The 57,671-nt window shown below is 61.1% G+C and carries 48 protein-coding genes (2 of these 48 running past the window's edge); 22 read left to right on the forward strand and 26 right to left on the reverse strand.

Annotated elements, in window-relative coordinates; all coding sequences use genetic code 11:
• The 3 genes in view from HUU46_01875 to HUU46_01885 are tightly spaced (each overlapping or abutting the next) and all read left to right on the forward strand, a layout consistent with a single transcriptional unit that may run on beyond the window.
• On the forward strand, positions 1-1,659 hold the 3' portion of the coding sequence (locus HUU46_01875; protein ID NUM52369.1) for a PQQ-binding-like beta-propeller repeat protein. It extends 129 nt beyond the left edge of the window; 1,659 of the gene's 1,788 nt are visible here — the last part of the coding sequence; its start codon lies beyond the left edge, outside the window; its stop codon occupies positions 1,657-1,659.
• Positions 1,652-4,138, forward strand: coding sequence for an NADH-quinone oxidoreductase subunit NuoE (gene nuoE / locus HUU46_01880; GenBank protein NUM52370.1), 2,487 nt, complete (start codon positions 1,652-1,654; stop codon positions 4,136-4,138). The genes HUU46_01875 and nuoE overlap by 8 nt, the downstream gene beginning before the upstream one ends.
• Complete coding sequence (locus HUU46_01885; GenBank protein NUM52371.1) at positions 4,126-5,634, forward strand: FAD-dependent oxidoreductase; 1,509 nt, start codon at positions 4,126-4,128, stop codon at positions 5,632-5,634. The genes nuoE and HUU46_01885 overlap by 13 nt, the downstream gene beginning before the upstream one ends.
• Before the next feature lie 21 nt (positions 5,635-5,655).
• Here HUU46_01885 and HUU46_01890 read toward each other — a convergent pair whose 3' ends face one another.
• The 4 genes from HUU46_01890 to HUU46_01905 all read right to left on the reverse strand — a co-directional run bounded on the left by HUU46_01890 (position 5,656) and on the right by HUU46_01905 (position 7,187).
• Complete coding sequence (locus HUU46_01890; GenBank protein NUM52372.1) at positions 5,656-6,024, reverse strand: DUF5615 family PIN-like protein; 369 nt, start codon at positions 6,022-6,024, stop codon at positions 5,656-5,658.
• Positions 6,021-6,263 (reverse strand): DUF433 domain-containing protein, encoded by a 243-nt coding sequence (locus HUU46_01895; protein ID NUM52373.1) that lies wholly within the window; start codon positions 6,261-6,263, stop codon positions 6,021-6,023. Before HUU46_01895 ends, HUU46_01890 begins: the two co-directional genes overlap by 4 nt.
• A 274-nt stretch (positions 6,264-6,537) precedes the next feature.
• Complete coding sequence (locus HUU46_01900; GenBank protein NUM52374.1) at positions 6,538-6,951, reverse strand: PIN domain-containing protein; 414 nt, start codon at positions 6,949-6,951, stop codon at positions 6,538-6,540.
• A gap of 2 nt (positions 6,952-6,953) precedes the next feature.
• Positions 6,954-7,187, reverse strand: a complete 234-nt coding sequence (locus HUU46_01905; GenBank protein ID NUM52375.1) for a hypothetical protein — start codon at positions 7,185-7,187, stop codon at positions 6,954-6,956.
• Positions 7,188-7,338: 151 nt separating this feature from the next.
• Between HUU46_01905 and HUU46_01910 the strand changes: the two genes are divergently transcribed.
• The 3 genes from HUU46_01910 to HUU46_01920 all read left to right on the forward strand — a co-directional run bounded on the left by HUU46_01910 (position 7,339) and on the right by HUU46_01920 (position 10,988).
• Positions 7,339-8,157, forward strand: coding sequence for an SDR family oxidoreductase (locus tag HUU46_01910; GenBank protein ID NUM52376.1), 819 nt, complete (start codon positions 7,339-7,341; stop codon positions 8,155-8,157).
• A 152-nt stretch (positions 8,158-8,309) separates the two neighbouring features.
• A complete protein-coding gene (locus tag HUU46_01915) occupies positions 8,310-9,515 on the forward strand; it encodes a DUF1080 domain-containing protein (GenBank protein ID NUM52377.1) in 1,206 nt (401 codons plus the stop codon).
• 183 nt (positions 9,516-9,698) lie between these two features.
• On the forward strand, positions 9,699-10,988 hold the full coding sequence (locus tag HUU46_01920; GenBank protein ID NUM52378.1) for a DegT/DnrJ/EryC1/StrS family aminotransferase: 1,290 nt from the start codon (positions 9,699-9,701) through the stop codon (positions 10,986-10,988).
• Between the two features lie 39 nt (positions 10,989-11,027).
• On the opposite strand, the gene HUU46_01925 is transcribed toward HUU46_01920, so the two are convergent.
• The 8 genes from HUU46_01925 to HUU46_01960 all read right to left on the reverse strand — a co-directional run bounded on the left by HUU46_01925 (position 11,028) and on the right by HUU46_01960 (position 21,508).
• Positions 11,028-13,448, reverse strand: coding sequence for a CehA/McbA family metallohydrolase (locus HUU46_01925; protein ID NUM52379.1), 2,421 nt, complete (start codon positions 13,446-13,448; stop codon positions 11,028-11,030).
• Between the two features lie 134 nt (positions 13,449-13,582).
• A complete protein-coding gene (locus HUU46_01930) occupies positions 13,583-14,125 on the reverse strand; it encodes a DUF2147 domain-containing protein (GenBank protein ID NUM52380.1) in 543 nt (180 codons plus the stop codon).
• A gap of 296 nt (positions 14,126-14,421) precedes the next feature.
• Entirely contained in the window at positions 14,422-16,752 is a 2,331-nt protein-coding gene (locus HUU46_01935) for a glycosyltransferase (protein NUM52381.1), read from the reverse strand.
• Between the two features lie 59 nt (positions 16,753-16,811).
• Positions 16,812-17,807, reverse strand: a complete 996-nt coding sequence (locus HUU46_01940; protein ID NUM52382.1) for an aldo/keto reductase — start codon at positions 17,805-17,807, stop codon at positions 16,812-16,814.
• Complete coding sequence (locus HUU46_01945; GenBank protein ID NUM52383.1) at positions 17,804-18,718, reverse strand: site-specific DNA-methyltransferase; 915 nt, start codon at positions 18,716-18,718, stop codon at positions 17,804-17,806. Before HUU46_01945 ends, HUU46_01940 begins: the two co-directional genes overlap by 4 nt.
• Positions 18,719-18,793: 75 nt before the next feature.
• Positions 18,794-19,498, reverse strand: a complete 705-nt coding sequence (locus HUU46_01950; GenBank protein ID NUM52384.1) for a restriction endonuclease — start codon at positions 19,496-19,498, stop codon at positions 18,794-18,796.
• Between the two features lie 68 nt (positions 19,499-19,566).
• Positions 19,567-20,529 (reverse strand): hypothetical protein, encoded by a 963-nt coding sequence (locus HUU46_01955; GenBank protein NUM52385.1) that lies wholly within the window; start codon positions 20,527-20,529, stop codon positions 19,567-19,569.
• A 97-nt stretch (positions 20,530-20,626) separates the two neighbouring features.
• On the reverse strand, positions 20,627-21,508 hold the full coding sequence (locus HUU46_01960; protein ID NUM52386.1) for a hypothetical protein: 882 nt from the start codon (positions 21,506-21,508) through the stop codon (positions 20,627-20,629).
• A 362-nt stretch (positions 21,509-21,870) separates the two neighbouring features.
• Between HUU46_01960 and HUU46_01965 the strand changes: the two genes are divergently transcribed.
• Positions 21,871-22,761 (forward strand): DUF1559 domain-containing protein, encoded by an 891-nt coding sequence (locus tag HUU46_01965; protein NUM52387.1) that lies wholly within the window; start codon positions 21,871-21,873, stop codon positions 22,759-22,761.
• A 114-nt stretch (positions 22,762-22,875) separates the two neighbouring features.
• On the opposite strand, the gene tpx is transcribed toward HUU46_01965, so the two are convergent.
• The 3 genes from tpx to HUU46_01980 all read right to left on the reverse strand — a co-directional run bounded on the left by tpx (position 22,876) and on the right by HUU46_01980 (position 26,210).
• Complete coding sequence (tpx, locus tag HUU46_01970; GenBank protein ID NUM52388.1) at positions 22,876-23,394, reverse strand: thiol peroxidase; 519 nt, start codon at positions 23,392-23,394, stop codon at positions 22,876-22,878.
• A gap of 39 nt (positions 23,395-23,433) precedes the next feature.
• Positions 23,434-24,246 (reverse strand): undecaprenyl-diphosphate phosphatase, encoded by an 813-nt coding sequence (locus tag HUU46_01975; GenBank protein NUM52389.1) that lies wholly within the window; start codon positions 24,244-24,246, stop codon positions 23,434-23,436.
• 221 nt (positions 24,247-24,467) lie between these two features.
• Positions 24,468-26,210: a glycosyltransferase family 39 protein gene (locus tag HUU46_01980; GenBank protein NUM52390.1), complete on the reverse strand. Its 1,743-nt coding sequence runs from the start codon at positions 26,208-26,210 to the stop codon at positions 24,468-24,470.
• 273 nt (positions 26,211-26,483) lie between these two features.
• Here HUU46_01980 and HUU46_01985 point away from each other — a divergent pair, with 273 nt between their 5' ends.
• Positions 26,484-26,756 (forward strand): RNA-binding protein, encoded by a 273-nt coding sequence (locus tag HUU46_01985; GenBank protein NUM52391.1) that lies wholly within the window; start codon positions 26,484-26,486, stop codon positions 26,754-26,756.
• A 9-nt stretch (positions 26,757-26,765) separates the two neighbouring features.
• Here the strand turns inward: HUU46_01985 and HUU46_01990 are convergent, their stop codons facing one another.
• Positions 26,766-28,553, reverse strand: coding sequence for an HD domain-containing protein (locus HUU46_01990; GenBank protein ID NUM52392.1), 1,788 nt, complete (start codon positions 28,551-28,553; stop codon positions 26,766-26,768).
• Between the two features lie 362 nt (positions 28,554-28,915).
• Between HUU46_01990 and HUU46_01995 the strand changes: the two genes are divergently transcribed.
• The 5 genes from HUU46_01995 to HUU46_02015 are packed head-to-tail and all read left to right on the forward strand — an operon-like array spanning position 28,916 to position 37,483.
• Positions 28,916-30,040 (forward strand): AAA family ATPase, encoded by a 1,125-nt coding sequence (locus tag HUU46_01995; protein ID NUM52393.1) that lies wholly within the window; start codon positions 28,916-28,918, stop codon positions 30,038-30,040.
• Positions 30,024-32,180: a LysM peptidoglycan-binding domain-containing protein gene (locus HUU46_02000; GenBank protein ID NUM52394.1), complete on the forward strand. Its 2,157-nt coding sequence runs from the start codon at positions 30,024-30,026 to the stop codon at positions 32,178-32,180. Before HUU46_01995 ends, HUU46_02000 begins: the two co-directional genes overlap by 17 nt.
• 23 nt (positions 32,181-32,203) lie before the next feature.
• Positions 32,204-33,736, forward strand: coding sequence for a polysaccharide biosynthesis/export family protein (locus HUU46_02005; protein ID NUM52395.1), 1,533 nt, complete (start codon positions 32,204-32,206; stop codon positions 33,734-33,736).
• 7 nt (positions 33,737-33,743) lie between these two features.
• The gene (locus HUU46_02010) at positions 33,744-35,990 is read left to right on the forward strand and encodes a polysaccharide biosynthesis tyrosine autokinase (GenBank protein NUM52396.1); all 2,247 of its coding nucleotides are present in this window, start codon (positions 33,744-33,746) and stop codon (positions 35,988-35,990) included.
• Positions 35,991-35,995: 5 nt separating this feature from the next.
• Positions 35,996-37,483, forward strand: a complete 1,488-nt coding sequence (locus HUU46_02015) for a hypothetical protein (protein ID NUM52397.1) — start codon at positions 35,996-35,998, stop codon at positions 37,481-37,483.
• 51 nt (positions 37,484-37,534) lie between these two features.
• Here HUU46_02015 and trpS read toward each other — a convergent pair whose 3' ends face one another.
• Positions 37,535-38,593 (reverse strand): tryptophan--tRNA ligase, encoded by a 1,059-nt coding sequence (gene trpS / locus HUU46_02020; protein ID NUM52398.1) that lies wholly within the window; start codon positions 38,591-38,593, stop codon positions 37,535-37,537.
• Between the two features lie 143 nt (positions 38,594-38,736).
• On the opposite strand from trpS, the gene HUU46_02025 reads away from it, so the two are divergent.
• From HUU46_02025 to HUU46_02040, 4 genes are all read left to right on the forward strand, one after another.
• On the forward strand, positions 38,737-39,369 hold the full coding sequence (locus HUU46_02025) for a type II secretion system protein (protein ID NUM52399.1): 633 nt from the start codon (positions 38,737-38,739) through the stop codon (positions 39,367-39,369).
• A 269-nt stretch (positions 39,370-39,638) separates the two neighbouring features.
• Entirely contained in the window at positions 39,639-41,345 is a 1,707-nt protein-coding gene (locus tag HUU46_02030; protein NUM52400.1) for a DNA mismatch repair protein MutS, read from the forward strand.
• 77 nt (positions 41,346-41,422) lie between these two features.
• Positions 41,423-43,783 (forward strand): FAD-dependent oxidoreductase, encoded by a 2,361-nt coding sequence (locus HUU46_02035; protein ID NUM52401.1) that lies wholly within the window; start codon positions 41,423-41,425, stop codon positions 43,781-43,783.
• A 103-nt stretch (positions 43,784-43,886) separates the two neighbouring features.
• Entirely contained in the window at positions 43,887-44,123 is a 237-nt protein-coding gene (locus tag HUU46_02040; GenBank protein NUM52402.1) for a hypothetical protein, read from the forward strand.
• A gap of 36 nt (positions 44,124-44,159) precedes the next feature.
• Here HUU46_02040 and HUU46_02045 read toward each other — a convergent pair whose 3' ends face one another.
• The 7 genes from HUU46_02045 to HUU46_02075 all read right to left on the reverse strand — a co-directional run bounded on the left by HUU46_02045 (position 44,160) and on the right by HUU46_02075 (position 49,934).
• The gene (locus HUU46_02045; protein NUM52403.1) at positions 44,160-44,663 is read right to left on the reverse strand and encodes a hypothetical protein; all 504 of its coding nucleotides are present in this window, start codon (positions 44,661-44,663) and stop codon (positions 44,160-44,162) included.
• A 23-nt stretch (positions 44,664-44,686) separates the two neighbouring features.
• Positions 44,687-45,448, reverse strand: a complete 762-nt coding sequence (locus HUU46_02050) for a succinate dehydrogenase/fumarate reductase iron-sulfur subunit (GenBank protein ID NUM52404.1) — start codon at positions 45,446-45,448, stop codon at positions 44,687-44,689.
• 57 nt (positions 45,449-45,505) lie between these two features.
• Positions 45,506-45,760 (reverse strand): type II toxin-antitoxin system RelE/ParE family toxin, encoded by a 255-nt coding sequence (locus tag HUU46_02055; protein ID NUM52405.1) that lies wholly within the window; start codon positions 45,758-45,760, stop codon positions 45,506-45,508.
• Positions 45,753-45,941 (reverse strand): hypothetical protein, encoded by a 189-nt coding sequence (locus HUU46_02060; GenBank protein ID NUM52406.1) that lies wholly within the window; start codon positions 45,939-45,941, stop codon positions 45,753-45,755. The genes HUU46_02055 and HUU46_02060 overlap by 8 nt, the downstream gene beginning before the upstream one ends.
• 64 nt (positions 45,942-46,005) lie before the next feature.
• Complete coding sequence (locus HUU46_02065) at positions 46,006-47,829, reverse strand: fumarate reductase/succinate dehydrogenase flavoprotein subunit (protein NUM52407.1); 1,824 nt, start codon at positions 47,827-47,829, stop codon at positions 46,006-46,008.
• Positions 47,829-48,647, reverse strand: coding sequence for a succinate dehydrogenase (locus tag HUU46_02070; protein ID NUM52408.1), 819 nt, complete (start codon positions 48,645-48,647; stop codon positions 47,829-47,831). Before HUU46_02070 ends, HUU46_02065 begins: the two co-directional genes overlap by 1 nt.
• 162 nt (positions 48,648-48,809) lie before the next feature.
• Entirely contained in the window at positions 48,810-49,934 is a 1,125-nt protein-coding gene (locus HUU46_02075; protein NUM52409.1) for an exo-alpha-sialidase, read from the reverse strand.
• Positions 49,935-50,077: 143 nt separating this feature from the next.
• Between HUU46_02075 and HUU46_02080 the strand changes: the two genes are divergently transcribed.
• From HUU46_02080 to HUU46_02095, 4 genes are all read left to right on the forward strand, one after another.
• A complete protein-coding gene (locus HUU46_02080; protein ID NUM52410.1) occupies positions 50,078-50,818 on the forward strand; it encodes a ThuA domain-containing protein in 741 nt (246 codons plus the stop codon).
• A gap of 189 nt (positions 50,819-51,007) precedes the next feature.
• Positions 51,008-52,057, forward strand: coding sequence for a TIM barrel protein (locus HUU46_02085; GenBank protein NUM52411.1), 1,050 nt, complete (start codon positions 51,008-51,010; stop codon positions 52,055-52,057).
• A gap of 26 nt (positions 52,058-52,083) precedes the next feature.
• Positions 52,084-52,386 (forward strand): hypothetical protein, encoded by a 303-nt coding sequence (locus HUU46_02090; GenBank protein ID NUM52412.1) that lies wholly within the window; start codon positions 52,084-52,086, stop codon positions 52,384-52,386.
• 10 nt (positions 52,387-52,396) lie between these two features.
• On the forward strand, positions 52,397-53,791 hold the full coding sequence (locus tag HUU46_02095) for an amidohydrolase family protein (GenBank protein ID NUM52413.1): 1,395 nt from the start codon (positions 52,397-52,399) through the stop codon (positions 53,789-53,791).
• Positions 53,792-53,803: 12 nt separating this feature from the next.
• On the opposite strand, the gene HUU46_02100 is transcribed toward HUU46_02095, so the two are convergent.
• A complete protein-coding gene (locus HUU46_02100; protein NUM52414.1) occupies positions 53,804-55,720 on the reverse strand; it encodes a hypothetical protein in 1,917 nt (638 codons plus the stop codon).
• 5 nt (positions 55,721-55,725) lie between these two features.
• The gene (locus tag HUU46_02105; GenBank protein ID NUM52415.1) at positions 55,726-56,655 is read right to left on the reverse strand and encodes an alpha/beta hydrolase; all 930 of its coding nucleotides are present in this window, start codon (positions 56,653-56,655) and stop codon (positions 55,726-55,728) included.
• A 95-nt stretch (positions 56,656-56,750) separates the two neighbouring features.
• Here HUU46_02105 and HUU46_02110 point away from each other — a divergent pair, with 95 nt between their 5' ends.
• Positions 56,751-57,671, forward strand: partial view of a hypothetical protein gene (locus HUU46_02110; GenBank protein NUM52416.1) — the 5' portion only. The gene runs 489 nt beyond the window's last position; the window shows 921 of its 1,410 coding nt (coding positions 1-921); it begins with the start codon at positions 56,751-56,753; the stop codon falls past the right edge of the window.

The following is a 57,671-nucleotide window of genomic DNA, read 5'->3' on the forward strand; positions in this document are numbered from 1 at the left end:
GCCGCGGACCCGGTGAACGATCCCATGATCACGCAGATGCGCCAGCAGTACGCCACGCAGCCCCAAAAGGACGAAGCGCTGGCCGTGCGCATTCGCGCGCTCGAACTGATCAACCGGAAAGCGCTCTTTACCACAATGACCCAAATCCAGGTCGGCAGCGGGTTGCTCTTCGCCGGCGTCGTCGTCTTCATGATTTCGTTCAAGTACTCGATTCGCTGGCAACGCGAAAAGCCCGAACTGGAAGAAGTCCCGACCGCCGATAAGGAATTCCTTGCGCTCGCCCAGTCGCGCCAGATGATCATGTGGACCGGTGTGGGCATTCTTGCCGTTGGCATGGCGTCCGCCATCTTGACACAGAGCAATCTGAGCAAGGTTGGCGCGATGGCGCCCGCAGGACCGGGCGATGCGGTGGCCGCGAGCGGCGAATCTACCAATGCGGGCCCAACCACCGAAACCGCCGTCGCCACGCTCGAACCCCCGAAGTGGGACGTGATGGAAAAGAACTGGCCCAGCTTTCGCGGGCCGGGTTCGCTGGGTGTCGCCTATTTCAAGACCGCGCCGACCGATTGGGACGTCGAATCCGGCAAGAACATCAAGTGGAAAGTCGAGGCGGGCCTCTCCGCGCCGAACTCGCCGGTGGTTTGGAACGGCAGAATATTCTTCTCCGGTGCGAACGAAACTGCGCGCGAAGTCTATTGTTATAACGCCGACGACGGCAAGCAGATTTGGAAACAGACCGTCGAGAACCTTGGGCCGGCGGGCGAAGAGCCGCCGAAAGTGAGCGAAGATACCGGCTTCGCCGCGCCGTCGATGGTCGCGCACGGCGGACAGGTCTTCGCGATCTTCGCGGACGGCGACGTCGTGTCGTACGACATGGACGGGAAAAAAGTCTGGGCGATCACCTTCGGTGTTCCCGAGAACCATTACGGCCATTCGTCGTCGCTCCTGGCGTACGACAAGTTCCTATACGTGCAACTCGACCAAAGCACGAACCCGCGCCTGATTGCGCTCAACATCGCCGACGGCAAGGAAGCGTGGACGGCGCAGCGCCAGACCATTTCGTGGGCGTCGCCCATCATGGCCCAAACTTCGATGGGACAGCAGCTCATACTGAATTCGGAAACCACCGTTGATGCGTACGATCCGTTGACCGGCGCGCCGCTCTGGTCCCAGGAATGCCTCAGCGGCGAGGTCGCACCGTCACCCGCATACAACAACGGCATCGTGTTCGCCGCGCAGGAGTACGCCACCGCAGCCGCGATCCAGTTGGAGAAAGGGGACAGCGGCATCGCGCCGAAAATTCTCTGGGAATACGACGAACTCCTGCCCGAAATATCAAGTCCTGTCGGCGATGGCGAGCGCTTCTACTTTGGTACTGCGTCCGGAATCTTCGTCTGTCTCGATGCAAAGACCGGCGAGAAACTGTGGGAGCACGAGTTCGAGGACGCGTTTCACTCGTCGCCCGTCGTCGTCGGCGACCGCATTTACGCCGCGGACATCGGCGGCAACCTGCACATCGTGCAGGCGAGTTCGACGTTCAACCTGATCGCTTCGCACAACATGGGCGGGCCCGTGCACGCCACGCCCGCGTTCATGGACGGCCGCATCTACGTGCGCACCGAAAACCAGCTCATCTGCATCGAGCAAGCCAATGCCTGATACGTGCTGCACAGCGAACGACGTCAATCTCGACGACATCGACCGCATCGTCGGCAAGTGCGGCCGCGCGCCGGAGGCGTTGATTCCTATCCTGCAGGCGATACAGTCGAAGTATCGTTACCTGCCGACGGCCGCGCTCGAACGGGTCTGCGAAATCTCCGAGATCACGCCTTCGAGCATCGAAGGCGTGGCGACGTTTTACTCGCAGTTCCGCCGCAGGCCAGTCGGTAGGCACGTCATCAGCCTGTGCGATGGCACCGCGTGCCACGTGAAGGGCGCCGAAGACGTGCACGAGGCGATGGACCTGCACCTCGGCATCGAAAAAGGCAACGACACCGATCCCGACAACCGCTACACGATTCGCAAGGTTGCGTGTCTCGGTTGCTGTTCGCTCGCGCCCGCGATGCAGATCGACGGCGTCACCTACGCCCACGCCGCGGCGGATACCGTCGGCGACATCGTGCACGACTTCGAGAAGCGCCGCGACGAACCGGTCGTCGAAAAGAAAAATGGCAAGCGCAAAGTGAAGGAGAACGGCGCGGAGATTCGCGTTGGACTGGATTCGTGCTGCGTCGCCAGCGGCTCCGATCGCATCGAACTCGCCATTCAACGCGCGCTCGAAGAAATCGAATCCAGCGTGCCGATCAAGCACGTGAGCTGCGTGCACATGTGCCATTCCGTGCCGGTCATCGAAGTCGTCGAGCCGAACAAACAACCGACGCTCTATACGAAGGTCAGGGAAGAAGACATTTCCGAGATTGTCGCGCGGCATTTCAAGCCGAAGAATCCGCTGCGCCTGTTGACCGCGTCGCTCTCGCGTTGGACCGAGCACCTCTACGGCGGCATCGAAAAAGACGACATCATCGTGCGCCACGACGAGGAAGCGCGCGACGGCATGGTTTCGACTTTCCTCGGCGCGCAATACCATATCGCCACCGAGTACCGCGGCGATCTCGATCCCGCGAGCCTCGACGAATATCTGCGTCGCGGCGGGTTCGCGGCCGTCGAGAAGTGTCTGTTTGGCGACAACAAGGGGCGTATACTCCTCGCGCGGCACAACGGTAAGAAGACCGAACCGCCTGCCGCGGACGCCGGCTGGTCCGCGCAACGCATCATCGAGGAAATCGTCGCGAGCGGGTTGCGCGGGCGCGGCGGCGCGGGTTTTCCGACGGGGAAGAAGTGGCAGTTCGTCCACGATGCGCAAGGCGACAAGAAATACGTGATCTGCAACGGCGACGAAGGCGACCCCGGCGCGTTCATGGACCGCATGATCCTCGAGTCGTATTCGTACCGCGTGCTCGAGGGCATGCTGCTCGCGTCGTTTGCCGTCGGCGCGGAGGAAGGCTATCTCTACATCCGCGCGGAGTATCCGCTCGCGACGAAACGCATTCGCAAGTCAATCGTTGAATTGGAGGAGGCCGGCCTCCTCGGCGAAAACATACTTGGCAGCGGGCGTTCGCTGCGGCTGCACGTGCTCGAAGGCGCGGGCGCGTTCGTGTGCGGCGAAGAGACCGCGCTCATCGCGTCCATCGAAGGCAAACGTGGCATGCCCACGATCCGCCCGCCGTATCCGGCGCAGAGCGGCCTCTACGGCAAACCGACCTTAATCAACAACGTCGAGACGCTGTCGCTCATCCCGTGGATCATTCGCAACGGCGCGGCCAAATTCGCAGCGCTCGGCACGGAGCGCAGCAAGGGGACGAAGGTATTCTCGCTCGCGGGCAAGGTGCGTCACGGCGGCCTCATCGAAGTGCCGATGGGCATCACGATCAATCAGATCGTCGAAGGCATCGGCGGCGGCATCGCCAACGGGCGCAAGTTCAAAGCGATTCTCGTCGGGGGTCCTTCCGGCGGCTGCATCCCCGCATCGATGGGCGACACGCCAATCGACTTCGAGGCCCTCGCGGAAGCCGGGGCGATGATGGGGTCCGGCGGCATGGTCGTGCTCGACGACTCCGACTGCATCGTCGAAATGTGCCGATACTTTCTGTCGTTCACGCAGCACGAGTCGTGCGGCAAATGTTCGCCGTGCCGCATCGGCACCATGCGCCTGAAAGAAATGCTCACGCGCCTCACCGAGGGCAAGGGGAAGATGTCCGACCTCGACCTGCTCGACGAACTGAGCCAGGTCGTGAAACAGCAGAGCCTCTGCGGCCTCGGCAAGACCGCGCCGAATCCCGTGCTCACCGCGCTGAAATACTTCCGCGAGGAGTTCGTTGCGCACATTAACGGCATGTGCCCCGCGGGCAAGTGCAAGCCGCTGATCGATTACTGGATCATCGACACCTGCATCGGCTGCACGAAGTGCGAGCAGGTCTGTCCCGTGGATTGCATTGACTCCGAGCCGTTCAAGATGCATTTTATCCGGCTCGACGAGTGCACGCGATGCGACGCGTGTCTCGTCGCCTGTCCCGTCGACGCGATCAAGGCCGGATCGCGCACGAAGGAAGAGAAGGAAAAGGCCCTGTGCCTACAATAACGATCAACAACAAGCAGGTCGAATGCGCGCCCGGCGCCACCGTGCTCCAGGCCGCGCGTTCGTTGGACATCGAAGTGCCCACGCTGTGCTATTGGGAAGGCGTGCGCCCGATGAACTCCTGCATGCTGTGCGTCGTGCGCAACACGAAAACGGGCCAGTTGATCCCTTCGTGTTCGTCACTGGTGCAGGACGGCATGACCATCGAGACCGACACCGGCGACGTGTGCACCGCGCGCAAGGACGTGCTCGAACTTATCATCAGCGAACACATCGGCGACTGCGAAGCACCCTGCACGCATACCTGCCCCGCGTCAATGAACATCCCGACAATGATGCGGCAGATTTACGACAACGATTTTGACGGCGCGGCGTTTACCGTCACGAACGGACTCGTTTTCCCGGGCACCTTGGGCTACGTCTGCCCCGCGCCGTGCGAAAGCCCCTGCCGCCGCAGATCGTACGACACGACGATGGAGATCAAATTCCTCCACCGCAATGTGTCCGAAAAAGCGCGCAAGGACAATCCGGAACTACTCGAATGTCCCGAAGATTCGGGGCGGCATGTTGCGATCGTCGGTGGTGGAATGGCGGGGATGGCGGCGGCCTGGGTGCTGCGCAAGCGTGGACACGCCGTCACAATTTTTGAAGCCGAGAAACTCGCGGGCGGAAAGGTGCGCAAGCTCTCCGAGGAGGAGTTGCCCAAGCACGTGCTCGATGAGGAGATCGCGAACATCGCAAAGATGGGCGTCCAGTTCCGCTACGAGACGAAAGTCAACGGCGAGTTCGAGGAATTGAAGACGCAGTTCGACGCCGTGATCCTGGCGTGCAACGGCGTCGGCAAAGTCGGCGGCAACGTCTTCGAAGCGAAAGAGCACAAACTCAACGTCCGCGCCGTCGGTAACGGCAAGACCGCCGCGGTCTGGGTCGACAAGTACCTCAAAAGCATCGAAGGCCCCGCCGAACCGCACCTGTTCGAGTGCAAGATCGGCAAAATGGAATGGGACGAACTCGAAGCCTTGCGCATCAAAAACGAAAACAAGGAATCGATGTTCGTTGTCCCCATCGAGGGCGAAACGCACCGGGGTTCGCTGCGCCAGGAAGCCGGCCGCTGCCTCCATTGCGACTGCCGCAAGCGCGTCTCCTGCGGTCTGCGCAAATGGGCCTCCGACTACGGCGCGGAAAAAAAGAAGTACCTGACCACCGAAGTCCGCGACTTCCGCATCATCGGCTCCGGCAACGTCCTGTTCGAACCGGGCAAATGCATCCGCTGCGGCCTCTGTGTCGCCATCGCCGAAAAACACGGCGAAGACATCGGCCTCGCCTTCGTCGGCCGCGGCTTCGACCTCGAAATCCGCGTCCCCTTCGACCACAGCTTCGACGAAGCCCTCAAAAAATCCGCCGAAGAATGCGTCGCGGCCTGCCCCACTGCCGCCATCGCCTTCCGCCACGGCGAAGACATGGAAGCCTGCCACACGACTACGTGGATCGAGCTGTAGTCCGCGTAAGTCTTGAAGTCGTTATGCGGGTTTCCGAATCCGCAGTCCACGCGGGTTCGCAACCGCCACACAACCGCCAAGACTTTCGAGCCTGTACGAGGTCAATACACGTTCCATCAGGTCGACGAGTGGCCGAATTCCGTCGTCGTCAGGACGAAGCACGAGAATTCCGGGATGGGAACCGGGCGGGTACTTGCGTATATCGCCGAACCCCTTATCGGCCGTGACAAGAAACCGGCCGTCGCTTTTCACGACATTAAATAGGCTTGAATCGGTCGTGCCACTAAGGCCTTCGTCGGTAACGGTATCGACGCGGCAGGACACACTTTCGAGAGCGGTCTTGAGTAGCGGAGGTAAATCTTCGTCCAATTTGACGAGAAACCGCTTCATCGAGGCGAGAGTGGTAGCACGATTTCTTCGTGCAGCACCTCGGCGGCATATGCCAATGCGGCGTAGACGTCGGTTTGAGTGAGTTGCGGATAGGCGGCAATTACTTCTTCGGGTGTCATTCCGTCCGCGAGACTTCCGATAAGGATACGCACGGGAATCCTCGTTCCTCTGATGCACGGGTCTCCATGATGTATTTGGGGATCAATGATGACTTGTTCTCGCCACGCCGCGCGTTCCATCTGAGTTCTCCATCGACGTCATGCCATGTCCTACGGTTATCCTAACATAACTGGCGAGTAAATGGTTGCCGCGCCTGGGGATGCAGTTCTGTTCACACTGCGAATAGGCACGCTTATGGCCAGGCGCCAGGTGACACCCCACCGCCGCCATCGCCTTCCGCCACGGCGAAGACATGGAAGCCTGCCACACTACGACGTGGATCGAGCTTTAGCCAACGTCGCGAGTTGGCTTAAGACCCGCTTGGATTAGTCCCCCGCACAATTGGCAATGCGACTATTGAGGAACCTTGAGCGTGACCGTAGGGAAATAGCTGCTGAAGCGGCCCTTGTCCGCTGTGGCGAGTTCCCAACCCATGATCGCCGCATGCGCGCCGATAAAGAAGTCGGGCAGTGGCGCTTCCGGCAATGACTTGCCCGATTCCGCCAACCGGCGTTCCCGGAATCGACGGTACGCGGACGCGCAAACCTCTGCTGCGGCCGCGGGTACGTCCAGAATGTTCACCCCCCAACGGCGGACGCGATCGGCCACGGTGTGTGGCGTCGCGTCTCCTACACAAAGTTCGGCCAGCGCAACGGCGTCGATCGCGGCACCATCGGTAGCGACCGCGCGACTTATGATCTCACGTGCCCAACGGTGGAACGGAGATTTACGGTCCGCCGCGTAGATGAGTACATTCGTATCGAGCAAGATCATAATTCGCGGGTAATGCCGCGAAGCTGCTCCCACGACATCACCGGTGTCAGTGGCGCTTCATTCATCGCTTTCAAACACGCCTTGCGGCCCACGCGCGGCAGTGGCTTTGGCGTTTCCAGCCGGACCAGCACCACCCTGCCATCGTCCTGCTGCTGAACGTCGTACACTTCTCCAGGCCGCCCGTTCGGCAGGACGACGCGCTTCTTCGAGTCGACACGTGCGATAGCCATAGTGGGATTATCCCACACACGGCCTGCACTGTCAATGACGACCCGCCGGTCTACGGCATGTGCACAGCCCCCCCGCGATCGGTCAAGATACCGTCACGCCGTCCCGTGCGTGGGCTGGCGTGCGGGGACTATCTCGAAAGGGAGCAGCGGTATGTCCATAACCGACGTGTTCAGGAAAGATCTGTATCAAGGCAAGACCGTCTTCATCACCGGCGGCGGCAGCGGAATCAATTTGGGAATCGCGCGCGCGTTTGCGAGTCTGGGCGCAAACATCGGCATGTGCGGTCGCACGCAGGAGAAGCTTGATGCCGCTTGCGCGGAACTGAAGAGAGACTTCGGCGCGAAGGCGTGCGGCGTCGCCGCGGACGTGCGGAACTTCGCCGCGGTCGAAGCTTCGATGAAGCGATCCGAAGACGCCCTCGGCCCGATGTACGTGCTCGTCTGCGGCGCGGCGGGCAACTTTCCGTGTCCCGCGGAAGTGCTCAGCCCGAACGGGTTCAAGTCCGTCATCGACATCGATCTCCTCGGCTCGTTCAACTCCTGCCGCGCGGCCCTCCCGCAATTGCAGCAGACGCGCGGCTGCGTCATCTTTATTTCCGCGGGCCAGGCGTTTCTGCCCTACGCGATGCAATGCCACGTCGGCGCGGCGAAGGCGGGCATCGACAATCTCATGAAAAACCTCGCGCTCGAGTGGGGCAAGTACGGCATCCGTTGCAACAGCGTCGCGCCCGGTCCCATTGACGGCACCGAGGGCGTGAAACGGCTCCTGCCCGACAACGCGCGCGAAAAAATGATCGAGGCGATCCCGCTCAACCGCCTCGGCAGCGTCGAGGACATCGGCAGCGTGTGCGCGTACCTCGCGTCGCCCATCGCAACGTACATCACCGGAACCGTCATCGTCGCGGACGGCGGACAAAACCTGCCAGGCTCGGGCTATCTCACGCATGTAATGATGAGCGCGATGGGGTAGCACATTGCCGTCGCTCATAAGACGCGGCTGAGAAATCTTCTCGTGCTCGTCATCGTACTCGAAGCTCGATCGGACGATCAGCGATTACGATGACGAGCACGAAGCACTACGACTGAAATCGCTGCGGCACTTCAGGTTGGAGGAATCAAGATATGCGCAATTTGGCGGCCATTGTATTAGTGAGCACAATCGCATTTGCCGAATCGCCCAAATGGGAAGAACTCGTTCTCCCCGCCGATCTCACCGGCTGGCGCGTCATCTCCGGCGAGTGGCGCGCCGAGAACGGCGAACTCGTCGGCTCGGCGAAGTCAGGCCAAGCGGCAATAGCGCTCGTTCGCAAACTTGCGGACTTCGAACTTGAATGCAAAATGCACACTCCCCAGCCTTGTGCGGGCGCCATCGTTGCGCGCGCACACGACTTGCCCGCGTTGCCCCTCGCGCAGGGCGCCGATCCCGCAACCGCGCCGAAGCGCATCTACGGCTACCGGCTCGGCGCAGACACGACTGACTTCGTGGCGACGGCCGGGTTCGCCGTGGAATCGTATCCCGAGGAAAACGCGCCCACCGCGATGACCCGCATTCTTCCCGTCGCGAAAGAGTGGAACGCGCTCGCCATCCGCGCGCACGGCGGCGAACTCAACGGCGCGATCAACAAAGGCGCGGTCTGGCGGTTCGCCAGCGATCGCTTCATCAACGGCGTAATCGTATTCATCGTCGGCTCGCCGGACGCAACCGGCCCGTCCGAGGTACGCTTCCGCAACATTCGCGTAAAGGACTTCAAGCGCGAGGGCGGCTGGCGCGAATTGTGGAACGGCGTCGATTTCAGCCAGTTCGAGTTCTACGGCGAAGAAGAGTGGCGCGTGCTCGACGGCGGCATTGTCGGTACCAGCGGCAAGAAGAAGTCCGAGGGTTACGCCAAGACGCGCGAGATTTTCAAAGACTTCCGCGTGCGCGGTACGTACCGCATGTTCGGCGACGGCAACTACGGTCTGTTCTACCATTCGACCGTCGCGTATGACGACAAGCATTTCCCGATCATTTCCGGCGTGCAGGGCGAAGTCGCGTGGGGTTACCCGAGCGCTTCCGGCTGCTTGTACGAAAGCTACAAACGCGGCTGGCTCGAAGAGCCGAACATGGCCCGCGTCGGCGCCTTCGCGCAGGACATGAAGGGCCTCAACGAGATCGAGATTCTTGCCCAGGGTAATCGGCGCGCGGCATGGGTCAACGGGGTCAAGGTTACCGACATGACCGACGCGACACCCAACTACACCGAGGGGGCATTCGCCCTCCAACTCCACGCCGGCGGCGTATCCGGAATCATGTGGAAAGACTTATATGTCATAGACTTATCAAAATGAGCCGCAAGGAGCACGGGCTTCCAGCCCACGCATTCGGAGTCCCGCCAATCCGCGGACAGCATGTTCGCCCGCCCATCGTCCCCGGAGCACTTTTGTCAGCTTGCTCTGTGCAGTGATATCATCTCCGCCTTTGCGACTGTATGACTTTTGTCAGGCACGATTACGCGGGAGGGAGGGGTCGTCATGGGTAAGCTCGCATTAACAGGCGGTAAACCGGTCCGGTCGCCAAAATCGAAGTGGCCGCAATGGCCGATCCACGACGCGGCGGACGTCGCCCTGCTCAGCGCTATCACCAACTCCAACCGCTGGTCCTATGACGGCACCTACGAATGGCAGTTCGCCAAGGAATTCTCCGCGTACCACAAGTCGAAGTTTGGCCTGTGCAACGCCAACGGCACGGTGGGCATTCAGATCGCGCTCGAAGCACTCGATATTGGCGCGTTCGACGAAGTCATCGTCCCGGGCCTCACGTGGCAGGCAACCGCCGCCGCCGCGCTCGATGTGAACGCCGTCCCGATCCTTGTCGATGTCGAGCCGGACACGTGGTGTCTCGACCTCGCGAAGGCCGAGGCCGCCATCACGAAGAAGACCAAAGCGATCATCGTGGTCCATCTTTACGGCTGCATGGCCAACATGACCCAACTCCAAAAACTCTGCCGCGACAAGGGCCTCTTCCTTATCGAAGATTGCGCACACCAGCACGGTGCGTTCTGGAAGGGCAAGGGTGTCGGCACTCTCGGCGACGTCTCCAGCTTCAGCTTTCAGGAAAGCAAGGTGCTTTCGAGCGGTGAAGGCGGCTTCAACATGTGCCAGGACCGCAAACTCTTCGAGCGCCTGTATTCGCTGCGCAACTGCGGCCGCGGTTACAAGGACGACATGACCAACACGGTCCAGTCCGGCAACTATCGCCTCACCGAATGGCAGGCGGGAATTCTGCTGGGCGGCCTCGCCCGGCTCGACGATCAGGTGAAGCGCCGCGACGAAAACGCGCAGTACCTCAATTCGCTGCTTGCGCAGATTCCCGGCATCCTGCCCATGCGCCGCCGCAAGGACATTACGCAGGCGAGCTACTTCAATTTTACGTTCCGGCTCGACTGGAACGTCCTTCAGGCCGCGAAAGGGATCACGAACAACCACTTCAGCGCCGCGCTCAATGCGGAAGTACACGCCGAGTTCCAGCCGCCGTACGAACCGCTCAACGCGTGCAGCCTCTACAAGCCGCACACGAAACCGCGCCACCACCTCAACGCGGACTACTGGAAGAAGATCGATCCTGCGCGCTTCAACCTGCCCGTGTGCACGGACGCGCACACCAAAAGCGGCGTCGCAATCCACCACAAATATCTCATGGGATCGAAGAAGGACATGGACGATATCGCCACCGCCGTGAAGCGCGTCGTCAAGAACCTCGGCGAACTCAAAGCCGACGGCCCGCAAGCCGGCCGAAAGAAGTACCGCGCGCTGCCGCTGTAGTCTTCGCAGCCGGTTCGCGGGTTTTCTGCGCGTACGCTCCTATTCGGCAGTAGATTCCGCGATGGCCCTGTCGTAATAGGCGCGGGCGCGGTCGTACGCTACGTTCGCCGCGGGCCGTTCGGAGTCGCGAATGTGCAGCGCCTTCATCTGCCAACACCGCTCCACCGCCGCGCGGCACCATTCGGCGCTCCGCTTCGACGCGCGAATCGGCTTGTCGTTGACCGTCACGAAGATGGGATTGGTGTGACTGCTGGCGAGCACCCGCAGCGCGATCCAACTCGAGTGGCCGATCGGACAGTCGAACGAAACGCTCCGCAGTTTTCCGTCCGCTTCGATGACCTCGCGCGCGACCGGTTTGCCGTTCACGATGAGTTCGACGGGAACGGTGCGCGTCGTGCCGATGCGCGCCTTTTCGATATGCCAATACGGCGACGCGTTGATGCCCTGCGACGCCAATGTCATGCCGGTCTCGTCCTGAAGTTCCGGCAGGTACGCCGCGACGCGTGCGGACACCTTCACGGTCTTCGGCGCGGACAGGTTCAGCAGGCTGCCGTTCTGGCCCATGATCACGCCGTCGGCGCGGAAATCGAGAATGTGCGACTTCCCGTCGCACACATAGTTCTCGCCCAACTTGATCTTTTCAACGAACGCATCGAAGTCGAGCTTGCCGCTCATCGGCGCGTAGCTGCGCGCCATGCCGACGCGTTCGTCATAGATGCACGGGAAATCCGTCTCGCCGCTGATGCGCGTGGTGACGCCCGTGTTTAACGTGTGGTACCAGATGTTCAATTCCCACACGACCGGTGTGTCGCCCGCGCTGATGAAATCGCACGCGCCCAGCGGACCTGTCACGATGTATTCGTTCGCGCCGATGCCATCGAACTTCGCCATAACGTAGTTCGGCAGTTCCGTCGTCGGTTCGAGCGGTTCGAGGCCCCAACCCGAATGCGAATAGCCCACGACCGCGCCCTGCTCCTGCCCCCACTGCAAGACCGGCAGAGTCCAACTCGGCCATTCCTCGATCTTCGTTGTGCCGCGGTAGTCGTCTTCTTTCAACCGCAGCAGACACAGGTGCCCCGCGTGGCTCGAGGGGAACCCGGAAACCTCGACGTCATAGCGCATCACGTTCGTGGACGTCGAATCGGGGTGAACGGAACCGGAAAAGAACGTCTTCTGGTGGTACCAGCACGGCCCCCAACTCAATACGCACGATACGTTCAAGTCTTCGCCAAGCCCCTGCCGGAACATCGCAACAGGATCGACGCCCGCCGCGGGGCTCTCGTAGTGCGAACACCCGCCGCCATGCACGTGGTGGTCCGCGCTGAACCAGCCCAGTTTCGCGAGGTGAATCCAACGCTTCAATTTGAACGACGCCTCGTGCTCGACGACGCCGTCCGGCACGGTGATCGTTGTCTCTTGCGGCAAATACTCTGGCCCACGCGTGTACTCGACGCGATAGGTTCCCGGCGGCAGGCTCACCGTTTCGCCGTCCCCGCGGTAGATTTGTGGCTGGAAGAAGAAGTCAGGGTACTCGTCCTCATCGGCGACGCGCCGCGACGGCAACGGATAGATGCCGGTGAACCGTTGCGTTTTTGTCAACATCGCACCCGGCGGCACGTTCGTGGCCAACTGCGTGCGATAATCCGGCTTGATGCTCCCGGCGTAGTCCTCTTCTTCCGCGAGCCGTTCCACGTCGTCGCTGAACACGAACGAGGCCATCGTGGGCTTGCCGTCGAAATCCTTTACGCGCAACGTCACCTTCACCGCGGGCTTGCACTCGAACAACAAATCGAGGTGATCGCGAAACCCGAGGTCCTGCGTGCCTTGGCCGATGTTAAAACCGAGTTTCGCTTCGCGCTGTCCCGCGTCTTTCGTGTAAATCTCGACGATCGCGTATTCGAGCGGCAGGCCCGACAGCAAGGCGTTCATGGGCCGGCGATTGTACATCTTGATCTCGAGGAACCGCTGCGCAACCTGTCCGGGCGTCAGCAGGTTGTCCTCCTTTGGGTTTGGCTCGTTGGTGGATCGGTGCAACAGCGGGTCTGCGTTTGGACTCTCCGGCACCAGCTCCGCGCGCGTGCCCGCTTCGTTGTGGACTTTCACCAGGAAACTCTTCCATCCGTTCTGCATGAGCACCCGGTCCGCGGGCCCCGGATGCACCTTCACGCGCATCTCGGGATTGATGTGCACCAGCGCGATGCAATACGGATCGAGGATGCCCTGCACCGCCGCGGTGGTTTCTTCGGACGGCGCCTTGTCCGCGAGCGCCTTCAGTTTCGCTGCGTCGCCATCGTTCAACTTGCTGCCGAGAAAGGTGAGCGCATCATTCAGGCGCAGCGCCTGCGCAACGACCGGCTGCGCATCCACCACGGGTATCTTGTACAATTCCTGCGCAGACGCGACGGCCCCGCCGCACCATGCGGCAACCACGACAACACCGAACGAAGATACCCGGCTCATAGGTCGCTCCTGAGTAATAGGAGGGCGGGCTTTCAAACCCGCCGCATGCCCCTCATCCAATCGGCAGGTTCAAAAACCCGCCCGCCGACGATCGCCTCGGCTGAACGAGTCCGCGGACATCGCGGCGCCCGTCGCTACTCCGATTTCTTGTCCGGCTTGCTCGCGGCCGGTTCGCTGTTCGTGCCGGTAGCGGCGGGAGCCGGTTGGCTGGCCGGCTCTTCCGCCTCCGTGCGCGTCCACACCGTCGATCGCCCGAACGCCGGCACGCCAATGTAACCGCGCACGTCGAGCGTCTTCTCGTCCTTCAACTTCATCGTGCACTTATAGGTTTTGCCGCTCTCGGGATCGTAAATCGTGCCGCCGCTCCAAGCGCCCGATCCGTCCCACGAGAAGTCCTTCAACAAGGCCAGCCCCACGATCGGGTCTTTCTGCTTGGCAGGATCCGGATTCTTCGAGTCACGTTTCGGCTGGCCGGGCTCGGGCGAACCGGGTTCCTGGTTCGGCTCCTTCAGCCAGATAATTTTCCCGTTATACTTCTCGCCTTCCTTCTTAATCTCGATCTTCGAGTCCCCGCCGTCCGTCAGCCATACGCCGGCCACATCGTCCGCCTTCACTTCGGCGTGCGCCGCACCCAACACAAACGCAATGGCCAAACCCGCAATAAACAGCTTTCTCATGACGCGATACTCCTCTACAAAACGAATAGTGTCACCTGAAGATGGCTAGGCAGTTGGATGCCCGAGACCAGTATGTCCGTTTACCCGCCAAAGCGCAATTTGTCTGCCCGTATCAAATCACACTTGCGGATACCGTGCTAACATCCCCTTGAAACCCCCTTCAACGTAGGGGGAATTAGTTCAGCGCGAACGTTGTCGTATTGCGATTCTTAATGTCACCCTCTAAATGGGGATTCCTGGGGATGTAAGAAAGTCCTTCACCTGCAAACTGTGTGTGCGCTCAATCTTGAATCGCTCTAGTAATGCCGCGACGCGCCGTACCAATTGCTGCTGCCATGATCGAGATGGAGCACGGGGGTTCCATCGAGGCGGTATTCCATGCCGAAGGCGTCGCGCATGTCCTTTCCAAATTTCCAGTCCGCGCCCTCGAAATGGTGGAGTTCTTCGTAGCGCACTCGATCGAGGCACTCGCGCCGCACGCACTGGCAATACCCGACGGGTACGCCGTCTGCCTCGCGCATGCGATACTCGCCCGCGCCCTCGAGTAGTTCGTGCCACGACTCCCAGGGCGTGATGTCGCCGAGCAGCACGCGCGCGGTCGTTTCGCGCGACAACATCTTGCGGCCATCGGGGATTGCGAATTTGCAGTCGGCGGGAAGCGCCGTCAATCGCGCCAGCATGTCCGGCGCGAGGACAATGTCCGCATCGAGCACCATTACCCAGTCGCCGCGCGCTTTGTCCAGACACTCGTTCAGCATCAGCCCTTTGGTGTTCGCGAACTCCGGAGCGAACGGTGTCGGCACAATCGTGAGACTCGGATAGGCCAACTGCATGCTGTCGATAACATCGTTGGTCGCGTCGAGTCCGGGCACGAAGGCGACGATGACTTCGACGCCGTCCATCGAAATCCCCTGCTGGTGCGCGATGTTGCGCAGGCTCGCCTGCAAGCGCCGGGAATATCGCGTGCAGACGATCACGATCGAAACGAGATACTCGCTATCGGGAACGCGGGTTTCGCCGGGTTGCCAGATGTAGACCGCTTGTGTGCCGATGGTGCCATCAATGTTCCACGCGGCGATGCGTGGCTCGATTCCCTTACCCAAGCGCGTAGGCGCATAGAACTGGCCTACAAACTCGGCGGGCCGAATCGCTTGGCCGTCGCGCAGGAACGCGTACTGGCCGTCCGACTCCACGTGCAGCACGACCCGGTGCGTGAACGCTGTCATGGGACAGAGCAGTCTGCAGCCGCGTCCCAACGCGAACCCGATGTAGTCCGCGATGCCGCCGCCAAACGTAACGGACAGCGTGAAGGGCGGATCGAGGCGTGCGAGGGGCGTGCTGAGCTTTTCGCCGCCCGCGAACGAAAACCAGCGAAGGCTTCCCGGCAACTGCCAACTCCATGTGCCGTCGACCTTGTACTCGAACGAATCGATCTCGCGCGCAGGCGGTGTGTTGGTCACGATGGCATTCGCGTGCTGGGCGATCTCGCTGGGAGCGCTCATTGCATCCCGCCGCGCCGCGTCCAGTGGGTCGTAGTACTTATGCTGTGCGCGCGAGAAGAACAGCGGATCGACAATGTCCTCGCCCGGCAGCGAGACAATGGCGAGGCCGGGCAGATTGCGTTCGATCGGAGCGGCGCCTGCGCAGATTCTTCGCAAGCGGCACGTCCCGCAGACGGGACCACGCGCCGCCAGTCGCGCGGCGCGCTGCCGCTCAACCTCCAGTTCCGCTTCCGCGGGCGACGCCGGAAGCGCCGCGCGCCGGTGCCGTGTGAGTTTATGGAGCGCCCAAACCCGTGCGCGCACCCAGGCGTGGTCCATCACCCACGGCAGCAGAATGCGATCGATGGGGTTGTTCGTAGAAGTGTGCTGCCCGAGCCGCATCATGATCGCGAGGCGTACCCACATGGGATCGCGGCGAAACAGCGCCGCCGCCAGCGCAAACGGCTCGCGCTTGTACTGCTGATGATCGAGGAAGTACTGCGGCCCGTTGACGACGTGCGCCCAGAGGTCATTGGGAATTGCGCAAAATGGAAAACCGACGAGGTTCACCTCGATACCGCGGGACGCCAGGTCCCCTGCAAGCTCGGCCGCGAGCTTCGCGCTCATGTCGCTGTGCAACGCGTTGCGCGCGGGCGGCGCCGTCGAAAACGGATCGGCTGCCACGATGTTCACGGCGCACGCGCGCGCGAGGAGCTCCCCCGCGCGCGCGATGTTGATTCCGCTGTCGAACGGCGCATCGAGCTGGACGCGGGCGCGCAACCCGGCCTGTTCGCAGGTGCGCAGCCACACGTCGAGTTCCGCGAAATCCGGGTGCGGCGTACACAGGCACATGTCCCAGAGTTGAGCGGTGCGCAACGACGCTGCGGACGGCGGCGCACCCGTGCAATCGACCCGGAGAGAGAGCCGCACGTCGAGCGCCTCGGCAGGAGCATGAAGTAGGCGCAGGGTCTCACAGTCGTCCGCGCGCGCAATTACATCGACCTTCTCGCATTTGAATACGGCGCGGTTCAGGCGAAGCCACTGTTCGAGCGTAGGCGCGGGCACGGATTTGCTGCGCGCGTTGCGCGCAAACACAATGCCCCGCGCAGGGCCGATGCGTTCTATTGTGGAGTCGTTGTCTGTCACGCCGGTTGCGCTCATGGTGTGAAGGTCAGAAACGGTATTGTGTCCTGAAATCGGCCCGATTAGCGAATTCGGCTCTCGGCTTCCGGCAGCCACATGTCGGCGTTGCGGCCAAAGTAGTCTCTGAGGGGCCGTGTCGCGGAGTCCAGCGCCGCCAGCGCATCCGCTGACAGCGTCAAGCTGGCGGCATCGGTGTTTCGCTGCAATTGATCCGGTCTGCGCGCGCCGGTAATAACGCTCGTGATCGAAGGCTGCGCAATGGCCCACGCCAACGCGATGTTCGCCATCGGCTGGCCAAGACCCTCGGCGATGCGCTCAATCGCGCGCAGTGCGGTGAACGTCACGTCCTCGCATCCGGTTTCGCCGTGGCGCGTGCCCTCGCGGGAACCGGCGAAGTGGCGCGTCCGCCTGCGCGCGACGGGCACTTCGTCCGGGGATTTCCAGCGGCCCGCGAGCAGCCCCTGCATCAGCGGCATGTACGCCAGCACGCCGCAACCGCGCCGCTCGCACGCGGGAAGAATCTCCCGCTCGATGGCGCGAAACAGGAGGTTGTAGCCGAGTTGGTTCGACACGCAACCGCCCGCGGCAAACCATGCATCGAGGTCTGTGACGCCGAAATTCGACACGCCGATATGGCGAATCTTGCCTTCGTCGCGCAGCGCCGCGAGTGTCGCGTAAACATCGTCAAATGCGACGTCGCGCGGCGGCCAATGGACTTGATAGAGATCGAGATAGTGCGTGCCGAGGCGTTGCAAGCTGTCTTCGCACGCGTTGCGCAGGAGCGGAGGCGAACACTTGTCCGGCCACACTTTCGACGCCACAAGTACGCGGGCGCGCTTCGCGCCAAGCGCTCTGCCCAATAGGCGCTCCGATTCACCCTTCCCATACATCTCCGCCGTATCGAACAGGTTAATCCCCGCGTCGATTGCGGCGTCGATGGTCCTTTGCGTGTCTGTGGCGTCGTCCACGCCCCAATACGCCGCGTCCCCAATCTGCCACGCACCGAAGGACAGCACGGAGACGGCAAGGTCGTTAACGCCGAGATTTTTGTACTTCATTTCCTTTTAGGGGAAGCAGGTCTTTGCGTCGTTACTTTCGATCGGCCGCTGCGCCGTGTGGGCTTTGCGGCGTAGGCGGCCCGTTCCTCATGCACCTTTGGAGTAGCGGTTCCCGCCGCCGCGTGCCGGAAGAACTCGATGTGAATGTCGGAAAACAGGCTTACTCCTTCTTCGTTCAAACGCTGAAGGGAAGCCTTGCAGTAGTCGGGGTCGATCTCGACACCGATGCTGTTCCGTTCTGCCTTAAGTGCCGCCAGCATTGTGCTGCCGGTGCCCGAAAACGGATCGAGTACCGTATCTCCCCAGAACGAAAACATTCTGACTAATCTGTATGCGAGTTCGAATGGAAAGGGCGCCGGATGGTTTCTTGTCGAAGCGCCGCTAAGCGTCCAGAACTGGCGGAACCACTTCTCGTATTCGGCTTTCTTGATCATACTTTTTTCGCGCTGCTCAAGAGTTGGCGTCCGGTATCCGCCAGGCTTGCGCTGCATCAGTATGAACTCGATATCGTTCTTGATTATGGCGTTTGGCTCATAAGGCTTTCCGAGAAAGCCCGAACCGCTGCCGTTGACTTCGTACTGGGCATTCGCAATCTTGTGCCAGATTATTGGATTGAGGTTGTCAAACCCGATCCTCCGGCATTGCACGCAGATGTCGGCGTGTAGCGGGACCACAACGTGCCGCCCGTTCTTTCGGCGAGAAAGGCACACGTCGCCGACGACGCAAACCATTCGGCCGCCCGGAACGAGCGCCCGATACGCCTCGCGCCAGACCATACCCAATTGGAGAAGAAAATCCTCATAGTCCTCGACGTGGCCAAGTTGGGCGGCGTTTTGGTTGTACTCTTTTAGCGTCCAATACGGAGGTGAAGTCACCACCAGATGTACGGACTCGTCCGCTACAAATGGCATGTGACGGGCGTCAGCCTGAATGAGCCGATGCGTTGTTATGAGACGCTTCTCGACATGTGTCGTCACGAATGCATCCTATCGCACGCACGCGCTGATGTGCGCGCAGAGCGAGGCTGAAAATCCGTCAAATGAAAGGTCATCTGCCGGCTCACTGTACTTCCCCGAATCGATTGCGTTCGACCGCGACGTAAGGAAGAGCGCCGCGCTGTAGTGTCTTTCCCTCACGAGCTTCCTGCAAAACAATTCATAGCGCCTCGAGTACGACGCTCCGTCGAATTCCGGCAACACCTTGAAGTGTGGCTCCCGCACCGCGACCGGGCTGTTTGTCCGGGGGCTATCTTCCAACAGCATAATATATCCGAGCCACGGAGTGATTGTTTTGTTCAGCGCCCCCTCGCGAAACGCGGTCCACAAATCCAATGCGCTGCCCATCGCTTCTTCCGTCCGGTTGTTGAAGTTGTTGCCAAACGACCCGACATGAGATTTCGCTTCGATCGCGAAGATGAGTTGTTCCTTATGGACGCCGAGCACGTCCCACTCTTTAGTGGGACGAAAATACCCCGGCAACTCGACTTTACGGTTCATGAACACACAATCGGCTGGAAGACCGGCGCAGCGCGCCAGTTTTGCGATCAGCTCGACAAACCCGTCCATCTGCTTTCCACCGGTAACGGCGCTACGGTTCCCCCGATCTCTTCCGCCTGCTTCGCTCTGTTTTAGCGCCTGGGCGGACCTCGTGCTCCAGAAATGGGATACAGCCTGTTGAACGTCTCTATTCATGGAATGACACGTCCAATCAAGTTCTGTATTTGGGTTGCTTCCATACTCTTTACCGGAGTCTCGTGAAATCAATTCGTCTCGATGGAGAACGCGTCGCTCTTGTCGCCGATGCCGTTCTTGTTGTCCAGCACGCGGATGCGGTAGTCGGAACCAGCCGGAAGGCTGGAGGGCACGTCCCATGTGAACTTCTTGTTGTACTTCGCCTTTTTCTCGATCGTTTCGATCTTGTTTTGTCCCTGGAACAGGTCGATGCGGACTTTCTTGTTGATATTGCCGGAGAAGTTCCACCTGATATCGAATGATGTGCCCGTGTGAATCTGACTGCCGCTGTCGGGTTTTGTGACGGTGATCGATTTCGGCCCGCCGTCCACGGCAAACGATTCGCCGGCGTTATTGGTGACGGTGCCGCCGTCGGTATCGACGACGTAGTCGGCGTTGTTCGCCGTGCTCAACGCGCTGCTCGCAAGCGTGCATACGAAGGGCGCCGCGGCGTCGGGGTACTTCACCGATGACGCCAGCGGTTCCGGGTGTGGGGGGCCGAACTGGCCGTCCGAGTCGTTGTCAAGGCCGCCGGTGGTCGACCCGGTGTACGCGCTGCCGCCCCACGCGAACGACCAGAGGATTTCGCCATCGTCTTCCTCGAAAGTCACGCGGCCCGCGGCAAAGTACGAGTCGGGAATCCGATTCGTGAGCGTGAAGTCCGGTTCGCAATTCGGCGTCGTGAGCGCGTCGAACGCGGCAGTCGTCAACAGTACACGGTCGCCGGTCGACCCGTTCGGGACGCTGGAATTGAAATCGAACAGCGTGATCGGGTTCGCACCCGTCGCGTCGTATGCCTTCAATTTTGTCCCGGCCAGAAAATTCTGTGTCCCGCTGCGCATGCGTAGTTGGATGGCTTGCGCCTCCGTGTCGCCGTTTACGGAACCCACGACAGTCTCGATTTGCATGAGATGGTGAAGCGCGAAGCACGGCGCCGCGAACACGAGCGCGATTGCGGCGGCAAGCGCCGCGCGCAGAATACTGCTGGACATGAATCGGACCTCCACGGTTGGATTTCGGCGCAGCCGGACTCACCCGTTCGCCACTATAGGGGGGACGACCGTATTGCGCAAGAGGTCCGCTTCAGGCTTATCGGCGCAGCCGCGGCAACAGTCTGGGCCGGTCCCGGGGTTCGGCTGGGCTGCCGTTGTCTTTAGACGGCTGGCCGTTGTCCACCGTGGTTTGCGGCGCGGCCACGGCCTCGCTCGCAGGGGCCTGCGTCCGCAGGTCGGTCAGCATGGTCAGGATTTGATCGCGCAGCGATTGCCACTGCGTAACGAGACCCGGCGTGTCGGGATTGCTCAAGATGTTGAACACCGTATCGATACCGATGTTTTGCACAGCGATCAATTTGCGCAGGGACTCGAGTTCGCCTTGGCCCAACCCGAAGGCATTCGCGTCCATGGCGGCCTGGGTGAACACGGAGTAGTTATCGCGAAATGACCCAAACGACGTCTTCAACGCCGTAATATCTGCCGGGGTAAGCGGCCTGCCCTGCAGCCCCGCGATGGTCGTCTGCAACCCCTCGACCGACTTCGTAAGATTCTCCGTTGCGGCGAGCACGTCGAGCACGCCGTTGCGCGAACGCAGGCTGGTCAACGTGCTCGCGGCGGAATCGATCTGCACTTTCGCCGCGGGCAAATTGTTTCCGGGAGACACCTGATTGACGGCATTCAGCAACGCGTTGTTAATCGCGTCGAAGTTGGGCCGCCACGCCGTATCCGATGTGGGCCACTCGCGGTACTTCCCGTAACACTCGGCCCAGCGCAGGTTCGCGAGGTTCAGCGAGTCCCGGAATTCGAGCATCTTTCCGGCGGCGGCGTCGCGCTGGGCGTTCAGGAATGCCGCGGACGCCGCGTCGAGCGCGCGTACGAGTTCGGGGTCTTTGGCGGGTTGGCCCTCGAGGCCCTTCTGGGCGAGGGCCAGAGTTGTCAACAGATATGTCACTGCGACAAGCGATACGATTCGCATCGGAATTCTCCCTTTTGCCCCCTACCCTCGATCCCTCGAGCGGGCAAATAGATTCCACAATCTTACGCGCTCGGGACGGCGAAATCCCAACGCCCTCCAAGTCCTGCCGCGCCAACGCCCTGGGAGCGCGAATCAGGGAACTCACTGGTACGCAGCGACTGCAACTTGTGCTATAGTTGCCTCCGTTCCCACGGCTCGGTTACCGGGTTTTGTTTGTTTCTTCTTGGGCAGCCTGCTTCTCTGCGCCATCTGGAAGTGAGGGCCGGGTGGCACATGGGCGCATCGGGGCGGTGGTGTACACCATCACACGGGTTCGAATTTGGGGCGGGTCATAGTACCCACACTGGCTTGGAGGTCATACTGTGAAAAAAAGGTATGGGTTTACGCTGATTGAACTGTTGGTTGTTATCGCGATTATCGCGATTCTCGCCGCGATTCTGCTGCCGGCCTTGGCACGCGCGCGCGAGGCGGCCCGCCGGGCGTCGTGCCAGAACAACCTGAAGCAGTTGGGAATCGTGTTCAAGATGTATACGGGCGAGTCCAGGGGTGAAAAGTTCCCCCCGAAGACGATTATCGCGAAAGACACGGAATTGCCGTTTACGATTGCGGACCAACCGAGTTTTGCCCCTGAGATGGTGCATCTGTACCCCGAATACCTGACGGACGCCCATGTCATGATCTGTCCTTCGGATGCGGTCTCCGACGATCCCTTCGATCCTGCCGGCGATCCGACGGAAATTTGGGTGAATTCGGTCACGGGCCAGATCGACATCACACGGTTTAGCGCGGAAGGCGACGAATCGTATGGATACTTCGGGTATGCGATTACGGACAATCGCTGGCTGAAGATTTGGGACTTGGACAACAACGGCCTGGATTTGGCCGAAGCCGCGAATGCGGGCGTTCAACTCGCGAACATTTTTCTGAATCCGGACAAGGACTTTACCATCACGTTCCCCGTAAACGCGGCATACCCCGATCTGAGCGGTCAGACGTTTACGGTGCATCGCCTCCGCGAAGGTATCGAACGGTTCTTCATTACCGATATCAACAATCCTGCGGGCTCCGCGCAAGCGCAATCGACGGTGCCCCTTATGTTTGAATCGGTAAGCACGCTGGTCCAGAATTTCAATCACGTGCCCGGCGGCGCGAACATTCTCTATATGGACGGCCACGTCGAGTTTCTCAAGTACCCGTCCGACAAATTCCCGATCACGAAGGAATACGCTACGTTCGCGGAATTCTTCCAATAGAAATTGCCGCGGCGTTGCCCGCCTAGCGAAGCAGCAATTGGGGGCGAACTCGGCTAGGGTTCGCCCCCAATTCAATTGTCGTTGCGCGATGGCGCGCGGCTTGGAGCGCTTCCGTTACCCGGCGAGTTCCTTCGCCTTGGCCAAGGGTGCGTCGTAGTTGGGTTCCTGCGCCACTTCGGGCACATATTCCGCGTACTGCACCGTGCCGTTCCCGTCGATCACAAAGACGGATCGTTGTTCGAGGCGCAGTTCCTTGATGTGCGTGCCGTAGGCGTTGCCGAAGTTCATGTCGCGGTGGTCGGAGAGCGACACGACGCTCGAGATACCTGCGTTGGCACACCAGCGTTTTTGCGCGAAGGGCAGGTCTGCGCTCACCGTGTAGCAGACGACCTTGTCACCCAGCTTTGCGATGGCCTCATTGAACTTGCGGGTCTGCGTGTCGCACACCGGCGTATCCAGCGAGGGAACGACGCTCACGATCCGTACCTTGCCCGCATGGGTCGCCAGCGTTACCGGCGAGAGGTCGTTCGCCAGCAGCGTGAAGTCCGGGGCCTTGCTCCCCACGGCGACGTGCTTGCCGAAAACCGTCAGCGGGTTGCCCTTGAACGTCAGTTCTCCGGTCCGTTCTTGCATGGAAATATCCTCCCAGCCCAGTGATGTGTTGCACCCACGTTACCACCCGTAAACGAAATAGGCCAGCAGGACTATTCCGCCCAGGACGATGCGATAGACGCCGAACCCCGTAAAGCTGTGGCGTTGAATGTAGCGCATCAAGAACGCAATCGCGGCGTACGCGGTCGCGAACGAAACGGCGCTTCCCAGCGCCAAGAGCGCCCATTGCTGTCCCGTGAAACCCACGCCGTGCTTCACCAATGTCAGGGTGGACGCCCCGATCATGGTCGGGACGGCGAGGAAGAACGAGAACTCCGCGGCGGCCGCCCGGCCCGCGCCAAGCAGCATTGCGCCAATGATCGTCGCCGCCGATCGCGAGGTGCCGGGAAATAGGGCAAGGCATTGCAGCATGCCGATGCCAAAGGCCGTCCGAAACGACACGTCGTGTACCGACTCGAACGTCGCTACGTGACCCCGGTATTCTAGCGCAATCAGAACGACGCCCCCGGCAACAAGGGCCACGGCCACAGGCACGCTGTACATCAGGCGAGACTCGATGGCGTCGTGGAAGAGGAATCCCAGGAGCGCAGCCGGCGCGAACGCAACCGCCACACGCGACCACAGCGCGACCGTCTTCGCGCGGTGCTCTTCGCCCCGGCCAAACGGCCACAACCTGCTCCAGAAGTAGACAACGACCGCCACGATGGCAGGCAATTGGATTAAGACTTCGAACGCCTTGCCGAACTTCGAGCCTTCCGCGGCATCGAGCGGAAAGAAACGCTCGACGAGAATTAGGTGTCCCGTGCTGCTGATGGGGAGGAATTCGGTCAGACCTTCGACAATGGCCAATACGATAGCGTTGAAGAAAATCACGGGTTTACCTTTGGACAACGAACAGGAGAGCGGATTCTAGCATGCGGACCGGGCCGCCCGCATTTCGCCGGAGACCGTACAATGGTATCGCGCCTATTTCGCCAAGGGCGCTCTTTCTTGTCTACATGTTCGGAAAAGTGCGAGAGGGCATTAGGTCCACTTCGGCAAGACCGTTGTGGGCCTCGTCACGCTCTCATCCCAACGTTGAGCAATTAACAGATTCAATGCGACTGCCCCGCAGTCGCGTGCTCAATATCGCGCGATGCGTACACCAGAAGCTTGCGGTTTGCGTCGACATCGAGTTGTTGTGTCCACGCGATATTCTCCCACGTGTTGCCGAACGACGGAAACGCTTCGATGGATAGAAAGACGCGGCCGAACTCATGCTTGTACGACGCTAGGGGAACCGCGCCGGGCGCGAGGCCGAAGGGAAAGTCCGGCGCGCGGCGGTTGTACAGTTCTTGCCAGTCGCTCACGAAGATCGGCGGTGTGGGTTCTCCCGAGTCTGCGTAAATGCTGCGCGTCTCCACGCCGTAGGCGGCGCCGTATGCTTCGAGCACTGCCGACCATGCCGCGCACGCGGACGGCGGCTGTTGCTCGCGCGCGAATTGCACGACACGTGGATACGCAGATCGAATAGTAAGCACTTCGTGAAGCCGGCCCGGGTACTGAAAGAACAGGCCGGCAAGCGCGCAACCGGCCGCGGGGACCAACGCGTACCTGGGCGCACGCGCGGTCACGCGCAACGCGTAGTCGATGGAAATCGCCGTCACCGCGAATAGAAACGGGAGCGCCGAGGTAAACGTGCGCGCCCCCTGCATGGTCTTGAACGAAAACACCGCCCAGATTACGGCGAACGGAACCACGCCGTAGGTAATCGCGGGATGTGCCACTGCGCGCACATTGCGCCGGCGTGCGGAAACGTAGAGCGCGTGCGCGCACGCAGCGGCGATGGGAAGCGCAATGGCTGTTGCGTACAGCGAGCCGTCGGTGACCGAAATGAAATACGCAAGCAGCGGCCAGCCCGACGCGTTCCATTCGACGCCGGATTGGCCGATGAGCCGTGGCGCGAGCAATTCGAGAAACGTCGCGTGCGGATAGACCAGGCCGTAGCTACGGTACAGCACGATGATTGGATACGTCCACGCTTCCGCCACGGCGATGACGGAGACGAACCCGATGAGCATTACCAGCGAACCGCCCATAAATGCGCGCGCGACCGTTTTGACGTTCGCCGTCTGCGCACACGCGAGCACGTGAACGAGCGCAACCGCGGGAAAGGCGCCGGCGATTTGGTAGTTAAACCAGAAGCTCAAACCGAAAAGAACGCCCGAAAGCACGAGCCACGGCCAGCGCGTGGGACGATCCATGTTCTGGTGCGTGCGGAACCATCGGTAATGGCACCACACGCCGAGCAGCAGCAACGCACCGGCGCTGCATTGCGGGTAGGCATTGCGCGAAAAGTAGATATGGTAGCTGGAGACTGCGAGCAGTGCGCACGCGATCAAAGCAGAGCGCGCGTTGCGCAGATCGCGAACGAAGCCGAACACGATCATGACCGAGAGCACGCCGCACACTGCCTCGACGTACGAACATGCGCCGATAACGTTGCCTGTAAGCTTCATCGCGATTGCGGACGCGCACGCGAACCCCGGCTTCGGCGCGAAGGGATGTTGTTCGGACAGGCCGGCGTGCGCTTGCGCCAGAAAGGCGGGCAGCGAGAATTCCGCGCCGCCGGTCATCTCGCCAAACTTGCCGCGAACGAGGCCGGCATACACGTTCAGTTCCGCGCGCGCGCTGAGCGCGTCGAGCACGTAGCGGCCTTCGTCCACGCCGAGTATGCCCTGATCGGGGAGGCGGTAGAAGCGTAGATAGGCCGCAAGTGCGAGCAGGATCGCGAGCGTCACGCCGACAGTTGCCATGTGGCGGCGTTTGGCGGCGCCCTCTGCTGAATGTTCGCCCATATTTGGGCGCACGCTAGCACGGGGACCGCCCGGTTTCAACGCATTTGGCACGGCTTTGCTCCGCTACAAGGCTATTGCAAGAATTCGGACGTTGTGTTATACCCTTACCTTAGACGCGCCCACGTCGGCGGCGCGCGGGTTGTGTGAGAGATGCTGGATTAACGGTCAAGCGGACACTTCAAACATTTCTTCAGCCGACGCTTCCTGATGCTGCAATCCTGTGGTGATCGAGGTTTGTTTTGCGCGCGAGGGACGTACTTGGAGGAGATCGCAATGAACATCTACGTGGGCAACCTTTCGTACTCGGCGTCCGACGACGACCTGCGCACCGCCTTCTCGGCGTACGGCACGGTCAAGTCGGCGAGCGTCATCATGGACAAGATGACGGGGCAGTCGCGCGGGTTCGGCTTCGTCGAGATGTCGTCGAAGAGCGAAGGCGAAGCCGCGATCGAGGGGCTCAACGGGAAAGACCTGAAGGGGCGCGCGCTGCGGATCAACGAAGCGCGTCCGCGCGAAGAACGGCCGCCCCGCCGCGATTATCGCTAACCGCGGGAATTATTTGATCGCGTTGGCCGGTGCGGCGGAGGTATCGGCCGGGCTCACACCGGGCAGGGGCGTGTGCATAGGCCCGCGCTCCGATCGCGCGGTGAGTTCGCCGTAGTACATATCGTTGGCGAATAGCAGTTTCATTTGGCGGTGGCAGACGCCGCAGGGGAATTCGTGGCCCGCTTCGACGCCTTCGGGGAGGCGGAGATACGTGCTGCAGAACGGGCACGCGATGCTCTTTTCTTCCTTCTTGTAGTAGTCCTGCAACAATCGATCGATTTTCCCTTCTTTGTACGCCCTCACCATCGCGTCCACAACGTCGGGATCGAACTGCGTGCCCTTGCCTTTTTCCAGTTCGGAAATCGCGAAGTTCGGATCGAGTCCTTTGCGGTACGGCCGGTTGCTGGTCATCGCATCAAATGTGTCCGCGACGGCGAGCAGCCGTCCTTCGATGGGGATTTCCTCGCCTTTCAGTCCGAAGGGATAGCCACGCCCGTCGAATCGCTCGTGATGGTACAGCGCGTAAGGGATGCAAGGCGCAAGGAATTCGATGTCCTGCAGCAGCCGCGCACCCTTCTCCGGGTGCACCTTCATCTTCTCGAATTCCTCGTCGGTGAGGTGCCCCGGCTTGCGTAAGACGGCATCGTCCACGGAAATCTTCCCGATGTCGTGGAGCACGCCGCCCATTTCACACTCTTTCAGTTTGTCGTCCGTCCAACCCAGGGCGCGTGCGATCTCGAGTGCGAAGTTGGTCACGCGCCATGTGTGCCCGACGGTATAGTGGTCGCGCAGTTCGATCGAGTTCGCGAGTGCGATTAACGTGTCCTGATACGACTTGTGCAGTTTCGCCAGGTACTGCGCGTTGCGGATCGCGATGGCCGCGGGACCGGAAAGCGCGACGAGCAGTTCAAGGTCCGTCTGCGCGAACGCGTTGCGCGTGCCGCGCGTGTCCACGTAAATCACGCCGAGACGCGCGTTCTGGTGCGTCAGCGGAACGCACATGGCGGACGTGATGTTTTGCGCGATGATGCTCGCGCCCGCGTCGAACCGCGCGTCGTCCGCGGCGTTGTACGTAATAATCGCCTCGCCCTGCTCGAAGGCCCGCTTTACAATGCTCTGGCTCATGGCGACTTCGCCCTGGCCCTCGCCCTGCTGCACGAACTCGACGATCAGTTCGCCCTTCTTCTCGTCCTTGAGCAGAATGACGCCATTGTGTGCGGGAACGAGCTTGAAAATCTGCGCCATGACGCGCTCGAACAACTTTTTCAGGTCACGCTCGGACGAAATGATCTGGTTCGATTCGTAGACCGCCTGGAGGCGCTTCTGCGTTTCTTTCAGTTGGTCCGCGCTGGTTACGCCTGCCGGCATCTGGAAGAACGTCTTGTACACGTTGTCCGCGGACGCAGCCTGAACCTTGCTCGCCATCTCCGACGGATCGAACCGCACGCTGCCGCGCTCGCTCGGCGGCCGCTGTGCGATGGGGCGGGGCGTCGTCATCGCGACGCCCTGCGCGGATTGGTAGCGCAGCGAGAACGGGCCGACCTTGATGATGTCACCCTCGGCCAGCCGGTATTCGAGGATACGCTGTTCGCCGATGAAGGTCCCGTTTCCGGACCCCAAGTCTTTGATGATGGTCCCGTTTGGCGTCTGCTGGAGCACGCAGTGGCGCCGGGACACCTGCAGATCGTTCAGTTGGATGCTGTTTTCGGGACTCCGTCCGATGGTCAGGGAACCGACAATATCGATTTGAGCGCCCGCAAGCGGGCCACTTAAGACTATGAGGCATTCGCGTTTCAAGTTGGAATCGTCCCCAGGCACTGAAGACCAGGTCGGCACTTCTTTCCCAAGTTATGTATTTTATAGCACAGAAGTTATGCGGTTGCCAAGACATCTCGCCCCGTGCAGGAACGAGGTTGGCGCGGATTTACCACAATATTTTGTGCTAGGCGAAGTCTTCCTACCCCATAGTTAGTAATTTCCCCTTGACTACACCCTTCTCCAAGCATAGAATACGCATACGATGAAAAGTATGAGGGGTTCTTTACAACCCCTTGCTAATTCAAGAAGTTACGTTCAGGAAGCCACGGACACCTTCTGGCGTGGCGGTCTTGGCGTATGTGGGGCCGCGTGATGGGCCTAAAACACAGGGTGGCACGGAAATGAGGGGTTACGAGGGCGGCTCGGCAGTACCGGACTGGAACCGTTTCGCGAACGAGGCGCATGGTCCGGACGGCGACGCGCAACAGGCGAACTCGCTGTTGTCGTTCTTCGGGTTGCGCGAGCAGCCCTTTGCAGCAACAGCAGACCCGGCATACTATTACGCCACGTCCGCGCACCGCGAATGCCTTTTCCATCTGTGGAACACGGTTGACGAACGCCTCGGCATCGCCGTGGTTATGGGCAACTACGGCACGGGAAAAACCACGCTGTTGCGCAAGCTGCTCACCGGCATGCGCGCAAAGCCGGAGAAATACAACACGGCGGTGATCGCGTCGCCGATTCCGTCGTGGACGAGTTTCTCGCTGCTCGAGGGGATTACGGCGCAATTCGGATTGCAGCCCGAGACGCGGTCGTTCGTCGCCTATATGGACGCGCTCTATCAGTACCTGCTGGCGTCGCGCAACCGCATCACGACACTCATCATCGACGACGCGCAAAACCTCAACAAGCGCGGACAACTCGAGTTGCTGCGTCTAGTGCAAAACCTCGAAACGCCGCAGCACAAACTGCTCAATCTCGTGTTGTTCGCGCAGCTCGAATGGATGCCGGTGCTGCGCGCGGCGCCCAATTTCGAGCAGCGCGTGGGCACTACGTATACGCTGGGGTCGATTAGCCTCGAAGACACGCGCAACCTGATCCAGTTCCGTTTGCGCCAGGCGGGCAGCGGAGATAAAGGCCCCCTCTTCGACGATGGGGCGATCCGCGTGCTGCACGCATTCGCGGACGGCAGCCCGCGCGTATCGGTGACGCTCGCGCGCAACGTGCTGCTGCTCGCGTATCAGTTGCGCACGCGGCATATCGGCCAGTCGATTGTGCTGCACACGATTCAGCGCACCACAATGCCGGACGATCACAAGCACGCGCGCGTCGCGAACGCCGTCGCCGCGGCCGCGGAAGAACGCAAGCCCGCATTCGACTTCACGCCGGAGAACGAGCCGGAATCGTTGGCGGAGCACGCCATCGAACGGCACGCCGGCAATTCGCTCGCCGCGCGCGCCAACAGGTTGTTGCTTCGCGCCGTGCGCACGCACCCCGACCGGGTGAACTATGAACAGCGAATCTGATAGCGATCGGCGCGGCAGCGATAAGGGTGAACCTGAAAACGTGTTGAACGAATACGATCGAATTCAGGCGCGGTTGGGCGAAGGGTTCGACGGCGATCCGCGCTTGGAGAGCGGGGTTCCCGCGGACCAGCGCGGCTCCGACATCGAGTTTATTCAGATGAGCGGGCTGGTGCGCCCCTCGGCGCCACCTCCGGCGCCGGCGCACGACGACCTCGACGCGTCGCGCCCCGTGAGTTTCTTCGAGAAGGGAGTGGCAGACGTCGACGCCGACATGGTCCCGGGCCTAATCGAGGACCGCGCCACCGCCGACCAGGAAATCCGGCCCATTCAACATACGCAGGCGGCGATGTCGCACCTGCGCGAGATAATTGCGGACCTCACCAAGGACGCGCCCGCCCCGGACACCGACCCGAAGCTGATGGCCGCGCTCGACGCAGCGGAAGCGCCCGCACCGGCGGAAATGCAGCCCTCGCCGGTGGCGGAGGTGCCCGTGCCCGCGGTGGATGAGACGGACGCCGCGCCGAAGGCCGTGACGCTCGATGACATGATCGCAGAATTCGGCTCCGCACATCCGATGCAGGATGAAGTCGAGCCGATCATTGAGGCAGCGACGCCGCCCGAGGCCGAACCGTCACGACCGGGCGCGACCCCCGCGCCGCTGGGCGAATCGGCGCCACCGCCGTCAACGGAAGAAACACCTCGGCGAGCCGCCGCACCAGAAGAGCCGGTCTTGACGCGCCCCGCACCCGTGTTGCCGGGGCACAGCGCCCAGTTGGCGGAAGCGGAAAAACTTCTAGACGAACTCGAGCCCGCGCCGGCGAGCCGGTTCGAGGGGACGGAGGATTCCGGGTACGACGAAACGCTGGCCGTCCCGCGGACGCGCCCGGCCGAAGTCGACCAACTTCCCGACGAAGCGCTCGACTACAAGCGCCAGGGCAAGCGGCGCCACCGCACTACGGGCAAGAGCACGATCGCGCGCAGTCTCGGGCGCTTGGCCGCGAGTCTGCTCGTCGTCTCTGCGCTCGCCGCCGCGACGTATGCGGGCTATCTGTGGATTCAACAACGCATGGCCTCGCCGGGCCAGCTCTTCAATCAGGCGTCGCGGCTCGTCGCGAAGGGCGAGTACGCAGATGCGTCACGTTTGTTCGAGGATTTTGCTTCGTTGCATCCCGGCGATCCGATGCGCGCGGAGGCGCAGTTCAACGCCGCATTCGCCATGCAGATGATCAACCCATCGGACAACGACGAGCAGCAGGAAGTCACGCGCCAGGCGTTGCGACTTTTCGAACAGTACCGCAAGGACAATCCCGCGCACGCGAAGGTGGCGCGGGCCGAATCGTTGATGGGCCGCTTGAACTACGAGTCGGGCCGGTACCAGGAGGCAATCGAACTGTTGCGCAACCCGGAACTGCGCCTGCGCGATCCGGCGTCCACCGTGCCCACGTTGCGCACGCTGGCGCGCGCTTCGGCGAAGATGGGAGACGCGGAAGCGGCGCGCTCGTATTACCTTCAGGCCGTGGGGGTCCAAGGCAACTACAGTCCAGATGTCGATTACGCGGAACTCGGCTCGCTGTACCAATCGCGCGCGGACAAGGCGGTAGACCTCGACAAGCGCATCGAGTTGCAGCAACTCGCTATCGAGAGTTGGACGCACGCGCTCGAGGTTCCGGGAATCGATCCCACAAGCAAGCAGACGATTCGGTCGCAGCTCGATGTATTGCGCGAACGCCTCCAAAGCGAACCTGGAATGGCCCCCGCCATGGAATCGCTCGATGACGCGGCGGAGGCAATGACCGATGCGGGCGCCGAGATTGAGGACCACGCCGAACCCGCGTCGGACATCCCGGCGGCCCCCAGCGGCGAAATGATGACCACGAGCGAATTGCCCGCCGCCGCGCAGGACTTACACGAAACGCCTGCAGCGCCCGCGGCGCCCGCCGAACCGGCGCACGGCGCACCCGCGGCGGAATCGCACGCTGCGACCGGCGAGGGCGAATACGTCGTGAAGCAGGGCGACACGCTCACGTCGATCGCGGAAGCGCACCACGTTTCCGTGCACGAGCTCACGGAACTGAACGCGCTCAAGGGCGACACCGTTTTCGAGGGCCAGCACCTGCTGGTCCCCGCTCCAGCGTCGTGACGAAGCGGAAGGGAGTCACTCCAGTGAAACACGCAACCGGCGCCCACGCAATCGTGTTCGCGATGCTGGCGCTCGCGTTCACGGCCTATGCGGACGACATCCACAACTCCTCGGCAATCATGGACGCCCGCGAGGCCGCGGCCCCGGCGGAAGGCGCGAAAGCCGGCGCAATCATGCCCGGCGATCTGGTCTTCATCGATGTGTTCCGGCGCCCCGAAATGTCGACGACCGCACCCGTGGATGCGAACGGCAGTGTGGCCTTGCCGTATGTCGGCACAATCGCAATCGGCGGACTCACCGAGGCGGAGGCGACCGAGCGCGTAACGCTCGCGCTGTCGGGCGTATTGCGCAATCCGCGCGTGACCGTGTCGAAAGGCGGTCCCGGATTTACAGGCGGGTATCGCACGCAGGAGATGAAAACCGAACTGTTGCCGCTGCAAAACGCAAACGCGGAAGCATTGTGCAAATCGCTGAGCGGCATGGCGAGCGACGGCGGCAGCGTCAGCTACGACGACAGCACGAACACACTGATCATCACCGATACGCCGGCGACGATTCAGAACATGCTTTCGGTCGTGGCTCGGCTCGACCAGATGCAGAGCCAACTGCAGCAGGTGCGCATCGAGGCGAAGATCGCGGAGGTGAAAGTCGGCGCAATCAAGGAACTCGGCGTGCGCTGGTTCGTGCAGGGCGACCACGCGAACGGCGGGTACTATCCGATGCCGTCGCAGGACGTCGGATTGAACTCGCTTAAGGGCCAGGCCGCGTCGCCGCTGAACAACGAAATTATCAACAGCAATCAGGGCACAAACAACGGACTCAGCGAGATTACGCGCCGATTTATCGACGAACCGAATTTCGACCGGCGCTTGAACATTCCGATTCAAATCGCGAAGACCGGCCAAATGTTTTTTGGCTATATGAACTCAGGAATCGATCTCGGCCTGCTCATCGATGCATTGGTCGCGGACGACAACGCCGAGTTGCTGGCAAACCCCAACATCCTCACCGTCAACCACCGCCAGGCCGAAATCAAAATGACGGACGAATTTCCGTACACGGAGTTCGGCACGGAGGTGTCGGGCCGCGCGAACTTCTCGACGCGGTTTCTCGATCTCGGCATCAAGATGGTCGTGACGCCGCACGTGTACCGGGACGAACAGGGCAAATACGTGAAGCTCGAGTTCGAGCCGGAGGTGTCGTTCCCGTCGGGATCGAACAACGGCGTGCCGATTCGGTCCGTGCGCAGCTATCGCGGTGAATCGAACGTGCGCGACGGCCAGACGCTCGTCGTGGGCGGCATCTACCGCAACGACCTGCGCCACGTCGAGCAACGGGTACCCGGCGTGGGAAAACTACCCGTGATCGGAAACCTGTTCAAACACAACGAAAAATCGCGCTCGCAGACCGAGCTGATGGTGTTCCTCACGCCGACCGTGCACGACTCGCCGGAGACCGTGACTTGGGACCGGATGCTCGACGTGACCGCGAAATCGGAAATCGTCGGGCCGGCGATAGGCGCGCCCCTCGCGCACAACGAGGCGCGTAGAGACTAACCCACGCATGGCGAGCGACACCGCAGCACTCGAGCAGGCAGCCAACCAGTCGGCGACGCGCGACAACCAGTTTCGCTTCGTTATCAACGTTGCGCTGCGCCGTTGGAAGCTGATCGCGGCCGTCACCGCCATTGCGTCGCTCGCGTACGGCGTTTACGGGTTGCTCATGTTCCAGATGCGACCCCAGTTCACGGGAACGACACAGCTCATCGTGCGCCAGTCGCCCTGGGAGCGGGAACTCCTGCGCGACGTGGGCGGCAAACCGCTGTTTCCGTCGTCGCCGCAGGCCCTCGTCGAACGCGTCAGCCGCCGGGGTGTCGCCGAAGACCTCACGAACGCGCTGATCCAACAGGATATCACCGAAGGCCGCGCGTTTGCCGGAGTCGTCACACCGGAAGAATTCGCGGCGAAAGTCGCGGAAGTCGAAACGCTGCTCACGATCGAGCCGATTCCGGACACCGGCATGATCCGCATCACCGCGAACGCGGACGAAGTGGACGCGGCCAAGCGCATGGCCGATCTCGGCGCGCGCGTCTTCATCGAGCGCAACCGCCAGTTCCTCTCGGAAGAGGAAGAAGACACGCACCGCTTCGTCGTGGCGAAAGTGGACGGACTGCGCGCGGAGTTGGACAAGGCGGACAACGCGCTGTGGCAGTTCCGCAAGGACATGGGGTTCCGCACCAAGGACCAGGTGACGGAACAGATGCAGAAACTCACCCAGGAAGTCATTAACGCCGAGACGACCCAGGAAGAGGTCAAGGCGAAGATGACGAATATTGAAGAGCAGCTTCGCGCGAAAAACGAATCGCTGCCCATGTCGATTGGCCAAATCCCCGATGCGGTCGTGGCGAGGCTGCTCGAAGAGTTGAACGAACTCCACACGCAGCGCATTCAGTTGAGTGTCGTGTGGCAGCCGGGACAAGGCCCGCTCGCCGAGCTCGAGGGCATTATCGAGGAGAAGGAACAGGCCATCCTTCAGGCGATGAAGGAAGTCGATTCGGGCACGGCGGGGGGCCGCAGCGTGCTCGAGGACCGCCGCAGCCTGCGCGAACAGTATCTGGGCCTGCAACTCCAGTTGACCTCGCTGGACATTCAGACGGCGACCAACCGCAAGCTCATCAACGAACTCGAGCTGATGCTCCCGGACCTCGCGGAAAAGGACAAGGAATATCAGAACCTCGTCCGTCAGACTGAACTCTTGCGCAGCCAACTCAACGGGCTCGTCGACAAGGAATTCCAAATATCGACGGGCCTGCGCCGCGAGCAAGGGTTCATCGAGCGGCAAGGCGCGGCGACAGCGTCCGAAGTGCCCGCCGCGCGTCAGGTCAAGCCGTGGTTCAGCTTTGTGATTGGCGGATTTATCGGCTTGGTGGTTGGGTTCATCCTCGCGGTTATGTTCGAACTGAGCGACACGTCGATTCGCAGTATCGAGGACGTCACGGAATATCTCGGACTCGACGTCATCGGCACGATTCCGCAGATGCGGTTTGGCCGCGCGCGCGGCAAGTACCGCGGCGACTACGTACCGCTGACGGATGGCAGCGAAGTGGACGCGTGCATCGTCACGCAGAACTACCCAAAGTCGCCGATCTCCGAAGCGTACCGCACGCTGCGCACGAACCTGCAGTTGTCGACGTTGCACCTGAAACCGAAGAGCATCATGGTCACGAGCGCGGTGCCGGGCGAAGGCAAGACGACGACCGCCGTGAATATGGCGGTGACATTCGCGGACAGTGGCATGCGCGTGCTGATCATCGACACGGACCTGCGGCGCCCGCACGTGCATCACGTGCTCAAGACCGAACGCGGGCCGGGCCTCGCGGACGTGCTGCGCGAGGGTTACGACGTGCACAGCGTGATTCGTCCGACGCGCGTCGACAATTTGTGGATTGTCTCCAGCGGCCGCGTGCCGCCGAACCCCTCGGAACTGATTGGGTCCGACCGCATGCGCAAACTTATGACACAACTCGAAAGCGAGTTCGATCTCGTGATCTGCGATGCGCCGTCGATGCTCGTCGTGACCGATCCGGTCCTGCTGGCGACGGAAGTGGACGCGTGCGTGCTTGTGCTGTCGGTGAAGTATGCGCGGCGCGAAACCGTCATTCGCGGCAAGAAACTGCTCGACAGCGCCCGCGCGCAGCTCGCGGGGGTCGTGCTGAACGGCCTTGAAGCGACGCGCCGCCACTACTATTACTATTACTATTACTACGACGACAGCGATTCGCGCCGCAAGAAGCGCTGGTTCCACTTCTAATACCCATGTTCAACTTCCACAACCCCGATTACCAGATCGGCCGCGGCGAAACCGCTGAAAGCCGGCTCGAATTCCCGTTCTTCGCGGCGATCATGCTCGCATCCGCGGTCGCCCTCCTGATCGTTCACACTTATTTCCAGAACATTCCGTTGACGGTTGCGTTGGCGGTCAGCGCCATGATATTCGGGTTGACGATTCTGCGCGTCGACATCGGGGTCTTCTTCCTGGTCGTCGCAATGCTGCTGTCGCCGGAGATCGACGCCGGCGAGGTTGGCATCGGAAACCGCGCGCTCAACGTTCGGTACAACGACGCGCTGATTATCGTCGTTTTCGTCGGCGTGCTCGTGAAGTGCGCGTTCGAGGGCCGCGACTCGCTGTGGCTGCCCAACCCGATCAACTCAGGGATCGCGCTCTATTTCGGGGTCTGCCTGTTGTCGAGCATGTACGCCTACCAGCGCGCGCTGCCGCTGTTCGATACGCAGGAAGCGTTTTTCACGCTGTTGAAAATGGCGGAGTTCTACATGATCTTCGTGCTGGCCGGAAACGCAATCCGCAGCATGAAGCAGGTGCGCCAACAGACGTATCTTTTCTTCGCCGTCGCGATGGTCGTCGCGGTTTATGCTGTGTGCTCGCGCTTCTTCATGGGCATCCAGCGCGTCAGCGCGCCGTTTGAGCAGGGCGGCACCGAACCGAATACCCTCGGCGGGTACCTCGTGCTGGTGATGTGCATCGCGGGCGGCCTGTATACGCAAGCCCAGCAGACGCGCCAGAAAGCGGCGCTTCTTGCAATGATCGTCGTTGCGTTCGTGCCGTTCCTGTTCACGCTGTCGCGCGCGTCGTATCTCGCGTTCATCGCAGGCGTGCTGGCGCTCGGAATTGTCGCGCGCAACTACACTACAATCGGCGCGGTCGCCCTGGTGCTGATACTTTCGCCGTTCATCATGCCGGACGACGTCAAAGACCGCGTGAACTACACATTTCAGCGCGGCGACGGAACGGACGTGACCGTCGCCGGATACGAGACCGGCGTGCAGGTGGACAAATCCACGGGCGAGCGGCTACACGTATGGAAGAAGGTGAACTATAACCTACACGTGTGGCCGTGGCTGGGCGGCGGCGTGTCATGGGACCGCGTGCTCGACAGTCAATACGCGCGCGTATTGATCGAAACGGGAATTCTGGGGTGCGTCGCGTTCGTGTTTCTCCAACTGCAAATTCTTCGCACGACGCGAGAAGCGTTCCGGTTCGCGGGCAACTGGTTCGGGCGGGGAATCAGTGTTGGCATCTTTGCGGGTACGATTGCGCTCATCATCCACTCGCTGGGTACGGTCAGCTTCATCATTGTGCGCATCATGGAGCCATACTGGTTCCTCGTGGCGCTCGCCGTGATTGTCCGCGCGCTGGCAATCGAAGAATTCGTGCGCAATAGGCAGCGCGAAAAACAACCCGCCTCGGCAACGGCCACGGCCGCCCCCAAACCCGCCGCGGCGTAACGCCGTTGATACCGGTTCGATCGTTGCGCGTTCCGCGCTTTTGCGCCCGTGCTACGCGCGGTAGAGGCTGTGGCCGATTCCCATTGCCTGGCGCACGGCCTCGACGGTCCCCAATGCAACGGGCGTCACTTTCTTTGCGTTCTCGCGCAAGAAATCGCGCACCGATTCCTCGTTGTTATCCGGCGCATTGAAGCGCTCGATGATCGGCGCATTGAACTTCGAGACATGCTCGGCCAACGTCGTTTTCAGCGTGCCGTAGAATTTCTCCCCGCGCCGGTATTTGCCCACGAAATCGAGGTAGACCTCCTTCGGCGCGAGCAAGTGGAGCAGGCGGTATAAAGCGCCAAGGCTCGCCGGCAATAGCGGGATGACGTCGTCCGGTTCGTCAGATTCGGTATCCAGCGGCGCAGGATCCGTGGTCGTCTGCACGCCCTTTATCTTCTTGAGGGCCGTTGCCGGATCATCGAGCAGATCGAGCGTATTGTTGTCGCTCTTGCCCATCTTTGCCGCGCCGTCCAAACCCGGAAGCCGGAGCGCATTACGCGACACCGCTTTGGGGATCGTCAGCGTTTCGCCGAAGCGCGAATTGAACTTCTGCGCGATGTCCATCGCCATCTCGACATGTTGGCGCTGATCGTCGCCGACCGGCACGACGTTCGCCCGGACGATCAAAATGTCCGATGCCATCAACACGGGATAGCCCAATAATCCGAACGAGAGCGGATTGCCCTCGATGTTCTCGTTTGCGGCGAGCTTGCCCATCTTGTCTTTGTAGGTGGTGCCGCGCTCGAGGAAACCGATGTTCGTGATCATGCCCAACAACAGGCTCAACTCCGCCGTGCAGGGCAGGTCGCTTTGGCGGTAGATGACGGACTTTTCCGGGTCCAGCCCGCAGGCCACGTACGTGCGCAACATATCAATGGTTTGCCGATAAAAATCGACCCGCTCGGTTATTGTCGTGAGCGCATGGTAGTCCGCGATAAAGTAGTAGCAGCGGTGCCCCTTTTCCTGCAGGTCGAGGAAGGTCTTTACCGCCCCGAAATAGTTGCCGTAGTGGAGCCGGCCGGTCGGGCGAATTCCCGACAGTATGATTTCCTGCTTTTGTGACATGGAGACCCTTAACGCGTTGCTTTTCTGATACTTGAGATACCGCGGCGCGGAACCCATAGCGTAGCGAATCGGGGGCCGGGCTTTCCAATGATCGCATTGACCATCTGCTGCCATAGTGTTAGTGTGAATGCGGAGGGTGCGCGGTGAAACTACGGGAAAAGAAGGGCTTCTCGCTGGTCGAGACGCTGGTCGTCCTGGCGATCATCCTTATTCTGATGGCGCTGTACCTCCCCACGCTCGCGAAGGCCATGCGCAAGGCCAAGGAAGTTGCCGGAAAGGAAGCGCTCCGCCAGAGCGCAATAGGCAAATTCGCGGATGTCGCAAATTCCACCCGCCCGGGCGATTCGCGCCCGGGCCGCGACGAGGCGCGCGATGCGTTTCGGCAGTCGCTCGATATCGGCAAGGGCGACTCGATGATCGTGAGCGAACTGCTCTACGTCGTGAGGAGTGACGACGAGTTCCGGGCGTACTACCACACGCTGCTCAACCCGGACAACAACGAACCGCTCACCTATTCCGATGGGGGCAGTCTCAACGCGTACGACGAATTCGGTGCGCTCCACGTGCTGGAGCGAACAGAGGTTCTGGACTACCGCGGGGCAACGTACGTCATGGCGTGGGAATTCATCTCGACCAACCTCGGAGAAACCTCGAGCGGGACGCTCGGCGGCACCGTACTCTATTCGGACGGTCACACCAACTACGTGCGTTATCCCGACGAATTTCCCATGACACGCACCGTCGCCGAATTGTCCCACGCGTTTGTGGCGGGTTAGCAGGCAGCCATTCGTCCCGCGGCGCGCACTTTCTTGCCTCGCGCGTCCGCCGCAACTACTATTCATCTAATCGTCCATTGCCTTTCCGGACGAGTGCGCAATCGGTGGCCGAGTACGGAAATGCAGCCAACGTCGCGCGGTCGCGGGTGGAAACGTCGAGTAACCTCTAAGGAACGCTGCGTCTGTCTGAAAACTCGCCAGAAGTCGAATACCGGCGCCGGCTCGCCGCGCGCACGGAAACGGCGCGCGCACTCGAACGGCGCGACAACCTGATCTCCAACCTCCGCCTGCTTGTCTTTCTCATTGGAATCGCCGTCGCGTGGGCGTCATGGTGGATGCAATGGTTTGCGTGGTACTGGGTTGCCGCGCCGGTCCTCGTGTTCGCCGCGCTCGCCGTAGCGCACGACGCTGCCATTCGCTCGCTGAAGCGCGCGCGGCTCGCCATTGCGCATTACGACCGTTGCATCGCCCGCGTGAACGACCGATGGGCCGGCGCCGGCCGGCGCGGCGACGACTTGCAGCCTGCAAACCATCCTTATGCCGTGGACCTCGATATTTTCGGCGCCGGTTCGCTATTCGAGCTGCTGTGCACGGCGCGTACGCGCGCAGGCGAGCAGGTGCTCGCGGCGTGGCTCACAGCGCCCGCAGCAGTCGAAACGGTCCGCGCGCGCCAGGACGCGCTCGCCGAACTGCGCGATGGGCTCGACCTGCGCGAAGACCTCGCGTTGCTGGGTGCGGATGTCGACTCGGGCGTATTGCCGGACGTGCTCGTGAAATGGGCGACCGCTCCCCAGAACTTCTCATCGAGCGGGCTGCGCGTTATCGCGGTGGTCGTCGGCGCGTTGAACGTGCTCGCCTTAATTGCGTGGCCTGTTTTCGGAATTGGGCCGGGACTTTTCATGCTCGGTTTGATAGCCGCGGTCCTGCTCACGCGCTTCGCCGGTGGCGCCGCGGTGAAGCGGGTTGTCGAAGCGATCGACGAACCCGGCCGCGAACTTGCCCTGCTCGCCAAGGTCCTCGCCCGGCTCGAACAAGAACGGTTCGAACACGGCCGGTTGCGCGACTTGCACGCGGACATTACCGCGAACGGTGCTCGCGCGTCCGTGTGCATCGGGCGCCTGCACAAGCTCCTCTCCGCGTTCGAGTCGCGCAACAACCAACTCTTCGCCGTCATTGCGCTGATGCTGATGTGGGACGTTCACTTCGCGTATGCGTTCGAAGCATGGCGCCGGCGTTACGGCGCAAACGTAAAGAAATGGCTCGACGCCGTCGGTGAACTTGAAGCGCTGTGTTCGCTCGCCGCGTACCATTACGAGCGGCCGAACGATCCCTTCCCCGAAATCGTCGAGTCCGAAACCGTATTCGACGGCGCCGAAATCGGGCATCCGCTGATTACGTCAAACAAATGCGTTCGTAACACCGTGCGACTCGACAAGACAACACGCCTGTTCATCGTCAGCGGTTCCAACATGAGCGGCAAGAGCACGCTGCTCCGCACGGTCGGCATCAATGCCGTCCTCGCGCTGGCGGGCGCGCCGGTTCGCGCGACGTCGCTGCGCGTATCGCCGTTGGCGATTGGCGCGACACTGCGCGTGCAGGACTCGATCCAGTCCGGCGATTCCCGGTTCTACGCCGAGATTCGCCGCCTGCACCAACTCTCCCGAATTGCGCGCGAGCCGCTGCCGCTATTGTTTCTGCTCGACGAAATCTTGCACGGAACGAATTCGCACGACCGCAAGATTGGCGCGGAAGCCGTGATCCGCAGCTTTCTCGGCGCAGGCGCAATAGGACTCGTCACCACGCACGACCTCGCCCTGACGCAGGCCGTCGATGCTTTCGCGCCGTATGCCATAAACGTGCACTTCGAGGATCACATCGAAGACGGCAAGCTCGCCTTCGATTACACCATGCGCCCGGGAGTCGTACAAAAGAGCAACGCGCTGGAGCTGATGCGGAGGATTGGATTGGACGTCTGATATCCACCGCGAGTCCGGCGCATACCGGAATTGGGTCCTGTCGAAGCCAACGGTTTACACCGGGAGGTAACATCGCCATGGAATGGAAACGCCGCGACTGGTTTAAGCAATTGGGTTCCGCATTCGCGTGGCTCGCGCTGCCGGCCTCCGCGGGCGCCGCGACAGAACCCGAAACGCTGCCCATCGCAACGGTCCCTCCGCCGGATCCCGGCACGATCCGCCAATCGTACGAACTCGTTGTGGTTGGCGGGGGTATCGCCGGCACCTCGGCTGCGATCAGCGCCGCGCGCAACGGCGTGAAAGTCGCGCTGGTGCACGAGCGCTCTATGCTCGGTGGCAACTCTTCGAGCGAGGTAAAGCTCTACCCCGAGAATGGCGCCGGCCACCAGCCGTGGATCAAGGAAGGCGGCATCCACGAGGAGTTCCACACGGAAGAACGCGTGCGCAATCACCAGGACTACAAAGAAGGCACGATGAACTGCCACTGGGACCTTGTGCTCTACGAGTGGGCGATTCGCGAGCCGAACCTCACGCTCTTTCTCAATACGCACATGCACCGCGCCGTTATGGATGCCGCGAACCGCATTCGCGGTGTGTACTGCATTCAACTCGGCACGGAGAAGACGTACGAGCTCGAAGCGCCGCTATTTATCGACGCGACCGGCGACGGCGTGCTCGGGCACCGCGCGGGTGCGGACTACCGCTGGGGCCGCGAGGCGAAGAGCGAATTCGGCGAGGCCCTCGCGCCGGACGTGGCCGACGAAAAGCTCATGGGCAACACACTGTTCTTCCGCGCGGTGGATACCGGCAACCCCGTGCCATTCAAATTGCCCGAGTGGGCCGTGTCATTCGATACCGAAGCCGACCTCACTTCGCGCAATCACAGCTACCTCGAAGGCGGTTACTGGTGGATCGAAGTCGGTGCGCCCTGGCACCCGATCAAGGACAACAATGCGATCACGCACGAAGCGTTGCGCCAACTGCTCGGCGTGTGGGACCACATCAAGAACAAGGGCGATCACGGAGCGGAAAACTATGGCCTCGAGTTTGCCGGCTTTTGGCCGTACAAGCGCGAGTGCCGGCGCATCCTCGGCGACTTCGTGATGACGCAACAACATGTGCAGGACCCGCAACCGTTGCCGGATTCCGTCGCATACGGCGTATGGGGCATCGACATTCACGTGCAGGGAGGCATCCTCGCGCGCAGCGAACGCCCGTATCCGCCGCCCGGATTGGACACCGAATGGGAAGCGCGCGGCACGATGGTCTACGGCATCCCGCTGCGCTCGCTCTATTCGCGCAATATCGAAAACCTCATGATGGCCGGCCGGCCCATCAGCGGCAGTTACGTCGCCTTTTCGTCATCGCGAGTCTTGTCGACCGGCAGCATCGTCGGTCAAGCCACCGGCATTGCTGCTGCCCTGTGCAGGAAACACAAGGCGACCCCGCGCCAAATCGCGAACGATCACGCGCACGAATGTCAGCAGCTTATCCTGCGCCAAGGTGGGCACATTCCGGGCGTAAAGAACGAAGACAAGGCCGATCTCGCGCGCCGCGCCCGCGTGACTGCGAGCAGCGAAGCGGCATTGGCGTTTCCGCAGGGCAAGGACGCAACCGAACTCGCCATGCCTCTCGCGCAGATATTCCCCGTGACCGCGCGGCGGCTCGATCGTGTCGAATTGTATCTGGAATCGAAACTGGACCGCGACGTCTCCGTGACCCTTGGACTGAGCGAGGCGCCCGCGGTGTGGGACTTCCGAAGCAGCGGTGACGTCGCCCAGGCGGGCGCGGTTGTTCGCGCGAAATCGAGTGGTTGGGTGCTGTTCAATTTTGGCGCCCGCGTGCGTCCGAATCGGTTGCACTTCGTCCACACCAACAGCCAGGATGGCGTTTCTTGGCGGGTGCATTCCGAAAACGAAATCGATCTCGCGAATCGTTGCCCCGTCGGCGTGACCGCGGGCAGCCTACCCTCGGGAACCCGGTGGCGCCCGTACACCAACGGACGTACCTTCGCCATGCGCGTCGCGCCCGGCAGTCTTCCGTACACGGCGCAAAACGTCGTGCGTGGCACGAACCGGCCCGACGACTGGACCAACATCTGGATTTCCGACGCGGACAAGGGGGTTCCCGCGTGGATCGAATTGCGCTGGCCGCGCCGCGTAGCGTTCAATACGATCGAAATTACGTTTGACACCAACGCGAATCGCCGTGTGACCTTGCCGCTGTTCCGCTATCCCGAGTGCGTCAAGAATTACCAACTCGACGTCGGCGATGGGACAACGTGGAAACAAGTTGCGAACGTCGAAGGCAACTACGACCGCCGCCGCGTGCACCGTTTCGATCGCGTGACCGCCGATCGGTTGCGGCTCAACGTGCTCGCGACGAACGGCGTCCCCAACGCGCGCGTGTACGAAGTTCGTGTGTATGATGAAGCGTAGACTTGCGTTGCGTCGTTTCGCATTTTTACGTTGCGATTCGCCGCGCGTCGTGGTATCGTTCCCGAAGTAAGGATCGTGTGGGTTGCTGACTCGCGGGGGTTGCATGGTGCCTTCCAAGCTGGCCGAAGAGGTCGCGCAAAAAATAAAGTCGTTGCCGAGCGAAAAACAGCGGGAAGTTCTGAAGTCGATTGAAACATTCGTCGCCGAGGCGACCCGTGAGACCCCGCGCAAATACACCGGCGCGGGGTGGGCAAACGCCGTGACCGTCAGCGACTCCGACGAGCAGCGGCCCAACGTCTGGCGCTTCACCGCCGGCCCGCGCCCAAACCCCTTCGAATAGACGGGCGCAGCCGCCGCTGCTCGCGCCGCTCTCCCGTCACTCGAGCATATGCTCGACTGCTTCCTCGTGCGATGGCTCGAGTTCCTTGTGACGATTGAGAATGCGCGCGCACGCGTTCCACCGCAGGAGGGACTCGTCGTTGCCCTCCGGCTTAATCGCTTCCGCCCGCTCGTAGTACTCCATCGCGTGCCGGAACCACTCGTACGCGGCGAACCGATCGCCCATCGCGCCACGGCGGAAATGCGCCTTGGCGCGGCGCTCGCAAATGACCCCGTGGTAATAGAGCTTCTTGTAGTCGTCGTCCAAACGCAAGAGGACTTTCGTGGCGTCTGTCACTACGCTTGGGCGCGTATGCCCCTCGAACTGGTCGGTTAACGCCAGCAACAGCACGACGAGTGCGCGCTGGTTATCCTCGTCGACGTCAAGCACGTCGAGGCAAATGCTTTCGGCCTCGGACGGTTCGTCCAGCAGCCGGTACCGCTCGGCCCGATCGAGCGCGGCGGGTACCGACTCCGGTGAGATGGGCTTCAACTCGAACATACCGGCCTCCTTTCCGCGCGGCGCTACGCCTCGGCGCTCCGAAACATCGACTTCACAGCATTCCACACCCACACGAGGGGATCGTAATACCGGTCGACGACGCGCTCTTTCAGCGGGATGATGGCGTTGTCCGTAATCGTAATGTGTTCCGGGCAGACTTTCGTGCAGCATTTCGTGATGTTGCAATAGCCGATGCCGTGCGCGTTGCTCAGATCTTCGACCCGGGCCTCGACGTCCAACGGGTGCATCTCGAGCGCGGCGGCGTACACGAGAAAACGCGGGCCGATGAATTCGTCGTGCAAGTGGTGTTCGCGCAACACGTGGCACACGTCCTGACACAGGAAGCATTCGATACACTTGCGGAACTCCTGGACGCGATCGACGTCTTCCTGCTGCATTCGCCAGGTGCCGTCCGGCGCGTCGGGCTTGCGCGGTTTGAACGGTTTGATCTTTTTCTTGACGGAGAAGTTCCAGGAAACGTCCGTCACGAGGTCCTTTATGACGGGGAAGGCTTTCATCGGCTCGATGGTGACGGGCTTATCCGGGGGCAGATCGCTAATGCGGGTCATGCACATCAGGCGCGGCTTGCCGTTGATCTCCGCGGAGCACGAGCCACACTTGCCCGCCTTGCAGTTCCATCGCACGGCAAGGTCGTTCGCTTGCTCCGCCTGAATTCCGTGCACCGCATCCAGGACCACCATGCCTTCGGTGATCTCCGTGGCGTAATCACACAGCTTCCCGCCCGATGCGTCACCCCGCCAGATACGAAAGGTCGTTTTTGACATAAGAGAAGTATTCCCCGGATTTAGGAACACCGACCGCCAATAAATAGCTCGCTAACGTCAGTAAACGTCTCCACGCGGACCGATTCGAACGATACGTATCACGTTGTCGCGCTCGTTCACATCGTAAATGACTCGGTATTGGCCAACCCTCATTCTCCAAAATCCTCGTAATTCCCCGTGCAAAGGTGCCGTGCCCTCCGGAAAGGGATCGGATTCTAGTCGCTTAAACACGTCCTCGAGCCGCTTCGCAACGGTCGCGTCAACCGATGCGTAGTATCGCCGCGCCTGCCGCGAGAGAAGGACCTCAAACATCGCGCCGAACTTCGCGCCAATTCACCCAGTCTTCCAAGGAAGCTAGTTCCTTTATTTCCCTGATCTCTTCTGGAGAGAAATACTCGTCATCGAGCAATTCCAATATGGCGCGAAGCTTTGTCGCATCGGCCAAATCGACCACCTTGTGTGCGTACTCACGAATACGCGTGTCCGAGCTCATGGCTACCTCCACATCCTGTACGGTGATTCAAAACGCGACAGTTCCGAATCCCGATTAAGTCCTCTTACTTCATCTCAACTATTATAACCTGTTGTTCTGCGGATGGTTCGATACGCGGCGTGGATTTCACGATCATTGCTCCGTCCGATCCCCTTCGTACTAAAATATTCAGCTTACCGAAGCTTTCTACCTTGTCCGGAAAATCCTCCCGGAAATGCGCGCCGCGGCTTTCCTTGCGTTCGAGCGCGGCAAGGGTAATCGCTTCGGACACCGTCAGCAGGTTCTCGAGGTCGAGGGCGGTGTGCCAGCCGGGGTTGTACTCGCGGTTGCCGTGCGCTACGACGCGTTCCGCGCGCTCGCGCAGGTTCTGAATGCCATCGAGCGCGCGCTGCATTTCGGATTCTTGGCGGACGATGCCCACGAGGTCCTGCATCATTTCCTGCAATGCATGCTGAATCTGGTACGGGCCCTCGCCGTTCGTCGAGGCGCCTTGCCGCTCGAGCGGCGCCAATGCGCGTTGCGCCGCCTCATTTATTTGACCCTCGTCGAGCGACACGTCCCCCTGTTCCTTGGCGAACGCGGCGGCATATTCGCCGGCGCGCTTACCGAAGACTATCAAGTCCGACAGCGAATTGCCCCCCAGGCGGTTCGCGCCGTGCAGACCGGCGGCGCATTCTCCGGCCGCGAACAATCCGGGCACGCAGGACATCTGCGAATCGCCGTCCACGCGCACGCCGCCCATCGCGTAGTGGGTCGTTGGGCCGACCTCCATCGGTTCCTGCGTGATGTCGATACCCGCAAGTTCCTTGAACTGGTGGTACATGCTGGGCAGTTTTTTCTTGATGTGTTCGGCGCCTTTTGGAATGCGCTCCTTGATCCACGCGATATCGAGGAACACGCCGCCGTGCGGACTGCCACGGCCTTCCTTAATCTCGCGAACGATGCACCGCGCCACGTGGTCGCGCGTGAGGAGTTCCGGTGGCCGCCGGGCGTTGCGGTCCCCCTGCGTGTAGCGCCAGCCTTCTTCCTCATTGTCCGCGGTCTGGTTCTTGTAGAGATCGGGTATGTCGTCGAACATGAAGCGCCGGCCCTGGCTATTGCGCAAGACGCCGCCTTCGCCGCGCACACCTTCCGTAACTAGAATGCCGCGCACGCTCGGCGGCCACACCATTCCGGTGGGGTGAAACTGCACGAACTCCATGTCGAGCAGTTCCGCGCCCGCGTGGTAGGCCAACGACTGCCCGTCGCCCGTGTACTCCCAACTGTTACTCGTGATCTTATACGCGCGCCCGAACCCGCCAGTCGCTATTACGACCGCTTTCGCTTTGAACACCATGAAGCGCCCGCGCTCGCGTTCGTAACAGAACGCGCCCGACACGCGATCGCCGTCTTTCAACAGCGTTACCACCGTGCACTCCATGTGGAAGTCGATGCCGCGATGGATGCCGTGGTCCTGAAGCGTGCGGATCATTTCGAGCCCGGTGCGATCGCCGACGTGGGCGAGGCGGGGATACTTGTGTCCTCCGAAATTGCGCTGCAGGATGCGCCCGTCTTTCGTGCGATCGAACAACGCGCCCCAGGCTTCGAGTTCGCGCACGCGGTCCGGCGCTTCTTTCGCGTGCAACTCCGCCATGCGCGGATTGTTGAGGTACTGCCCGCCGCGCATCGTGTCCGCGAAATGGACGCGCCAGTTGTCGCGTTCGTCCACATTGGCCATTGCCGCCGCGACGCCGCCTTCCGCCATCACGGTGTGTGCCTTGCCCAGAAGCGATTTACAGATGACGCCCACCTTCACACCCGCAGCCGAAGCCTCGATCGCCGCGCGCAATCCCGCGCCGCCGGCGCCAATTACAAGCACGTCGTGCTCGAACGCCTTGTAGTCCCCCATCAGAAGAGTCTCCAATCCTGAATCGCGCCGGCGCACAGCAGGCGCACGTATACATCGGAAAGCGCGACCCATAGGAGACTAATCCACGCCCACATCATGTGACGCCGGTTCAGCGCGCTGACGCAGCCGTAGCACGCCTTGCGAATACGCAGCATGCGCGAAAAGACATCGACCTGCCCGCCTATCTGATGTCGCGCGCAATGACACCCGAACGTGTAGCAACCCAGCAGGATCGCATTCGCCCAGAGCACGATCGTGCCGGCGCCAATGCCGAAATGCGCGGCGCCGCTTTCGTCGTAGAACCACATTGCGCAATACGCGTCGTATGTGAGGATCAACACGAACACCGCCGCCGGATAGAAGAAATAGCGGTGGATATTCTGAAAGATCAGCGGGAGCTTGTGTTCGCCGCGGTAGCCTGCGCGCGGTTCGCCCACGGCGCAGGACGGCGGATCGCCCCAAAATGCCTTGTAGTACGCGCCACGGTAGTAATAGCACGTAAAGCGCATGCCCGCCGGGCCGATGAGGATGAGGAAAGCGGGCGAAAACGGCAGCCACAAGGGCCACCAACTCGGCTGCGTCGCGTCGAACCAGCGCGGCTCGTTCGCCTGGCCAAACAGCAGGGGCGAATAGAACGGCGAGAGGTAATGCGCGCCGCCCGCGTCGTAGAAATAGTTCGTTCCCTGGAAAGCCGCCCACGTCGTGTAGACGATGAAGCACGACAGCCCCAGGAATACCGCCACCGGCTGAAGCCACCACGCGTCGGTGCGCGATGTCTCGCCAAATCCTTGACGCTTCAGCGAATCAGAATACGCCATCGCCTGCTGCCCCCAAAGTTGCCCAGAACTACGGGAACGGACCGAAGACTCTCTGAACTGCTATGAAACCGGACAACGCGGGCCAGACCTCGCCCGCGATCGTTTGCGTCACCGGGAGCCGCCATTCAACAGGATGCGGCGGAGCGATGTCAACAGAGAGTGCTACTTGTTCGCAAAATCGCTTTCCGAAAGCGAAAGTGACAAGAAAGGCGCCGATTTTCCGTGTTCGTCGAACGTATACCGCGTAAACACCCAAACCTCGCCGGCGCTTCGCTCGATTACATACGGATACGCGAGCTGACCGCCATCGTGAAACGCGACGACCTGAGGCTTGGTCCAGGTCGTCCCGTCGTTGTCGGAAAAGGCGAGCGACAATTCTTCGCGGTGCCACGATGCCGGTGTTTCGGACGCGGACGGATTCACCGACTTTTTCCACTCGCCCTTTCGCTCGGAATTCAGGCGGTTCCAGACCAGCACCAGGCGCCCACTTTTCAGGCGTGTCAACCATCCCGGCGCGCTGCTTGCCTCAATATCGGTCGGCTCGATTTTGCGCCAATACAGGCCGTCATCGGAATAGGCCCGCCAAAAGCGATCCAGATTTGTACGGATGAGCATCATCAGGCGGCCATCCTTCATTTCAACGACCATGGGCTCGACGGCGCCGTCGTGGTGACCGCGCCCTCCGAGGTCAATCCAATTGCCGCGCCGCCACGTCTTCCCGTCGTCGTCCGACACCAGCGAACACACGACCCATCGCTTGCTGTCCGGGTCAAGGTGTTCGACAGTGGCGACGAGCCGCCCCTTGCCTGTCTGAATGAACCCCATGAAATCCGCGTTGTACCCGCCGATTAGTTGTTGATTGTCGATCCAGGTCTTCCCGCCATCGACGCTGCGCACTGTCCACAGTTCGAGCTTGCACGACGGCAGCGGTTCGTTCTTCGCATCGTCCCACTCGAAGGCATACCCGTCGAAATTGAGATAGACAATGACGAGCGCGCCACTCTTCGCGCGCACAAACTGCCCGACGTGACCACCGGACTCCATGTTCAGGCCGCTCGCGATGGTCCCGCTCGCCTCGACCCACGTCTTCCCGCCGTCCGCGCTCGACCACAGCCTCTTCCCCTCCACACTCAGCAGCGATCCGTCTTCGTTTTGTATGAAAGGGCCGTTCCTCGTGCATTCGACGGGGTTACACCGCGGGTCAAGCCACCGCGTAGTCGCGGCTTCCTGTGCGGTGGCGCACACGATTGGCAGGATCAGAAGCACATGGGCACGTAACGTTCGCATTGTCGGGCCTCCATTTGGCGGAAGTTCGCATTCTACCGAATTGTGGCGATTGCCGTCGCTTTCAGAGTCGCGGGCGTTGACTTCAACTGCCGGGAAAACGAGACTTGTATGTCGAACGTGCAGCGGGTTGGCTTTAGGGAGGCATCATGTCCGGTATTCGAGTAACCGTTTGGAACGAAGGCATCCACGAGCGGATGGACGAACGCGTCCGCGCGATCTATCCCAACGGCATGGGCGCGCAGATCGCGCAGTATCTGGAGAAACAGCCCAGCATCGCGTCCGTTCGCGTGTCGGAACTGCACCACCCCGAACACGGTCTCGGCGCCGACCTTCTAAACAACACAGACGTGATGACGTGGTGGGGCCATAAGGCGCACAAAGACGTCGCCGACGAAGTCGTCGATCGCGTGCACCAGCGCGTCCTCGATGGCATGGGCCTCGTCGTGCTGCATTCGGGCCACCACTCGAAAATCTTCCGCAAACTCATGGGCACGAGTTGCGACCTGAAATGGCGCGAGATCGGCGAGCGCGAGCGCATCTGGGTTGTCGATCCCGCGCATCCCATCGCCGACGGCCTGCCCGAATACATCGAACTCCCGCACGTCGAAATGTACGGCGAACATTTCGACATCCCCCAGCCCGATCGCCAGGTCTTCATTAGCTGGTTTCAGGGAGGAGAAATCTTTCGCAGCGGATGCTGCTGGCACCGCGGCAAAGGCAAGGTGTTCTATTTCCGCCCAGGACACGAAACGTTTCCCATCTACCACGACCCGAACGTGCTGCGCGTGATCTACAATGCGATAAAATGGGCCGCGCCCACCGGGGTGACCGCGATCACCCGCGGAAACGTGAAGCCGATCGAAAACGTGATCATCGATCCATAATTGGGAAGTCGCAGATAAACTGCCCCGTTCCGATTGTGGTGACAGCGTATCCGTGTTCTTGTCGGGCTTCGCATTTCGCCCGCCGCGCCTTCCGTGGTCAGTTGCAATGGCGACGGACCACACGTATTCTTGAGCTTTCCGTGGGTTGCGGAAACCTTAGCGGTCGCATTTTCGGAGGGGTATCTTCACATGGCAAAGCCCAGGGGCAAGTACCGTTTTTCGTTTGGTCCGTGGAACATCTCGGAGGGCGCCGATCCTTTCGGCCCGGAAGTGCGCACGCCCATCGCGCTCGCGAAGAAAATGCGCATCGCGAAGCAGCTTGGTTTCGACGGCATGCAGTTTCACGACGATGACGCGGTCCCCGAGCTCGACGGGAAATCCGCGATGCAGATTGCGAAAGAGGCCAAACGCATCAAGAAGATGCTCGAAGGCGAAGGGCTAGTGGCGGAATTCGTGGCGCCCCGCCTGTGGTTCGCGCCCGAAACCATCGACGGCGGCTACACCAACAACTCGCCCAAGCTGCGCCGCTACGCCATCGACCGCACGAAAAAGGCGATCGACATCGGCAACCACCTCGGCACGAACGCGATGGTGCTCTGGTTTGCACGCGAAGGCACCTACATCCGCGAGAGCAAAAATGCGCGCATCCAAGTGCTCCAAATCCGCGAAGCACTCGACGAGTTCCTCAATTACGATCCGAAACTCAAAATCCTTATCGAACCCAAGCCGAACGAGCCCGTGGACAGTGCGATTATCTCTACCATCGGCCACGCCGTCGGTATGAGCTACATGACCATCGATCCCGGCCGCGTCGGCGTGCTGCTCGAGACGGCGCACTCGCTGCTCGCCGGCCTCGATCCGTCCGACGACATGGGTTACGCGCTTGCGCACGACAAACTGTGGAGCGTACACCTCAATGATCAGGGCGGACTCAAGTTCGATCAGGACAAATCGTTCGGCTCGAACAATCTCCGCGTCGCGTTCAATCAAATCCGCGTGCTCGAGGAATACGCCTATGGCCAGACCGGCGAATGGGTCGGCCTCGACGTGAAGACCATGCGCACGCAGAAACAGGAACGCGCAACCAAGCACCTGTCGAACAGCCTGCAAACCTTCAAGTTCCTGCTCGACAAGGTCGTGTCGATGGACCAAAAGATCGTAAATCAATGTATCGCCCAGCGCGACTACGAAGAACTCGACCGCTACATCCTGTCGCTTCTGATGGGAAAGCGGTATTAGCGGGTCTCATTACTGTTTGTGTCTAGATGAAGTTTTCGTTTGAAGTCGGGATCGACGAGAAGCATCGTGTCGAATTCGCGCGCGACGGCTTTTCCGGCAGGACGACCTTTATTGTCGATGGGGAAGACCTACAATTGAAGAGCCCGTGGCTGCTCAAGACACACTTCAATTTGCAGTTTGTCAATCGGTACGAATTCGTTGTTGGCAAGCGGGAGACACACGAGGTCGTGATCGAACATGAGAGGCCGAAATATTTCGGCGGTTTGTTTCCGCACGACTACCGAGTCAGCATCGACGGTGTGTTAGTGCAAGAGCACCACGGCTATTGAGGGAGGCGCGATGGGGCGTCAGCTCGCGGCGTTGCTAATTGGCGCTATGGCGATCGGATCGGGTTGCCAAACGGCGCGCCACACACAATCACACTCATACGCACGCATCAAAACTGAACTCGACAAGGTCGCGATTATCGACACCCACGATCACCTGTGGCCGTTCGAGACGCTGCCAATCTTTTCAGAAACGGACAAAGGCTGGGGCGCGAACCTTGCCAGCGTCTGGCGCAACAGCTACTACTCATGGTCCTCGCCACTCACCCCCTACGCGCCGAAGCAACCGTTTCCCGAATGGTGGGCCGAGGCGAAAGACGATTTCGACAACTCCCGCGGCATGAGCTTTTACCGCTACATGCTGCCCGCGTTCGAGGACCTCTACGACGTGGACTTCGATCGAATCACGCCGGGACAGGCGCGGGCGCTCGACAACCGCATCTTCGAAAACTACAAGGACCAGCGTTGGGTGTACCACGTCGTCACCGAACGCGCCAATATCGAACTGATGTTCAACGACCCTTACTGGGCGCGTTTCAAATTCGAGACGTACTACCCGTTCGAAGTGCTGGTGTTCAACGTCACCACGCTCACGCGCGGGTTCAATCCCTCGGAGTTCAACAATCCGAATGACAGCCCGTTTGCGTTCGCGAAGAAGGAAGGCCTGCCAACGAAGACGCTCGACGATTACCTCGTCGTGTTGGATCGCATGTTCGAGAACGCGAAGGCTGCCGGCGCGGTCTGTCTAAAAACGACGATTGCGTACGAGCGGTCGTTAAGCTTCGAGAATGCACCGCGCGAGGCGGCTGAGGCCGTGTTCGGCAAAGTGCGCAGCGAACTCACGCCGGAGCAGATCACCGCTTTCCAGGACTTCATCATGTGGCGGCTCGTCGAACTCAGCGCAAAACACGAACTCCCCTTCCAGATTCACACCGGCGACGCGCGCGTCCAGGGGTCAAACCCGATGCTGCTCGTCGATCTCATTCAGGCCAACCCGAAAACCAAGTTCATTCTCTTTCACGGCGGCTATCCGTGGATCGGCGAGACGGGCGTCATCCTCATGCGGCACGGTTCGCACGTCTGGGTCGATTCGTGCTGGCTGCCAACCATCAGCTACACCATGGCCAAGCGCGCGTACCAGGAGTGGCTCGAGGTCATGCCGTCGGATCGCATCATGTTCGGCGCGGACACCGGCAGTGTCGAGGGCATCTACGGCGCAACGGAATTCGGACGCCGCTGCATCGCAGACGCGCTCAGCGAAAAAGTCGATCGCGGCCAACTGACCGAAGACCAGGCCATCCGCATCGGCCGCCAAATCCTGCGCGACAACGCGCTCAAGCTCTTCCCCCAACTCGAAACCCGCCTCTGGAAGCACAAAGGCCCGTTGCAGCCGCCGTCGACGAAGTAAATCGGGTTCGGTCTACTTTTCGGCCATTTCGCAAAGCAACAACAGCGCATCGATCAGCGTCGCGCGTTCCGGCATACGCCACCAATCCGGGTACGCCACCTGGTTCAATCGCGCAATCTCGCGGTCCGCGAATTCCCGCGCGGCGTCAACATATCTCGCCTCGTTAGTCGCACGATGCAGCGCTATCGCCGCCTTGATGTAGTGGCCGCTCGCACGGAACGTCCAACGCCCGTCCTCCGTGAACGCGCCGGGCTGCACACGCGATTCGGCAAGCGCATCTTCCACGATGCGGCCGCAACGCTCGATCAGTTCGGCGTTCTTCGTAATGCGCGCGGCCTCCGCCAGCTCGTACACGATGGACGTGCCCGCGCAATGCTCCCAGTACGACGGATTGCGGAATAGACCCGTGCCCATGTACACGGAAACTTCCGCCATTTTCGGATCGCGCTTCACCGCTTCGTCTTTTTCCGCCTGCGTGTGAAACGTGTACCGTGCGGCGGACTCGTACGGTTTTCCATCGAGTTTAAGGTGCTCGATGAACAGCTTGCGCTCGCCGTCGTACGAATGCCGCGCGACACCAAGCGCCAGTTTCTCCGCCATCGCCGCGAGCTGCTTGGCCAACGGTTCGCCACCGTCGCGTGTGCGCAACTCCGCCACCGCGTCCAGATACGCCACCGCGGCCAACGCCGCGCCGCGCACTTCAACCCACTCGCCAGGCGGCATCGGCGCGCCGGGGTTCGATGCCACCGCACCGAAGAAATCGGGCACGAGTCCCGACTCCGCGTGTTGCACTGTACGCCACTTGTCCGCCATGCGTTGCGCATAACCGAGGCAATCGGCGTCGCCCATGCGCGCGAAGCACGCCGCCCACCAGTGAATCATGCGCGCGCCCACGGACTCGAACGCGCAATGCGCCGGGTTGCGTTCGAGCGCGTGCTTTTTGTCCGCGTCGTTCCAGTTGTAATGGCAGAAGCGGTTGTAATCGAACGAATCGGGGTCGGTAATCAGACCGTAGAACATCGCGCGGCACATGCGGTGCATTTCGTCCGGCGCGTGTTTCCACATGCGATCCACGGGTAGGCGTGGATCGTTGCCCACGTTCATCGGCTTGAACTGCGCCTGCTCGACTCCCGGCTTCATCGACATGACGCCTGCATTGCGCGCGTCGAGCCCCGCTTCCACTCCGAAATACCCGAGACCGTTCTTCGGGTCGAAGCCGATGCGCCTGAATGCGTCCGCCATGCCCGTCACCCAATCGCGGTACGTTTCGTCGCCGGTTGCTTCGCTCAAGCGATCGAGAAGCGTCCACAGATCGAAGTCCGCCGCGAACGGCGGAAAGTCCATCGGCGCCTCTGGGAACCAGTAGTTTTCGAAGGTGCCGTCCGGCCGCTTGTATCCAATCGATCGGTAACTGCGATATACCGGACGTGTAACAGTGAAAAACAGCGCACCGTCCGGCGCATTGCCGAGACGCAACGATTGGTGCTCGGCAAGCCGCTTCACCGCGGCAACCACAAACGCGAGGTAGTCGTCCTTCGTCAACGAGTGAAGGGCCGGCGCGCCGTCGCGCAGTTGGCGCACGCAAAACACCGGGCCCGATTGCGGCACGGATTCGTTCCCGAGTTTGCCCGTGAGCGTGTAGTACCCGCCGGGCAACGTCGCAACCGGTATTGCGAACTGCGCAGCGCCGCCTTCGCCGAGTGTAAGCTCCGATTCCCACACAGATTCGCAGGATGCTATTCCCGCCGCGGAAACACGAACGATGGTTCCGGCGGGCAAGGCGTTCTTGCGCGGCAACACTTTCCCGCGAAGGTCCGTGCGCGCATCGAGGACCTGGTACGTCTCCAACTCGAACCGCAGCGATTCGTTGAATGACTGCGCCGCCGCGATCGACGCGAATGCCGCAAACGCCAACGCAGCCAACTTCATTGCCGCTACCTGTAGCTCAAGAACGCCAAGATCGCCTCCGCCGTTTCCTGCGGGCGCTCGTATTGCGGCGAATGCCCGCAGTCCTTGAACACGACAAACTCGGACCCGGCAATGGCCGCGTGGTACGCCTCGCCTACGCCCAACTCAATCAGTTGGTCTTTGTCTCCCCAGAGAACGAGTGTCGGCGCCTTGATATTCGCAATGCGATCGTTGAGATAGATGTCCGGGCCGGTCCGGATGTCCGCGCGAATCCGGTTCTGCCACGCAAAATTCTTTCCCGCCTGTTTGATGAAATATCGCTTGAACGAATCGGGAATCGCGGGTTTCTTCACGAACAATTGGTCCATATACGCGTCAAATTCGGCCGGCGTTCCCGCCGGTTTCTCCGCGTCCTTGTACGGCTCGCCTTCCTTGATCTTCATTCCGGAAGCGTCGATTAGGATCACGCTCAATACGTCCTCCGGATACAACAGCGCGTACGATGCGGTGATGTGTCCTCCCATCGAGTTCCCGGCGATGTGGAACTTCTCCAGTCCAATCTCGTGGAAGAATTTGTGGAAGCGCTCCGCCTGCGATCGCGTGTCGTACTTGAGCTTCTCGTCGCGCTCCGTATCGCCGAACCCCGGCACCTCCGGAAGTATCACGCGGTACTTCGGCGCCAGCCATTTCGCGCACTGCACAAACGAAACCTTGCTGTCCCCGAATCCGTGAATCATGACCAGCGGCTCGCCCGACCCGCCCTCGTAATACGGATAGGTGTATCCGTCGACGACGGTGCTCTTCGCCGTCACCCCACTCGCGCGCTCGTACTGCATGCGCACGAGCGCCAACCCGGCCTCGGGATAATAAGCAAGTACGCCGTAAGCGGCCCCAGCCGCAATGACCAGAAACAGAACCGCGCCGATGAACACTTTCCGCCTGCCCAACATCGCCATGTTATGTCCTCCGGGCGTGATTGTTCATAATGCCCCGCATGCATACCCGAAAGGAAGCGCATCGTATTCCCGCCGGGTACAGCGGAGAACACGATATGTGCAGGTTGGCGATTGGCGTCGCGCTATGCGCCGGAGCGGCGTACGCGGGCCCTACCGCGGTGGACGTCGGCGGCTGGGGGAAATACTTCGCGTTCGAATACGACTATGTCCTTGCCGAATCCATCGGCAGGGCCCGCACGCAGGAACCGGCCGAGATTACGTTAAGCGTGCCCGCCGGGAAAACAGATATCTCCGCTGACGAAATCCGTGTCGTTCGCATGGAGTCCAAATCGCGTGGGACGCTCGTGCCATTTCAGGTGCTCGGCGAAGTCATCGCGGATCACGCGCCCGAGGAAAACGGCGAGACACCGGCATCGGCGCGAAGCGCGAACGTCGTTTTCTTTGTGGATTGTCCCGCTAGCGGCGCGGTTACGCACAAAATCTTTTGGGGTGCACGAGGCGAATCAACAGAAGTTGCCGGCCTTCCCGCCGCCGAATCGATTGCAGAAGGCCTCCACATCGAAGGCGATGCGCCCGGCTTGACAATTCGGAACGCGTTTTACCATGTTCAACTCGATCCGGAGTCAGGGGCCATTCTTCGCGCGCGGCTCGCGGGCAGGCCCGAATCGGAGGACCTGTTCTATCACTCGGTGCCAATCCACTTCGGCGTTGACGTGTGGAGCCCGCCAAAGAATTGGGACCACGATTACGACTGGAAATTGCCGCCGAACCAAAAACTCGAGAAAGGCCCGCTCGTCACACGGTACCATCGGTGGGGGCCGTTGCAGCATTATCGCGACGTAACGGTTTCGATTACCTACACGTTCTACGCCGTCACGCCGTACATCCACGTGTCGTCGACGATGCACTTCACGGCGGATCGGTCGGTGCGCGCGGTGCGGATGGGCGAAATTGTCGTGGCCCACTCGCACAAGACGCTCCCGAATGAAAAGGACGCGGACGGAGAATCGCCCGAC

The organism is Candidatus Hydrogenedentota bacterium (genome assembly GCA_013359265.1).
Taxonomy (GTDB): domain Bacteria; phylum Hydrogenedentota; class Hydrogenedentia; order Hydrogenedentales; family SLHB01; genus JABWCD01.

Coding starts and splice junctions, on each gene's coding strand:
- HUU46_02055 (NUM52405.1), bottom strand. CDS start 45,760: ATGTTTGAGGTCCTTCTCTCGCGGCAGGCGCGGCGATACTACGCATCG.
- tpx (NUM52388.1), bottom strand. CDS start 23,394: ATGCAAGAACGGACCGGAGAACTGACGTTCAAGGGCAACCCGCTGACG.
- HUU46_01915 (NUM52377.1), top strand. CDS start 8,310: ATGCGCAATTTGGCGGCCATTGTATTAGTGAGCACAATCGCATTTGCC.
- HUU46_02070 (NUM52408.1), bottom strand. CDS start 48,647: ATGGCGTATTCTGATTCGCTGAAGCGTCAAGGATTTGGCGAGACATCG.
- HUU46_02065 (NUM52407.1), bottom strand. CDS start 47,829: ATGGGGGACTACAAGGCGTTCGAGCACGACGTGCTTGTAATTGGCGCC.
- HUU46_01930 (NUM52380.1), bottom strand. CDS start 14,125: ATGAGAAAGCTGTTTATTGCGGGTTTGGCCATTGCGTTTGTGTTGGGT.
- HUU46_01960 (NUM52386.1), bottom strand. CDS start 21,508: ATGCGAATCGTATCGCTTGTCGCAGTGACATATCTGTTGACAACTCTG.
- HUU46_02095 (NUM52413.1), top strand. CDS start 52,397: ATGGGGCGTCAGCTCGCGGCGTTGCTAATTGGCGCTATGGCGATCGGA.
- HUU46_02045 (NUM52403.1), bottom strand. CDS start 44,663: ATGTTCGAGTTGAAGCCCATCTCACCGGAGTCGGTACCCGCCGCGCTC.
- HUU46_02015 (NUM52397.1), top strand. CDS start 35,996: ATGTTCAACTTCCACAACCCCGATTACCAGATCGGCCGCGGCGAAACC.
- HUU46_02085 (NUM52411.1), top strand. CDS start 51,008: ATGGCAAAGCCCAGGGGCAAGTACCGTTTTTCGTTTGGTCCGTGGAAC.
- HUU46_01950 (NUM52384.1), bottom strand. CDS start 19,498: ATGAATAGAGACGTTCAACAGGCTGTATCCCATTTCTGGAGCACGAGG.
- HUU46_02000 (NUM52394.1), top strand. CDS start 30,024: ATGAACAGCGAATCTGATAGCGATCGGCGCGGCAGCGATAAGGGTGAA.
- HUU46_02090 (NUM52412.1), top strand. CDS start 52,084: ATGAAGTTTTCGTTTGAAGTCGGGATCGACGAGAAGCATCGTGTCGAA.
- HUU46_01895 (NUM52373.1), bottom strand. CDS start 6,263: ATGGAACGCGCGGCGTGGCGAGAACAAGTCATCATTGATCCCCAAATA.
- nuoE (NUM52370.1), top strand. CDS start 1,652: ATGCCTGATACGTGCTGCACAGCGAACGACGTCAATCTCGACGACATC.
- HUU46_01955 (NUM52385.1), bottom strand. CDS start 20,529: ATGTCCAGCAGTATTCTGCGCGCGGCGCTTGCCGCCGCAATCGCGCTC.
- HUU46_01890 (NUM52372.1), bottom strand. CDS start 6,024: ATGAAGCGGTTTCTCGTCAAATTGGACGAAGATTTACCTCCGCTACTC.
- HUU46_01985 (NUM52391.1), top strand. CDS start 26,484: ATGAACATCTACGTGGGCAACCTTTCGTACTCGGCGTCCGACGACGAC.
- HUU46_02035 (NUM52401.1), top strand. CDS start 41,423: ATGGAATGGAAACGCCGCGACTGGTTTAAGCAATTGGGTTCCGCATTC.
- HUU46_02100 (NUM52414.1), bottom strand. CDS start 55,720: ATGAAGTTGGCTGCGTTGGCGTTTGCGGCATTCGCGTCGATCGCGGCG.
- HUU46_02010 (NUM52396.1), top strand. CDS start 33,744: ATGGCGAGCGACACCGCAGCACTCGAGCAGGCAGCCAACCAGTCGGCG.
- HUU46_01940 (NUM52382.1), bottom strand. CDS start 17,807: ATGAAGTACAAAAATCTCGGCGTTAACGACCTTGCCGTCTCCGTGCTG.
- HUU46_02040 (NUM52402.1), top strand. CDS start 43,887: ATGGTGCCTTCCAAGCTGGCCGAAGAGGTCGCGCAAAAAATAAAGTCG.
- HUU46_02050 (NUM52404.1), bottom strand. CDS start 45,448: ATGTCAAAAACGACCTTTCGTATCTGGCGGGGTGACGCATCGGGCGGG.
- HUU46_01920 (NUM52378.1), top strand. CDS start 9,699: ATGGGTAAGCTCGCATTAACAGGCGGTAAACCGGTCCGGTCGCCAAAA.
- HUU46_02105 (NUM52415.1), bottom strand. CDS start 56,655: ATGGCGATGTTGGGCAGGCGGAAAGTGTTCATCGGCGCGGTTCTGTTT.
- HUU46_01995 (NUM52393.1), top strand. CDS start 28,916: ATGAGGGGTTACGAGGGCGGCTCGGCAGTACCGGACTGGAACCGTTTC.
- trpS (NUM52398.1), bottom strand. CDS start 38,593: ATGTCACAAAAGCAGGAAATCATACTGTCGGGAATTCGCCCGACCGGC.
- HUU46_01945 (NUM52383.1), bottom strand. CDS start 18,718: ATGCCATTTGTAGCGGACGAGTCCGTACATCTGGTGGTGACTTCACCT.
- HUU46_02075 (NUM52409.1), bottom strand. CDS start 49,934: ATGCGAACGTTACGTGCCCATGTGCTTCTGATCCTGCCAATCGTGTGC.
- HUU46_01980 (NUM52390.1), bottom strand. CDS start 26,210: ATGGGCGAACATTCAGCAGAGGGCGCCGCCAAACGCCGCCACATGGCA.
- HUU46_01925 (NUM52379.1), bottom strand. CDS start 13,448: ATGAGCCGGGTATCTTCGTTCGGTGTTGTCGTGGTTGCCGCATGGTGC.
- HUU46_02060 (NUM52406.1), bottom strand. CDS start 45,941: ATGAGCTCGGACACGCGTATTCGTGAGTACGCACACAAGGTGGTCGAT.
- HUU46_01905 (NUM52375.1), bottom strand. CDS start 7,187: ATGGCTATCGCACGTGTCGACTCGAAGAAGCGCGTCGTCCTGCCGAAC.
- HUU46_01910 (NUM52376.1), top strand. CDS start 7,339: ATGTCCATAACCGACGTGTTCAGGAAAGATCTGTATCAAGGCAAGACC.